Raw genomic sequence first — 56590 nt, 5'->3', positions numbered from 1 at the left:
GATTCCGTGATGAACTCGTTCTTCATTCCGCGTCTTGGTTCCATGATTTATGCAATGGCAGGCATGCAGACCCAGCTTCATCTGCTGGCAAGCGAGCCGGGCGATTACATGGGTGAATCCGCCAACTACAGTGGGCGTGGTTTCTCGGACATGCGCTTCCATGCCCTGGCAATGAGCAATGATGAGTTCAATGCCTGGGTTGAAAAAGTGCGTGGTTCTTCCGAACAGCTGGATAGCCAGACCTATCCTAAACTGGCTGCACCGAGCGAAGCGAACCCCGTCGAATATTTCGCGCATGTTGAACCCGGCATGTTCAACACGATCGTTGCCAAATACAACAACGGCATGGTCATGGACAAAAGCACTGGCAAAATGATTCAGGTGCAGCAGTCCGCGATGTCCGACATGAATATGAAGGAATAGGATCTATGCTAGGGAGACTATCGCTTTCGGCCATCCCGTTGGATGTGCCGATCCTAGTAGGTACGTTCATCGGCGTTCTCATTGTCGGTGTCGCGGTACTGGGACTGATTACCTATTACGGCAAGTGGGGCTACCTCTGGAAAGAGTGGTTTACTACTGTCGATCACAAGCGTCTGGCTGTCATGTACATTGTACTGGCGCTGGTTGCTCTGGCCCGCGGTTTTGCGGACGCCATCATGATGCGTACCCAGCTTGCGCTGGCCTATGCGGGTAACCCCGGTTATCTGCCCCCGCATCACTATGACCAGATCTTCTCCGCTCACGGGACGATCATGATCTTCTTCCTGGCCATGGCGTTCATGACCGGTCTGTTCAACTTCATTGTGCCGCTGCAGATTGGCGCACGTGACGTGGCTTACCCGTTCCTGAACAACCTGAGCTTCTGGATGACGGCTGTTGCGTTCATGCTGGTGAACGTGTCCCTGTTCATTGGTGAGTTCTCGCAGTGCGGCTGGCTGGCTTATCCCCCGCTGTCCGAAATGCAGTTCAGCCCTGGCGTGGGTGTTGACTACTATATCTGGGCAATCCAGATCTCTGGTGTTGGCACGCTGCTGACCGGTGTGAACTTCTTTGTCACCATTGTTAAGATGCGCGCTCCAGGCATGACCTGGCTGAAGATGCCCGTGTTCACGTGGACGGCTTTCTGCTCTTCCATCCTGATCATGGCAACCTTCCCCGTGCTGACGGTTGCTGTCGCCCTGCTGGGTCTGGACCGTTACTTCGGTATGCACTTCTTCACCAATGATGGTGGCGGCAACCAGATGCTGTACCTGAACCTGATCTGGGCTTGGGGCCATCCGGAAGTTTACATTCTTGTTCTGCCTGCCTTTGGTGTGTTCTCCGAAGTTGTGCCTGCCTTCTCCGGCAAGCCGCTCTTCGGTTACAAGACCATGGTCTATGCAACCTGCTCCATCATGGTGCTGTCCTTCCTTGTGTGGGTGCATCACTTCTTCACCATGGGCGCTGGTCCGGACGTGAATGCCTTCTTCGGCATCGCAACCATGATCATCTCCATCCCGACCGGTGTTAAGCTCTTCAACTGGCTGTTCACCATGTATAAGGGGCGCATCCAGTACCATGCCTGCATGTATTGGGCTGTTGGCTTCATGGTGGTGTTCACCATCGGTGGTATGACCGGTGTTATGATGGCCATCCCCGGTTCCGACTTTGTGCTGCACAACAGTCTGTTCCTGATTGCTCACTTCCATAACGTGATTATTGGTGGTGTGTATTTCGGTTACGTCTGCGGCATGAACTTCTGGGCTCCGAAGGTTCTTGGCTTCAAAATGAACGAAGCCTGGGGCATCCGCGCCTTCTGGTTCTGGCTCGTTGGCTTCTTCTTTGCCTTTATGCCGCTGTATGTCCTCGGCTTCGAAGGCATGACCCGCCGTATGAACCACTATGACAACCCGGCCTGGCATCCCTGGATGCTGATCGCTGAAGTTGGTGCAGTGCTCATCCTGTTCGGTGTTGTTTGCCAGCTGATGCAGATTTTTGTCTCCATCCGCGACTGCAACAAGCCTGAAAACCGTGACTTCACGGGCGATCCCTGGAACGGCCGTACGCTGGAATGGTCCACCTCTTCTCCTCCGCCGGTGTATAACTACGCCATTGTCCCGCATGTCAGCTCGCTTGACGCTTATATGCACGACAAGGAAAACGGCATTGATACCCGTCAGGCTGGTGCTCAGTACGAAGCAATCCATATGCCGAAAAACACGGCAGCTGGTATTTCGGCTGGTGCTTTTGCCCTGATCTTCGGTTTCGCCGCCGTGTGGTACATCTGGTGGCTGGCAGCCATTGGCCTTGTGGGCGTGATCGCAACGATCATTGCACGCAGCGCTAACAAGGATATTGACTACTATATCCCTGCCGAAGAGGTTGCCCGGATCGAGAACGAGCACACCCGTAAACTGATGGCACAGGCAGCAGAATAATGGCACAGAACACAACTGTTCCGACCGCAGGCCACGACGAACATCACCACGAAAGTACGGTGGTGTTCGGGTTCTGGGTCTATCTGATGACGGACTGCATTATCTTTGGCTCCCTGTTTGCCACGTTTGCAGTCCTGCGTAACCAGTTCAACGGTGGGCCAACCCCGCACGAACTGTTCGAGTTTGGTGGGCTTGGGCTGGAAACAGCCCTCCTGCTTCTCTCCTCCATTACTTATGGGTTTGGCATGATCGCCGCCCATAAGACCCAGATCAACTCGGTTATCATGTGGCTTGGCGTCACATTCCTGCTGGGTCTTGGGTTCGTTGGTCTGGAAGTGCGTGAATTCGCGCATCTGATCGCGGATGGTGCTGGCCCCGATCGCAGTGCATTCCTGTCTGCGTTCTTTACGCTGGTTTCCACCCACGGTCTGCACGTGACGTGTGGTCTGATCTGGATTGTTACCCTGATGGTTCAGCTGATGGGGACAACTGAAATTCCGGAACGCATGATGAACAAGCTCACCTGCCTGAGCCTGTTCTGGCACTTTCTGGATATCGTCTGGATCTGTGTTTTCACCTATGTCTATCTGGCGAGCATGATCTGATGAGCAATCCGAACACATCCTCCTCGGGCGAGAGCCACGGTAGCGTATCTTCGTACCTTATCGGCTTTGTTCTTGCTGTTATCCTGACGGTTCTGTCGTTTGGTGTGGTCATGAGCCACAGCCTTGCGCCAACCGGCACGCTGGCGGTGCTTTCTGTTCTGGCACTTGTTCAGGTTCTGGTGCACCTGCACTACTTCCTGCACATGGGTGGTGGTTCTGAAGCACGTTGGAACAACATTGCGTTTGTTTTCACCGTTGCTTTCGTGTCCATCCTTATTGTCGGCACGGTCTTTGTCATGGCGAACACGTCCATGAACATGATGTCTCGCTGATATCATGTCGCTTCGCTGCTCTGGCTTGGGTCAGGGCGGCGGTCAGCAATAAAAAACCCCGGGGCTCAGGCTCCGGGGTTTTTTATTGGGCCTGTTGCCGGGTAATGCTGGGGGGCAGCGTATTGCATCGCCTGCTGCCCTTTATGGAGGCTGTACTGCGCCCAATAAAAAAGGCACCGGAAAAACCGGTGCCTTTTTTATTGGTAAAACCCCTTAAGTCAGGTGGGGTTTCAGTCCTTGTGCGGTTCGGGGGAAAGAAGGTCAGCCTTGTTGGGCTTGTCTTTCCATTCCTGCGCATCGGCCGGTGGGGTGCCCTTGCGTGTAATGTTGGGCCACTGGCTGGCATATTTTGTGTTGATTTCCGCCCACGCTGCTGACCGGTCGTCGCTGTCGGGGAAAATGGCTTCGGCTGGGCATTCAGGTTCGCACACGCCGCAGTCAATGCATTCGTCCGGGTTGATAACCAGAAAATTTTCACCGGCGTAGAAGCAGTCAACGGGGCAGACTTCCACACAGTCCATGAATTTGCAGCGGATGCAGTTTTCAGTGACCACGTAGGTCATTGCCATCTCCGAAATTATCTGGCGGTCGAGTGGGGCTCGCCGCGTGGGGTCAGATGGCCAACCTGCCGGTCGTGCCACCAAGGATGGCGCAGATATGATGGGCTTTTTGCACTCTGGCAACCCGCATGGATGAAAGGGGGCACTTCAATACCCGCAGGGCTGCTCCTACATTTGGCTCCGTAATGTGCGCAGAATGGCAAAAGGACTGTTATTTTGGGCAGTTTGTAGATGTGCGCCGTGTTTTGGACGGCTGGAGTGCTGTTTTCTTTTTTCTGCGTGGCGTGCTGGTAAAACCATAAAAGGTGCCGGTGGCCCCGCATAACGCGGCGGTAAGGGGGCGGGGGGTTGCAGGCGGATTCCTAACCCTTTGAGCACATGGGGCAGGTCTTTTTTGCTGATCCCCAGGCGGGATGCCAGAGAGAGCGGTAAAGGTTTGGGGGTGCGGGCGCACAAAACCTGCATATCCTGCATGAGGCTGGCGGCAATATCGAGTCGAACAAGCGTGTTGTGGCTGAGCAGCCAGCCAAGGCTGGCCAGTAGTGCCTGTGCAGAGGGCGCTAGTGGTGCGCTCAGATGCACGGAAACCGCACCACCGGGCAAAGGCTGCGTTATGGACTGACCCGTGTGGATACGCAGCAGCAGGCTGCGGAGCGCCATGGCATGGGGCTTGAGCAATGGCGAGCAGAAAGCCAGCGTGCCATGGAGCCGAATGGCCTGCCGCCGGAGCAGCAGCGCTTCCGCCGGGGGAAGAACAGGCGGCACGGGCAGGGTGGCAACGCCGCCATTTTCGGTAACAGCATGCACGATGCCGCGGAGCAGGGGGTGGTCTGCCACAGCCTGCTCCGCACGGAAGAGCGGGCCAAGGGTGTGGGCAAGGACCGAGGCCATAAATTGTGTCAGCCGCTCGCGTATTCTGGCTTTATGGGTGGATTCCAGAAACTCCGCATCATCAATATGGATCACCGGGTGCAGGACCGAAGGGCCTTTGCGTAAATGGGCGATCGGCTCCTCACGCCACAGGATGTGGCCTGTCTGGTTGTCCAGCGTGATCTCGCTCTCAGGGGCTTGCAGAAAGCGGGCAACAAGCCGGGGGATCTCGCTCCGGGCTGCGCGCCGTGCGGCTTTGAGAATAAGGGCCTGATCAGAGCGCGCGGCTTCGGGGTCGGGCATAAAGGCAAAGCCGCGCATATGCCCTACGTCATGCCCTTCCACGCGCACTTCCCCGGCCTTGTTAATGGCGCACAGCAGGGGGGCGCCATCGGTCTCTTCCAGCCTGCGGGCCAGACTGGCGGCGCGTTTGTCCACAAACCGGCTGGCCAGTCGCTCGTGCAGGACATCGGAGAGTGTGTCTTCGAGCATGCGGGTGTGGCACTGCCAGTGCTGGGCGTTTTCCACCCAGTCGGGGTGGGCTGCAACATAGGACCATGTGCGAATACCCATCAGGCGGTGCATCAGGTCCTCTATCTCGCCACCTGTATGCTCCAGACTGGCGAGCCGTCCTTTGAGCCAGCTGGAAGGCAACTGCCCATCCTTGGCCAGAATACTGAAGAGCTGGCCACACAGGCGGATATGGCTGTCCAGACCCAGTTTGCGAAAATCCGGTATCTGGCAGATTTCCCACAGCAGGCGGGTGTGTGCGGTGGTTGTGGCCAGTGTGCGCACGGCAGGGGTCTGCATGAGTGCGCTGAGTGTCTGCATGTCGGCCGCGGGTTCGGCAGGGCGCAGGTTGGGGTGTGGGGTCTTCTGGCACAGGCTGGCATACAGCGCCTGTGGGGAGGCAAAATCGAGCTTGCTGCTGCGCCACCACAAAAAGGGAAGTGGCTCAAACTTGTGGGTTTCCACCGCCTCGGCCATGGCCTCTGGCAGAGGGGGGCACTCCCCGGTGGTGCCAAATGTGCCATCGCGCGTGCCACGGCCTGCACGCCCGGCAATCTGGGCGATTTCCGCCGGTGCCAGCATGCGGTGGCGCTGCCCGTCAAATTTGGACAGGCCCGCAAAGGCAACATGGTCGATCGTCATGTTCAGCCCCATGCCAATGGCATCGGTGGCGACCAGATAATCCACCTCGCGGTTCTGGTACAGTGCGACCTGCGCATTGCGGGTGCGGGGGGAGAGCTGGCCCATGACCACCGCACACCCACCCCTTTTGCGCCGGATCAGCTCGGCAATGGCGTACACCTCGGCCATGGAAAAAGCGACAATGGCCGTGCGGGGCGGCAGGCGCGACAGGCGAGTGTGGCCCGTATGGCTCAGGCTGGACAGGCGCGGGCGGGTTTCAATGCTGATGTCGCGGATCAGGCTGCGCATGAGCGGGGCAATGGTGTCCGCCCCAAGGAACAGGGTTTCGCATCGGCCGCGGGCGTTGAGCAGGCGGTCGGTAAAAATATGGCCACGCTCGGGGTCGGCGCAAAGCTGGATTTCGTCCACCGCCACAAAGTCCACCGGGCGATGCATGGGCATGGCTTCAACCGTGCAGGAGAACCAGCGGGCCTGCGGAGGAATGATTTTTTCCTCCCCCGTCATCAGCGCAACCGAGCGAACCCCTTTAAGCCGCACCATGCGGTCATAGTTCTCGCGCGCTAACAGCCTGAGGGGAAAACCAATGACACCGGACGCGTGTGCCAGCATCCGCTCTAGCGCCAGATGTGTTTTGCCGGTGTTGGTCGGGCCCAGAATGGCACGGACCGGAGCCTGATCTGCGCACTGGGCCGCGTGCAGGGCAGGAGCCATCTGGCGGGGGGGAACCTTCATGCCGTGCATGGTCCGCTGCCCGCGCCTGAAAAGCAAGTCGGCAATGCGTGCCGCCTCCCCCGTTGCATGATGGAAAAGGGAGGCGCAGGGTGCAGGCAGAAGGAGGAATGCCATGCCTATTCGTGATCTGGACTGCCTGAGCGTTGCGCGCAGGCACAAGACTCTGTGCACCGTTTATGCCGTGCGGGCCTGTGAGCGAGAGACATGGGTGGCATTGGCAGGGGAGGCGGCAGTCAGCTTTGCCCAGAGCTGCGGCTTTGTCGCGCGGGCAGGCCAGCTTGTGCTGGTGCCCGGCCCCGAGGGCAAGGTGCAGGCGCTGTTTGGCCTGCCTGAAAAAAAGACCACACCGCGCGACCCGTTTATATTTGGCAAGCTGGCACAGGACCTGCCCGTAGGGGACTGGACCGTGCAGGCGCCAGATGATGTGGTGCGGGATGATGTTATTCTGGGCTTTTGTCTGGGCGCATATCGCTACAGCCTGAAAACCGAAGAACCGGGCGAGCAGCCCCGGCTTGTGGTGACGGCGGCCGAGCGCAAGGGGCTGGCGGCGCAGATGGCGCGCGCCATCTGTTTTGCGCGTGATCTGATCAATACCCCTGCCAACCTGCTGGGGCCATCCGAACTCGCACGGGAGGCCAAGACGGCGCTCCGCCCGCTTGGGGCTGAGGTAGAGGTGCTCAAGGGCACTGCGCTGGACGAGGCTTATCCGCTGCTGGCACATGTGGGTAATGGTTCGCAGCGCGGGCCCAGAGTGGTCGTGGCCCGCTGGCACGGTACACATGCTGGCAAAGATGCACCGCTGGTCTCCCTTGTTGGCAAGGGTGTGTGCTTTGATAGCGGGGGGTATGACATCAAACCCTCCAGCGGCATGCTGCGCATGAAAAAGGACATGGGCGGGGCGGCTACCGTGCTGGCGCTGGCTTATCTGGTTATGGCGCAGGATCTGCCCGTGCGGCTGGAACTGCGGCTGGGATGTGTGGAAAACAGCGTGTCCGGCCATGCCATGCGCCCGCTGGACGTTATTCGGAGCCGCTCGGGCCTGACGGTGGAAATTGGCAATACCGATGCCGAAGGGCGGCTGGTGCTGAGTGATCTGCTGTACGAGGCTGGTGAGAGCGCGCCAGACCTGCTGGTGGATGTGGCAACCCTTACAGGCGCTGCCCGCGTGGCGCTGGGGCCGGACCTGCCTGCCCTCTTCTGCAATAACGACGCCACGGCCATGCTGTTCGCGGAAGCAGCGGAATACGAGGCAGATCCCCTGTGGCGTCTGCCGCTCTGGCCGGGCTATGCAGGCTGGCTTAAAAGCGCGGTGGCGGACCTGAACAATATTGCTTCGCGTCCCATGGCAGGAGCGGTTACGGCGGCCCTGTTTTTGGAACATTTTGTACAACCAGACCAGTGCTGGGTGCATATCGACAGTTATGCATGGAATGATTCCAGCAGGCCCGGACGGCCAGAAGGTGGGGATACTCCGGGGATTCGTGCACTTTTTCGTGTTATCCGTTCTCTTTGTGGAACGAATCGGATGGAAAAGAGTTAGGGTCTTCACAGACCATTCTGGCGTAATATTTTTTGTGACAGCGCTTTAAAAAATCGTTTCGGTGTCTATATAAAGCGCATCAGATTCATTCCGGTTTGCATCTGGGCCGGAAAAACACCGCCGGGCGGGCCAAGGCTCTGGCCCCCGGCACAAAAGGAAGTTGAACGTCATGGCGCAGGCCGCAGAAAAGGCAGAGGATCTGGTCAAGACCCTGCGGGATACCATTGTTGCACTGGTGCGCGGAGAAGGGCCGGATCTGTCCGCCCGTCAGCTCGCCGTGTTCCTGACCTGCTATCTGGATGAGAGCGGGCATACGGTACGCGGTCTGGCGGCAAGCCTGAACGTGTCCAAGCCGGCCATTACCCGGGCACTCGACCGTTTGACCGAACTGGATCTGGCACGTCGCAAGGTGGACCCGCTGGACCGCCGCTCCGTGCTGGTGCAGCGTACCCCTAAGGGCGCTTCCTACCTGAAGGAAATTCGTTCCATCATGGGCACGACCGTGCAGGATGTGGCCCAGAATACCCAGCAGGAAGAAAAAGTGGCAACAGTGCGCCGCCTGCGCCGTGTTGCGGCTGCCTGATCAGCCAGCCTTCGCGCTTATATACGCACGGATAAAGGTTGTCGTGTTGCGGGCCTCGTACCCTTCCGGAAAGGGTGCGGGGCTGTAACCGGCAACCTTTTTGCATGGGGGGCGTTGTTATTCCTGACTTGTGTCGGATGTTTTCAACCTCAGGTTGCTAACAGTCTTCTGGACACGCCTGTAAAGGGAGCTGTTCCATGCGTTTTTCTTCTTTTGTCGCCGCTGCTGCTCTGGCTGTCTCTGTTGCGGGCGTGCCTGCCGCATACGCCGCTGATGCCATGGGCGCACCCACTGCCAAAATTACCCTGACCGCCAAATCGGCCGATATTGGGCTGGGCTATACGTGGGGTGAGGGTAAGCTGACCTATGGCGGCAAAACGCATGCCTTTTCCATTACCGGCGGAACTATTGCCGCTGTCGGTTTTTCCAAGATCGAAGGAACAGGCACGGTTTATAACCTGCACCGCCTGAAGGATTTTAGCGGCACCTATGTTGCCGCCCATGGCGAGGCCACGCTGGGTCAGGGTCTGGGCGGGGCTGTGCTGGAAAACAGGAATGGTGTCCGGATCAAGATCGAGACCATCTCGCAGGGGGCGCGGCTTGCCGGTTCCGCTCAGGGGCTGACGTTAACGCTCAAATAACTGCCTGCCGGGGGGGCTGGTCCTACCACGGGCCAATGGCGTGCTGGCGTGCGCGCAGTACACCCCAAAGGGTCCATGCCAGTTGGGGCAAAACAAGCAGGGCTGCGCCAGCCATGCCGCTCAAGAGCCCTGTTGTGGGGGCTACAAGGCAAGCTACGCCACCACCCCACAGGGTTAGCCCCCATTCCAGCAGGGAGACAACGGGCACCGCTACGGCGCTACGGTAGATAATCTGGTAAAGGTGCCCCCGGTGCGCCTGCACAAGTGTCTGCCGCATCCACAGGCGGCGGATAAGCGTGAACAGCACATCATAAACCAGTGGGAACAGCACGGCAGGGCCAAGTATTCCCCCGCGCGGCAGGGTGGTATGGCTGGCAATATACAGGCTGGCTATTCCCGCCAGCAGGCCACAGCCCTGACTGCCGACATCGCCCAGAAAAATCCGGGCATGGGGGAAGTTAAAGGGCAGAAAGCCCGCAAGGCAGGTGCTCAGCAGCAAGGCAGGCCATTGCAGTTCCGGCACGCCAAAAAACGGGGCAGCAAGGCCCACGCACAGGGCGGCGCAGGCCAGACACCCCGCAATAAGCCCGTTTAACCCGTCCATGAAGTTGACGGCGTTGCTGATAAAAACCAGCCACAGAACAGACAGGGCCGCACCCGCCAGCGGCGTTGGCCCGGCCAGACGCACACCGCCCGCGACAACCAGGCAGGCGGCTATCGTCTGTGCCGCAAACTTAAGGCCGGGGTGCCACTGGTACAGGTCATCCAGCCACGAGACACCGCACAGAAGCAGCAGAGCCCCTGCGGCCATGAGGCATGGAAAAGAGAAAACGGGCTGGCCTGTTACCCCCTGCAGAACAGGAAAAAACAGTCCGAATGCCACCATAACCCCGATTCCTCCCCCTTTGGGTGTGGGGGTAACATGGGCGCTACGATGGTCGGGGTGGTCCATGACCGCCAGCCTGATCATGCACCGCACAAGGATCGCACACAGCAGGGTAGCGCAGGGCAGGCATGAAAAAGCCAGAACGGTGGGAAAAAAAGACATGAAAGAGAGGGTTGTCCGGTTAGGCTGCTTCTAGGATGTCGGGCGCTGGGCTATAAGCGCACGATCATGGTATCGCAACGTTCTCAGCTCCAGCATCATTATGCAAGATTTTGGCCGCTGAACAGGATTGTCCTGAATATCCTGCTCGATGGTGCGCTGGCAGCGTTGGCGGCACTGTTCGCCTGCTGGCTGGCGGCTCCTTATGGGGTGCAACTGCATCCATTGTGGTTTGCCCTTGCGGGGGGTACCTCACTGGTAGTGGGGGGGCTTCCTTTCAGGCTGCCGCAGCAGTACTGGCGTTTTTCAGGTATGCCGGACCTGCTGGGGCTTGCTGGAGCATCATTCAGCAGCGCCCTGCTGCTTTCCGTCGGGGGAGTGTGGGCGGGGCTGCCTCTGCCCAGTGTTGCATTCCCCTTTATTTACGCGCTGGTGCTGCTGGTTCTGCTCGGCGGGATACGGGTGTTCCATCGTCTGGCGCACAGGGCAGGCGGGCTACGGACCGACGGGCAGAGCGTTCTGCTGGTTGGCTCGGATACGGCGGCGGATCTGTTTATTCAGGTGGCGGAACGCGGCAGGCACATGAATGTCCGCATTGCTGGGCTGGTGGGGCTGGACCGGTCACAAACGGGCCACCGGATTCGTAACGTGCCAATTCTGGGGCAGCTGGATGAGCTTGCCCATGTTCTGGAGCAGATGAACAAGGTGGGGCACCTGCCAGAAGCTCTGGTGGTGCTGGACCCCGACTGCAGGGGTCGTGCGTTAAGCCAGATACTGGATATGGCGGCAGAATACGGTCTGGCCGTGCTGAGACCGCCAGCCATGCTGGGCATGACCCCGGCGGAGCAGGTGCGTTTGCAGCCGATGCAGCCTCAGGACCTGCTGAACCGCCCGCAGGTTCCGTTGGATCAGGCTGGGCTGGACCGCCTGATCAACCAGCGTTCGGTTCTGGTCACGGGGGTCGGGGGGACCATTGGCTCCGAACTGGCGCGCCAGATTGCCCGTCATGCTCCTGCCTGCCTTGTTCTGCTGGATCATGGTGAGTTCGCACTGTGGCAGATTGATGTGGAACTGGCGGAGTGTGCGCCGGACATTACGCGCAAGGTGGTTGTGGCCGATGTGCGGGACGAGGAGCGGATTAACGCCATTATGGCCCAGTACAAGCCTGATCTGGTGTTTCATGCGGCAGCGCTCAAGCATGTTCCGATTGTGGAGGCCAATCCGGAAGAAGGTGTTCTGACCAACCTGCACGGCACACGCGTCGTGGCCGATGCCGCCGCCCGGCATGGGGCGGCTGCCATGATCGTTATTTCCACCGACAAGGCGGTTAACCCTTTTAATCTGATGGGCGCTACCAAGCGCGCGGCGGAAATGTACTGTCAGGCGCTGGATGTGCAGGCCCGCTCTTCGGGGCGGCCGGAGGCCATGCGCTGCATTACGGTGCGGTTTGGCAATGTGCTGGGGTCTACCGGCTCTGTGGTTCCCCTTTTCCAGCGTCAGTTGGAGCGGGGCGGCCCGCTAACCGTAACCCACCCCGAAATGCGGCGTTACTTCATGACCGTGCCTGAAGCTGTGGGGCTTGTTCTGCAGGCATGTGTGCGGGGCATGTCCTGTGCAACCGGGACGGAGATGGAGAGCCTGCTCCGTCAGGGCGGTATTTTTGTGCTGGATATGGGGGAGCCTGTTAAAATTGTGGATCTGGCCCGGCAGATGATCTGTCTGGCGGGCCTGAAACCGGATGAGGACATCGCCATTCATTTCACCGGTCTGCGTGCAGGGGAAAAACTGTACGAGGAACTGTTCCATGGGCGTGAGACCTTGGTGCCGACCGATGCTCCCGGCTTGCTCATGGCAACACCGCGTGTCGTGGAGATGGATGAGGTACGCGCAGCCGTGGACCAGATTACCGGCTATGCCCGGTGCGGTGATGTCCCCGCGACCTTGCAGGCTCTGCGCATGCTGGTGCCCGAGTTCGACCATAATCCTAACGGAGATGTGCGGGCGCTGGCTCCGGCTGGTGCAAATCCCTCGGGTGCTGTACAAGACAGGCAGATAAAGGCCGACGGCACGGAGCAGATGGCACCATGAGCAGTTCAGACAATAGGCCCATTGCGTTTCTTGACCTCGTTGCCCAGCAGAAACGGCTGGGACCAGTGCTGCGCCAGCGTCTGGACGCTGTGCTGGCCCATTGCCGTTTTGTCATGGGACCGGAAGTTGCCGAGCTGGAAGGCCGTCTGGCAGCATGGGCGGGTGCGCGGGAGTGCGTGGGTGTGTCGTCCGGCACGGATGCGCTCCAGATTGTCATGATGGCCGAAGGCATTGGCCGGGGAGATGCGGTCTTTCTGCCCGCCTTTACCTATACCGCCACGGCGGAGGTGCCTCTGCTGCTGGGGGCAACGCCCGTTTTTGTGGATGTGGACCCCAGAACATTCCAGATTGATCCTGCGCATCTGCAAAGCCGGATTCAGGCCGTGCGGGCGGCGGGCAAGCTGCGGCCGCGCGCCATTGTGGGCGTGGACCTGTTTGGCCAGCCTGCTCCATGGCCGGAACTTCGGGCCATTGCCGCGGCGGAAGAGCTGTTCCTTATGGCGGATTGCGCCCAGTCCTTTGGGGCGGAACTGGCGGGCAAACCGCTGGGGTGCGAGGCCACGGCAACCACCCTGTCCTTTTTCCCGTCCAAACCACTGGGGGGGTATGGAGATGGTGGAGCCATTCTGACGGATGACCCCGAGCGGGCTGCCCTGTACCGTTCCCTACGTACCCATGGCGAAGGAGCAAGCCGGTACGAGGTCCTGCGCACGGGCATGAATGGTCGGCTTGATACGTTGCAGGCGGCAGTTCTGCTAGCCAAGCTGGAGAGCTTTAAAGATGAGCTGGACCGGCGTGATGCTATTGCCCAACAGTATGATGCAGGGCTTGCCGGATGTGTGCAGGTGCCGGTACGTGTGGCCGATAGTCGCAGTGCATGGGCCATTTACGCCATATTGCTGGCAGATACGGCCGAGCGGAGCGCTCTGCAGGCCCGCTTGACGGATAATGGGGTGCCTTCGGCCATTTATTACCCTTTGCCATTGCATAAACAGCCTGCCTATCGTGACCACCATGATGGTACGGCCCTTCCTGTTTCCGAAGACCTGGCGCAGCGTATTCTGGCCCTGCCCATTCACCCGGAACTGACAAACCAAGACGTAGCGCGCGTGATCGCCGCAGTCAGAGGTTAAGAAAGATATATCATGCGGAAAGAAACAGCATTTATTATTGGTTTTCTGGTTTTGACGGTTAGTACATCGGTTGCAATCTGGACCTTTGCCCTTCCTAACTTCAAGCCTGTTTCGTTTCCGCAGGTAGTCAGTGGCGTTATTGATGTGGGGCCAATGCACCACCAGCGTCCGCTGGATAAGGATGAAGTGGCGGATCTGAATAAATGGCTTTCCGGGCATAAGTCCGGTTGGGGGCCGTTGAGCCGTACCCCACCGTCCTCGGGGGATTCGCATCTGTTGCTCAAGGATGCTCAGGGCAAGGATGTTCTGACCCTTACATTGTGGACCGGGATTAGTGCAGCCGATTGGAACGCCACGGTTTTTGTGGAATCGCCCGATGGGTCATGGGTACGTACGGAAACATTTTCCAACAAGGAATTTGCCCCGCTGCGCATGATGGTTGACCGTTATCCGTTCAAGCATTCCAGCTTTCCATAAGGCGCTGCGAGCTGGTGGTGGTGTTAGGGCATTAACCTGCTTTAAAAAGTATCTTAGTTTGATTTTTCTTCGTGGTACTCATCATCAATATTAATTTCCCAGATTTTGCTCTTATCCTGCTGACCAGAGAGGATCTGGTCAGTTGCCTCCTTGGCGGTTAGCATGGAATGGTCCTGATTATTGTAACAGTGCATACCATTCCGCCCGATAAGATAGAGATTTTCCACAGTATCCAAGGCATTGCGGAGTGTGGAAAATCTCTTGTAGGACTCGCCAAAGTAACCAGGATACGCTTTAGGCACATGCACCACAACACTGTCCAATGTGTTCAGCGTTGAAACAAGACCGATTTTCTGCATTTCAAAACAGGCGAGCTTGATCATATCCAGCTCGCTCAGTGTCCAGAGTTCATTTCCCTCGGAACAGAAAAATTCAAGTCCAAGCCATGTGGTTTCCGGGTCGGCAACCAGATAGGGACTCCAGTTATTAAAGATCTGTACCCGTCCGACATTGACGCCGGGCTCCTGAATATAAATCCAGTTGTCTTCCAACTGGCGTGTTATGTCTGAAGACTTATAGAGCAGGCCAACTGTAATAAAGTCCCTGTATTGCAGGTCTTGTGCAATCTGCTTTACCGTAGAGGAAAAGTAATTTCCGCTGGCAGCGACAAGCTCTTTAATCGGCATGGTCGACACCAGAACATCGCACTTCTGTTGCTCCTGCCCACCATTCTGATCTGTAACAGTGATGGATACAGCGCGATTATTCTCAAAAGTAATCTCATTGACATGATGATTGAGGAGGATTGTCCCCCCCATATCCGTAATATGACGCGCAACCGTTTCCCACATCTGGCCCGGACCGTATTTTGGGTAGATGAATTGCTCTATAAGGGACGTCTGAACACTCGTGTCTTTTTGCAGACCAAGAGCTTTTTTACAGGCATGCAGAATTGCACTGGAAATAGACAGGCTTTTAACCCGCTGCGCCCCCCAGTCTGCACTGATGCTGGAGCACGGAACGCCCCAGACTTTTTCTGTATAATCTTTAAAAAACTGTTGGTACAGTTTGCGACCAAACCGATTTATGAAAAAATCTTCCAGTGTCAGTTCAGGTGTAATTTTATGTAACCGGGTCCAGAGATAGCTCAGGCCGAAGACAATAGTTTTACGCCACCCAAGCTTGGCCAGGTTTGTTGGTGTGAGTTTGAGCGGGTAGTCAAAAAACGTTTTATTATAATAGATACGTGACAGGCGCGAGCGGACCAGCATAACGTCGTCAGACTCAGGAGACTGGCTCTGGGACTGAGGGTGAGGTCTGACAAGGTGTTCCCGCTCTTTACCTTGATAGTGTAAGGTAACGTTTTGTTCGTTCGGTGCCGCAATAGGCAGAAAGCTTTCCCACCAGGACATAACCCAATCGGACTTGGAGAAAAAACGGTGCCCACCAATGTCTATGCGATTGCCATGATGTTTTATGGTTTTTGATATGCCGCCAACCTGTTTGTCGCATTCGTAAACAGTAACATTTTTCCGACCAGCTTTCAGGAGTTCATAGGCAAGAGTTAATCCGGCAGGTCCAGCACCGATAACGATAATTTTTTCATCTTGTGCCATGATGTTTCCTGTATTTACCTAACATCTTGTTTCTGAATGCGAATATTCTTGATCGGAAAGATCGGTAGTAAATACAAGGTATCTGAAGGATTCAAAAGGTCAAATTGGCATATTTCTTAATCATGATAATATGGAGAAAAATATTTCATAAAGTCAAGTATTTTTCAATTAAGTATAAATATTAAACAATATAAAGAATAAAATAACATGCATAGTGCAATATTAATAAAATAAATAAATTTTATTATGATACTTTAACACCATATTACCGAAAATTTTTATATGAATAGCATAATGATCGAGTCATGTGTGTAACAGGTTCTGGTGTTAGTAAATAAAAGGTAAAAGCTTACAGCGGACATGTTTGGACCAAAGAGACCATTGTGGGTCTGTGGAAAGAATTTTTTCTTCCGCCTGGATACGCAGAATTTGTACAAACCATGCGCTAAAAATAGTACAAATATTCCAAAGACTAAAATTGTAGAGCAGGAAACCAAAGCTGGTTAACATATAGCCAGCATACATTGGATGCCGGATGATACGGTATGGGCCATAAGTTTTTACAACGCGTACGGCGGCAACAATCGCAAAGCTTCTTCCCAGGCAGATTTTGGCAGAAAAACTGACAAGAATTCCTATAAAAGACAGAATAAAGCAGAAGGTAATAGAAGCGAGGTGGGTGTTGCTGGCATGAGTAGAGACAATCTGGGCTGCATATGTTCCCAGAATGGCTAATATCCAATCTGTTGTGTTATGGCTCATTTTCCCGGGGAATCTTAATAAAGTGAAAAAAAGCTCAAGGATCATTTCGAATAAGTATAATATCGATATCGGGTTCATAATAATAAATATTGACTCAGAGTTGTGATAAATGAAATAAATATATGGGACTATGATGATAAGTTTCTCCATGTACTCCTGAAATACAAAGTGTTTCATTTTGTGGTTATCATTGTTTTTATCAGGCATATTGTGGGTGTTTTTCAAGATAATGGTGGCGACGTAAGACAAGGCAGAGGAAAATAGTAGCAACTATAGGCTCAACAGGAAAATGATAACACCAAGTCAAGGCAAGTGTAAAAATAGGTGAAAAATATAGAACAATCAGGAAGGGTTTTTCCCATGAGAAGAATCCTGTCCGGAGCGCAGTGTTGATAATCCATATAGCGGGTATCAGCATATAAGTCAGATCATAATGCAAGAGATAGGGTGTGCATAAAGGAGATGCTGCCAAGGATAGAATAACATTGTTATAAATATTTTTACTTTTCACAGTGTTATATAAAACATAGGCAACGACAATGAGCGAAAATGTGATCTGTATCCAGAAAGCCTCAATAAATGGGAGGCCATGTACGCTTAGAAATCCAAAAACTGTGATAAAAATCTGACACAAATAAACATCGTGCAGGATGCTGTTTTGCATAACATGAGAATACTCGAAAAAACGCTTCCAGGTTTCAAGGCCGAATACGCAGTAGGAGAGAATGATCAGGAATGAAGCGGATGTGGCTATACCTGCGACAACCCGCCATTTTCTCGAAAAAATCAAACAAAGAGGCACCAGAAAAACAACATGGGGTTTAATGACGAGTAGTCCCAGAATGAGCCCCGACAGAAAAGGCTTCTTAATGAGATAGAAGATACCTATCGTTAGAATGAGAGTAATCAGCAGGCCATTTTGCCCGGTTAAAAGGGAGACGATAAATTGAGGGGAAAAAAAAGCAAATGCTGCAATGGACCAGTTTTTGCATAAAAGATTCAGCGTTTTAGCTGTTATGATCGGGGCGCTTAATGCCCAAAGAATGTAGGATATTGTATATGTAAAAAAAGCAAGTGGCCAAATAAATAAAAGCATGGGAGGGGGGTAAAGGAAGGGTAATTTATAAGGATGGTTTAAAAACTGCCCACTTTGCATGGCAGCCTCATGGGCTGCTGTATTGTAGATATCCAAAAAATGTCCGTGCAGTATTTGTGAAGATGCTGCCCAGAATAGAATAAAATCTCCACCCAATTTAAAATTGGCTAGAAACGCTTTTCCGCCCATAAAGCATGCAATAGAAATAATAGCAAAAAAAACGAAAATATAAATTCTTAAATAAGCATCGCACCGATCTTTATTGAAAAAGTTCATGAATTTCAATTCACAATAAACATAATCCATTATTTTTTTTAAACTATTTTTTGTAAGCATTTAGGTGTGAGCTCTACGGAATATGGTGCAGTGTGCTGGTAATTTAAGAGAGTTCGATAAAGATTACAACCCGGAGTGCATCGCATGTAAAAGTTTTTTGGATTTTTTGATTTAAAGCAATTCTTGCGCGCATAGAAATGCTTTAGTATAGTCTACAGGCGTGTTATCCGATCGCAAGGCGGATTCCTTGTTGGTTTTATTAGTGTAAGGAGAATGTGTATGTTGCGCGTAAATGAATATGCAGCTATTGTTGCTCGTTTTTTTGCCATTAAAGATAAGCGTGGTGTCACGGCAATTGAATATGGTTTGATCGCTTCTCTGGTCGCCGTGGCGCTTATTGCAGGTGCCACTACGCTTGGCAGCAAACTGAACGGGATGTTCAGCTCGGTGGCGGGCAGCATTTCCTCGTAATTGTAAAAGGGCCGCTTGTGCTTCTTTGCTTATTAGCGCCGTTTAGGCTTGGAGGCACGAGCAACTCCGTGCTTGGTGAGGTGCGGGGCTTATAGTGGTCTCATGGTTTATTATCATGCCCGCTTATGCCCTGCTTTGCTATGCAATGTGGGTTGATATACGAGTGCGGGAGATTCCCGACTGGGTTAGTCTGGGTCTTCTTGTGCTTGCGATTTTGAATGGTGCGGCAATTCATTGGGTTTCCCTTGCCTGTGGTGGTCTGATTTATCTCCTGCTTTTTTTCTTGTGGAGTGTCGGAGTCATGGGAGGGGGGGATGTTAAGCTGATTGCCGCAACGTCACTGTTTTTTATGCCGTATGAGCAGCTTATTTTTCTTTTGAATATTGGTCTGGCTGGTGGTGTTCTGGCCGTGCTGTATCTCTTTGGTCGGAAGCGATTGCCCATCATATCAAAGAGAACAACGAAAATTCGCGTTCTTCGCGTTGAGGCATGGCGGATCAGGCGGGGTGCGCCCCTGCCATATGCCGTGGCGATTGCGGTTGGCTTTATTATGACGACCCTGCGGGGTGAGTGGTAGGCGGTAAAGAATGGTCACGCGTATTGCGATGTTGTTCATTGGTGTGATCGGGTTGATTGGTCTTTTTGCGCTCGGGAAGGTTATGATGTCTCCCGCACCAGCACCGCAGAAAGTTGTGCAACAGGAAGTTGTTGTGCATACAAAAAAACTGCTTACGGTCCGGAACGCCATGCATGCGGGTGATTTTCTCCGGGAGTCGGATTTAGTTGCGTCTTCTATCCCTGACAATTATGTCCTTCCCGGTAGTCTGGAGGATACACCAGCGAACCGGCAGGCCCTTGAAGGGGCGCTGCTTCGGGTGGATCTGCCCGCGGGCAGTGGGATTGTTGAGCAATCATTTCTTCGAGTCGGGGACCATGGCTTTCTGGCAGCGGTTCTCAAACCTGGGATGCGCGCACTGAGCGTTGCTGTGGGTCCGGCTTCTGGTGTGTCGGGTCTTATCGAGCCTGGCGATCGTGTCGATGTAGTCATGACCGAGCGGGTTGGAGACGGTGCGGGAGGGAATGTTTCGCATCTTGTATCCAAAATTGTACTTTCCGGTATTCGGATTGTTGCCGTGGGTGGTTCCTTATCCCCTCGTGGGGGTAAAAATATTGCCGAGCAGGCCGGTGTGGACGTGCGAACCGTAACGCTGGAAGTTACGCCCGAGCAGTCAGGCATTCTGGGAACAGCCCAGCAGCTTGGCCAAATAGTGCTGACAGTGCAATCACTTGGTGGCTCGCATGACGATCTTGCTACCCCCCCGGTCTGGGAATACTCGGTCTCAGCGTCTGATAGTCAGCAGTTGAAGGACGGCGTAAAAGTCGTGCATGTCTATAATGGAATTTCAGGCGCTCAAGATGTCCGCTTTTAAAAGAACTATACGGATTGTGCTTAGTGGCATCGTATTGTTTGGCGTGTGTTCTCCAATGGAGGCATCAGCACGAAAATACAGAACGCATTCCAGAAGGCATCATAAGCCAGTTGTAGCAAGGCGCCATGTCAGTCAGTCACCCTCTCTTTCTGTTCTGACGATTGAAGTCGGGAATGGCAAGCTGGTTGAACTGTCCGGGTCAGCAGAAAATGTGTTCTCGGCAGACCCTAAAGTGGCGGAAATACGGCCAGCAAGTCCACACAGCGTGTTTGTGTTCGGGCTGGCCGCGGGGCGCACGAGCATTGTTGCCGCAGATGCGAATGGACAGGCTATTGACCATTATGCTGTACGTGTCGAACCCTCGACCTATCCAGCCAGCACCTTGGACCGCTCATCTGGTCAAATTGTGCCGATGCTACGGGCGACAGCCACGCCGGACGGGCTGAATATTGATGGGAATTCTGACAACCCTGAAAAAGCCTGGCGCTTTAGCGACCGTGCGCGCGGGCTGGTTGGTAAAGACGGGTTTGTGTCTGACTACTCGAAAATGCACGGTTCCATTCAGGTGAACCTCAAGATCCGTATTGTCGAGATGGATCGTTCACTGGTGCGTGAACTTGGGGTGGAGTGGCAAAATGTCAATGCATTGGGGACATCGGCGGTAATCGGGCTTGCGACCTCAAGCCCGTTGGAAACCTTGGCAACAACAAAAAGCAGCATTGGGTTTCTCTCTCGTTTCAAAGCTGGTAGCCAGTCGGTCACACTGGAAACTGTCGTGGATATGCTCGCCAGAGATGGTTTGATCCACAGTCTTGCCGAGCCAAACTTGACCACAATCAGTGGGCAGCCAGCCAATTTTGTGGTCGGTGGGGAGTATCCTGTTCCGGTTTCGAGTTACAATAACACGACCAATGTCAGCTTTAAACAATACGGTATTTCTTTGGCGTTTGTTCCCACAGTTTTGGGGGATGGTCGTATCAGTTTACACGTAAGGCCGGAGGTGAGTGCGCTCTCCTCCAATGGGGCAGTCACATTATCGGCTGGGAACTCTTCTGTTCAGATTCCGGCCATTACTGTCAGGCGGGCGGATACTACTGTAGAAATGGCAAGTGGGCAAAGTTTTGTGCTTGCCGGTCTTATGTCGGATAGTACGAAAATTACAGGTCAAGGTCTGCCATGGCTGGGTGATATTCCTGTGCTGGGAGCACTGTTCAAATCCTCAAGCTTCCAGAAAGATGAGAGTGAACTGGTCATTATTGCCACGCCGTATCTGGTCAAGCCGGTGAACAGCGAAAAAGAATTGCATACGCCAGATGAAGGGTGGACTCCGCCGAATGACATGGAACGTATTTTCATGATGCGTCAAAGTGGCACCGATGTATCCCGTAGACGTCCTTGGCAGCGTCTGGAAACTGGCGATGCCGGTTTTATGGTGGAGTAGCACCTTATGTCATATAAAATCGTTTCAGGCCTTGCTGTTATTTTTCTGATGAGTTTGACGGATTGTTCGGTTATGGAACCGCTAAACCAGTCTTATCACTGGCGGAGTCTGGGGATTTATGATGCCAATACAGCCGCGCAGGCTGATAACAAGAAAGATTTGCAAAGGGGGCGTCCTCTGCCGCCGTCTGATGGGCAGACCGCCGTGGCCGCAGTCGAACGCTGGCGGGAGGATCGTGTCAAAAGTCTTGGCCGAAGTGGTCTGGCTGAGTTGAATATGAACGGTGAGGATCAGGGGGCTTCCGGAGGCGGAGCAGCCGCCAGCAGCAGTGGCGCTGGGGGGCAATAGCCGGTGGCACTTACCCCAGAACAGCTTCAAGAACAGCCCGGTGATGTCGATAACGTAAAGCTGGGGAGTGTTCTCGCTTTTGTGCAGGATGCAGATACAGAAGCGCAGTTAACAGAATGCCTTAAAGAGCTTCGGTCCGGTACAGTGCAGGTTTTGCGCGGGTCGGGGGCGTTTGCGATTTCCTATCTGGGTAAACATGAATTCCCATCTTATCTGATTATTGATGTTGGTGGAGAAAGTGACGCATTAGGCATTCTGCGTACAGTTACGGAGTTATTGCCACCCGACGTGACCGTTATGGTGTTGGGTGACCGAACCGATGCGGATTTCTACCGTAGTGTCACGCACGTGTTCGGGGCGGTAGAGTATCTGTATCGTCCGTTCAGTCGTAACCTGATTTTGCGTATTTTGGGTCCGATCATTCTCCATGGGCGTGACACGCATCGCCTGATGGAAGGGGCCAGTCTAATCGCCTGCATCGGGGTGCGTGATGGTGTGGGGGCTACGACTCTCACCACGAATCTGGCTTATTTTCTGGCAGAAGAAGCCCGCAGGTATTCGTTGCTGATTGATTTTGACCTGCGTGCAGGCAAAATGGCAACCTTATTGGATATTACCACCAATGGTGGTTTTCGCTCTGCGCTGGAAACTCCAGACCGTATGGATGAGCTGCTGCTTGAGCGCAGTATGCAGGCGGTTGGGGAGCGTTTGCAGGTCCTGTCGAGCATGGGGGATTTGAACACATTGCCCAAAATCGGGAGTAATGCTGTTACCCGGTTGATGGAGCTTGTGCGGCCCCGGTTTCGTTTTGTCCTGACAGAAGTGAAGTGGTCGGATGATGACGTGTATATGCGTGTTCTAGGGCAGGCACAGCAGTATATATTGATCATGGATCCTAGCATTGTCTCCGTGCGTGATGCATTGAGAGTCATGGCCAGCCTTCCTCGCGTTTCACCTGTCAGCAAGCCGTTTATTGTTGTGAACAATATGGGGCGGCCTGGCTCCCTGTCGTTGGATGAAATTACACAGAGCCTTGGAACAGCACCTGATATAGTGATGCCCTATCTTCCGGCGGATTGTGGGAATGCAGAAATCGATGGCAAGCTGGTCGTTACGAAAAACAAGGCGTACCGTCAGGTTATTGAACAACTGGCACATAGTGCGCTTGCCGTTACGTTGAGCCCCTCACTTTCCAAGGGAGGATTGTTCGCACAACTCAAAGAAAAAATAAAAACTTTGGGAGCACGGTTTAAGAAATGAGTTCTAGCAAGCAAAATGAAATTGTTGATCGCCTGCGCCGCATGCAGACTGTGCAGGACGAGTTCAGTGTGCCTGATGCCGGAACGACTGCTCCGCAAGATAAAGCACCTGCCGTAGAGGCGGAGAGCCCAACTCTGTCCAATCAATCACTCATCTTGCGTCCGTTATGCTTAAATCGACTTGATCCAACAATAGTTTTATCTCTATCGGCGGAGGAGTTGCTTGAGCAGGTCGAGCAGGTGGTTGATCAGGTTGCCACGGAGCAGCGGATTCAGCTCAACCTGCGAGAGCAGCGCCGCATTGCGACAGAACTTGTTCATGACATGAAGGGTTTGGGCCCTATTCAGCCACTGCTTGATGACGATAGCATTGCTGATATTATGGTTAACGGGCCCAATAGCATTTTTGTTGAACGGAGCGGGAAAACGCTCCCGTCTAATATCCGCTTCCGGGATGCTCGGCATCTGGCGTCTGTTTGTCAGCGTATTGCGTCAGACGTGGGGCGGCGTGTTGATGAGTCAAGTCCAATGGTCGATGCGCGTCTTAAAGACGGATCGCGTGTCAATATTGTTTTTCCGCCGTTGGCGCTGGATGGCCCCTATCTGTCCATTCGTAAATTCTCGCGTCATAAAATCAGTTTTCAACAGTTGGTTAGTAATGGCAGTTGTACTCCTGCCGTTGCCAAAATCCTTGAAATTGCTGCACGTATTCGTCTGAATGTTGTGATTTCCGGTGGCACAGGGTCTGGTAAGACCACGCTGCTGAATGCGCTTTCGCATTTTATCGATTTTGGCGAACGTGTGATTACCGTTGAAGATGCTGCGGAACTTCAGCTTCAGCAGCCGCATGTCGTGCGTATGGAAACGCGTCCCATGTCGTTGGAAGGTAAGGGAGAAGTAACGCAGCGTGATCTTGTGCGGAATGCTCTGCGTATGCGTCCTGATCGTATCATTATCGGGGAGGTCCGTGGTCCGGAAGCGTTTGATATGCTTCAGGCTATGAATACCGGCCATGATGGCAGCATGTCCACGGTCCACGCGAATACAACGCGTGATGGCGTGACACGTATTGAAAGTATGGTGCAGATGGGCAATTTCGGTTTGCCTATTTCTGCTATCCGCAGCCAGATTGTTGGTGCGGTTGATATGATTATTCAGGTTGGACGCCACAGGGATGGTAGTCGCCGGATTACTCAGGTTACAGACGTATCCGGTGTTGAAGGGGATGTTGTTGTTCTGAACGATATTTTCAGGATGCAGTTTGATGGTGAGGATGCGGAAGGCAAGCTGCTGACAAGCTATGAAGTGTCACGCATTCGTCCCAGTTTTTATGAAAAACTCATTTATAATCAGATGGATGGTGTTTGGAATGCCGCATTTGAAAGTGTGTCCTTATGACCAGTCTCCTTCTGGTTTCTGGGTTTTTATTTTTTGTAGGTATTAATGTCCTCGCGTATATTCTTTATCAATCGAGTTTAGCTAAAGATCGTCGTAATAAACGTATCTATAAAGAAATCAGCTTTTATCTTTTGCATAATATCCAACCACGCCAGCGTACACCGTTGGAATGGGCTGTATATATTGTTGAATCCGGGTTTATTAAGAAGTTTTTGATATGGGCCTCAAAGTATAATCCACAGCATTATGCGCATAGTGACGTTGGGTTGCTGAAGATATACCTGCTGTCATCCATATTGCCAACCATAACGCTTTACTATCTTTTTAGCATTATAGGGTTGTGGAGTATTTTCATTAATTTTTTCATATGGGTTGCTACCATCAGATTTATTTGTAATTTTTTGCGGAATAGATACAAAAAAAATTATATACACAATTCCCCGATGCGATCGGTATGATGGTCCGCTCGTTGCGGGTTGGTGTACCTCTTTCACGCTGCATGATTGTGGTCAGCGAGGAAAGTGACGAGCCGACGTGCAGGGAGTTTAAGGTGATTGCGAGCGAGGTTGCTATGGGGCGCAGTCTGGGTGAGGTTTTGCAGACAGTAGCGGATCGGGTTGATGTTCAGGAATATCGTTTTCTGGCAACGGTGATCAGTATTCAGTCATCTACAGGGGGAGCATTGGCTGATGTGCTGTCCTCTTTGGCAGATACCATCAAGCAGCAGATTGCCATTTACAAGCGGGGGCTCGCACTTTCTAGCGAAGCCAAAATGAGTTCCTATGTGTTGGCAGCACTCCCTTTTTGTATTGGCTTGATGTTGGAGATTGTTAGCCCGGACTATATTAACCAGCTCTTTTTAACGCAGTCTGGTCATTATCTATTGGCGTATGCCTTGTGCCTGTTTATTCTGGGTGTGGCAGTCATGAGAATAATTATTAGTCGGGTTCTTGATCTGTAATGATGCATTATTTAAATATTATTATTTTCTTCTGTCTGCTCGGGGTGTTTTGTGCTTCCGTATTTGTTCTGGTGGCCAAAACACGGAGTGATGACAGACGCGCCAAGCGTTTGCGGGCTATTCTTGTCAGTGTGAGTGAACTTGATCCTAATTTTGTTGAAGAGCAAAAAGGGGGACAGTTTTCAATAGTATTTCAGAAAATAGGTCAAGTTGTTTTAAAAAGCGGGCTTATAGATCAGAAGAGCATTCAGGCATTTACAGAAAGCCTGCGTGCAAGTTCTTATATAGGCGGTCACTATCTGGAAGTTTTTGTTGGCTGTAAGCTGGTTCTTTTGCCGGTAGGCGGTTTTGTCGCCTGGTTTTTTTCCTATGATTTTTTTTCCGCGCCAATGTTGCATATTGTCGCTCCTATTGCTGGAGGCATTTTGGGGTTATTGTTGCCAGATATTCTTATTCGGCAGTGGAGAAAGAGTTATCTTAAAGCGGTAGAAAAAGGACTTCCCGACGCTCTGGATATGCTGGTAATTTGTGCAGATGCGGGCCTGGCTATTGAAGCGGCCATTAATCGTGTTGCGGTAGAAATGAAGAGTGTCAATCCTAGTACGGCTTTTGAGTTTCAATTGACGGCTCAGGAGATGAATATGATTACTGATCGTCGGGAAGTTTTTCATTTAATGGCAAGTCGTACGGGATTGCTGGATATGCGCCGTATTGCCAACTCCTTAAGTCAGACCATTCAGGTTGGATCATCAGTAACTCTTGCGTTGCGTGCTCTTTCTGTCGAAATTCGCAAAAATCGTATGATTGAGTATGAAGCCCGTGCCGCTCAGTTGCCGGTGTTGCTGACGTTACCTATGATCGTATTTTTTCTACCAGTTGTGTTTATTATTGCTGGAGGACCAGCCTTCCTGCAGGTTGTGAAAACGTTTTATAAATAACTACGGGAAGAAAAGAGTACAATAGTTATGTACTATATCAGATACATGAATGCCCTTCTGCTGCTGTTTCCGTTGCTTGCAGGTTGTGGAACGCAGTCGGCGATGACTGATGAAGTTGTCAAGGCGGATGCGGAGTTGCGAGACGGGGCTCCTCAGGCGGCTCTGGAGGTGCTGAAGCATTATCTGAATGAACATCCAGATGACCCTAAGGCCTTGACCGAAATGGGCAAGGTCAATGCCAGTATGGGGCGTAATCAGGCAGCGGCTATTTTTTTTGAGAAAGCTCTCCAGCACCAGCCCCACTCTTTGGAGGCGACCAAAGGTCTAGCCAAAATTAAATTGAAGATTGATCCACCAGCGGCCATGGTTCTGTTGCAGGACATGGTCAAACGTTATCCGCGTGATGTGCAGGCATGGGTTGATCTGGGTGTTTCCTATGACCTGCAGGGCCAATATGTGCCTGCGCAGGCGGCCTATCGGACAGCCATGGGGCTTGATCCCATGAAAGTTTCTGCCCAGAGTAATCTGGGTTTGTCCTATGTGTTAAGTGGGCAGTATGCTCAGGCGCTGGAAATTCTGGAACCTATTGCTGCTGCGCCAGATACGACGTCAAGCAGGGTGCGTGCCAACTTTGCTCTGGCACAATATCTGGCCGGGTACAGGGATAACGCCCGGAATACGCTGATGCAGGATATGTCCAGAGCGCAGGCGAACATTGTCATGGCATCCTTTTCCAAATTCAGGACGCGTCCCTATGTTGCGCAATGATCGTCGTGGTGCCGCCGCAGTCGAGTTTGCGCTGGTGGCTCTGTTTCTGATAATGGTTGTGGTAGGAACGATAGAGGTTGGCTGGCAGCTGGAAACGGAGGCCGCGCTGCGGAATGGCGTGGACGAAGCGATGCGTTTTGCATCAACCGGGCAGTCAATTGTGCCGAATGTGAAAGCTTCTCCGACATGCCGCGCTCAGGCTATTGTTTTTCTTGTGATGCTGCGCGCACCCATGCTTTTAAAACCAGAAAATCTGCAAATAACATCGGCTGCAAATAATGCAACGGCTGTGCTTCCCAGTGGAAGTGGATTTGGTGGTGCAGGGGGTGATACAATGATTTATACATTTGTTTACACCCAACCCTATCTTACTTTTTTTGGAAGGTGGATTATGAATTCTAGTAGTATGATTCATACAGTCTCATCGTTGGTCAAGAATGAACCGTTTTCAGGCACGATTAGCTGCTAATTGCAAGGGCTCCGCTGCGCTGGAACTTGCGCTCGTTGCTCCGGTTGTTCTTTTGCTGCTGTTGGGTGCAACAGATCTCATTCTTGAATTCAGGAACTGGATGCGCCTGCACTCGGTGACAACGCAGGTCGGGCAGATTATTGCCCAGTGCCAGCATATTTCAGACCCGTATGACCTGAATGTTTTTTTTGCCGATGCGCAGCAGATCGCCGCTCCTCTGGACATTACCGGCCCGACAAACGGAGCCGTTATCATTACCGCAATAGGTCCGGACCAGAATAACAATCTCTCTATTTACTGGCAGAAGCGAATTGGCTCCACTGTTTTTAATAGTGGGATTACTTCAGCAAGTCTTTCACAATATGCGATATCTGGTGTCTCCATGAATGCCATTCAGACATTTGTCGTGGTGGAGGCGTTTGCCCGGCCTGGATTATGGCAGTTTGCTTCGAAGCTGATCACCAGTCAGGACAGTCCAGTGCTTAGCAGCCAGTCTGTTCTGCCAGCCCGTTTTTTCGGCACCAATATTGGCATTGGCAGGCTTGATACAACGGCAACAGCGAGAGAATGCACATGATGGATCGTAAAGGAGCTGTGGGGCTGATTGTTGGTCTAGCCATGTTCGCCATGATTGCATCTGTTGCCATGGGTATTGATTTTTCCCGCACCTATCTGACACGCGTAAGATTACAGACCGCCATTGATGCGGCTGCACTTACGGCTGGGAGGGAAGTCAAATCTTCTACCCGTGACGCCGATGCTACTCTGGTTTTCTGGCAGAATTTTGCAGTCAATCGTGTTGCTAATGGGCTCGGTCCTGTAGGATCGCAGACCCCTGGTCCACAACTTACGCTTGTCAATGCGTCTACGTTGAACATCTCGGCCACGGCAAATGTCCCAATGGTGTTTGTCAGAATTTTTGGCTGGAATCAGATTCCAGTAACAGCACAGGCTCAGGTCGTTGCCGCAGGGGGTGGGCTTGAGGTTGCTCTTGTGCTGGATAATACAAACTCACTGGGCGATGATGGTATTGCAGCTCTTAAAGCTGGTGCAACCAATCTGGTTGAAACAGTCTATGGGGATAGTACAACAACGACAACAACATGGGTTTCTGTTGTGCCGTTTGGTGGTGAAGTCAATATTGGAAAGTCACATGCAAACTGGCTGGATAGCTCAGCTAATATTTCTACTCTGAAATATGGTAAAAATGGATGGGGTGGGTGTGTATTTGCACGTTATACAAGTAATGGAAAGGCAGATATGAGTGAAAATCCGCCCACATCCAATTATCTGTTCCAGCCTTTTTTCTGGCCGAGCACTTATGGGCAAGCACCATATCAGTGCGCTTACGGGTGGGGGTGTTTCTACGGGGATAATGACTGGAGTATTAATGGCGGTCCGGGGATTACGGAAACTGCGCCAATTACTTTGTCGGCATCTGATCCTCCGACTGTTTCGGCGAGTGAGGTTGGTCCAAATTTAGGATGTCCTCCGCTTGCGTTATTGCCTGAGACGGCGTCGAAGGCGACGGTTGAAAAAGAAATCAGCCTTATGCCAACGTTGATGCGTGGCGGAACATTGATCCAGAATGCATTGCAGACAGGCTGGTTTACCATAAGTCCCAAGTGGAAAGGGCTGTGGTCCAGTTCCTTACCAGACATGCCATATGATTATGGACAGTCCAGCACGAAGAAGATTCTTGTGCTGATGACTGATGGCACCAATCAAATGTGCCCCTGTTTTTTTGGATGGCCGGATTTTAATTCTAATGTCTCTGGCGGATGGTGGAATAGTGACGAAACGGCATTTGGACGGTTGCTGGATAATAAGCTGGCAACTGTCAGTGGATATTATTATGGGTTCCAGAACACTGTTCGGCCCATACTGGATAATCTTGTTATTCAGGTCTGCTCTAATATGAAAGCTGTGGGTATAGATATTTATGTTATTCTTTATACCCATCAGGGATCATCGGTGGATAATGCCGCAATCAACACAATGAAAGCGTGTGTGACGGATAGTAATCATTATTTCGAATCACCAAGTGCTGCGAACATGCAGGCGGCTTTTGCCAGTGTTGCAGGGCAGATTTCGGCTTTGCGCCTTGCCCAGTAACCGGGTTGGCGTAATGTTCCCCGAGCATGGGGGAAGATAGGAGCGGATTTGAAGATAAGCGGTCTTTTGACCGCTTATCTGGTTTGAATGTCTGGCTGATCTATATTGGCTCTGTTTGGCAGAGAGTAGTTCTGATTGATCTATTTGTCTGTTGCGTCAAAGCGGAAAGGCTTGCCTGTCGCTTTGTCCGCCAGTGTTCCTTCCCACATCACCTGCTGCCCGCGAATAACGGTGCCCACAGGTTTGCCGGTCAGGGTCTCGCCCGTGAATGGGGACCAGCCACAGCGCGAGGCCAGCCAGTCCTGCTCTATGGTCCAGCGCGCCTTCAGGTCCACAATGGTAAAATCCGCATCATACCCTACGGCAATCCGGCCTTTGCGCACCAGACCAAACAGGCGCTGGGGACCGGCGGATGTCAGGTCCACCAGCCGACGCAGGGTCAGGCGGTGGTGGGCCACATGGTTGAGCATAAGGGGGAGCAATGTCTGCACACCCGGCATGCCAGAGGGAGAGGCCGGGTAGGGCTTGCTCTTGTTGGCCAGACTATGGGGCGCATGGTCGGAGCCAATAACATCAGGCATACCCTGCGTGACCCAGTGCCACAATCCGTCGCGGTGCGCAGCGGAGCGGATGGGGGGGTTCATCTGGGCAAACGTGCCCAGACGTGGGTAAGCATCTTCGGCTGCCAGTGTCAGGTGCTGGGGCGTTAGCTCGCAGGTGGCGATGTCGCGGTGCTGGGCAATCAGTTCCAGTTCCGCAGGGGTGGTAATGTGCAGGATATGCACGCGCCGCCCGGTTTTGCGGGCCAGATGCAGCACACGGGCAGTTGCGCGTAATGCCGTTTCATCATCCCGCCAGACGGGGTGGGAGGAGGGGTCCCCTTCCACACGTTCTCCCATGCGTTCGATCAGCCGGGCTTCATCTTCGGCATGAATGGCCACCCGGCGCTGGCCGGAGCGCAGGACGCGTTCAAGCATGGCATCATCAGAGACCAGCAGGTTGCCTGTGGAAGAGCCCATGAACACCTTGATCCCCGCAGTGCCGGGCAGTTTTTCCAGCTCCCCGCACTGGTCGGCATTGTCGGATGTCGCACCAACATAAAATGCGTGTTCGCACCACATCCGGTCTTTGGCGCGGGCCAGTTTGTCGGCCACGGCTTCGGGTGTGGAGGTGGTGGGTTTGGTGTTCGGCATTTCAAAAACGCCGGTGACCCCGCCAAGCACGGCGGACCGGCTGCCGGTTTCAAGGTCTTCGTTTTCCACGGCTCCGGGTTCACGGAAATGAACCTGAGTGTCGATCACGCCGGGGAGAATAGTCAGGCCGCTACAATCAATAACCCGCGCGGCATCCGCCGTGCCACCAATGGCGCTAATCTGGCCATTGCGCACATATACCGTTGTTTCTACCGTGCCATCAGGCAGTACCACGGAACCGTTTTTGAGCGCCAGATCATGCGCCTTGTGCGGAGTGTTCTGTGCGGATGCGGCCATGGGGGTGTCCTTACTTGTCAGCTTTGGGGGTGGTGCGTGTGCGGGTGCGCATGGTCACCAGCTCCTCGGCTGAGGTGGGGTGAATACCAATGGTGCGGTCAAAGTCGGCCTTGGTCAGCCCGGCTGTTACGGCAATGGCTACGGCCTGTAGCATTTCTGGTGCTTCGTCGCCCAGAATATGCACGCCAACCACCTTCTGGCTCTGCTGGTCCACAACCAGTTTCATGACCGTTTTGCGCACGCGGCCTGCCAGCGTGTAGCGCATGGGGTTAAAGCGGGTCAGGTAAATATCCACCGCCCCGTTTTGCGTGGCTTCCTCCTCCGTCAGGCCAACCGTGGCAAGGGGGGGGGAGAAAAAGACCGCCTTGGGAGTGGTCGCATAGCACCACTGGCGCGGGGGGGCCTGCCCAAACAGGCGATCGGCCAGATTATGCCCTTCCGCAATGGCAACGGGGGTGAGGTTGATCCGGTCGGTCACGTCCCCGATGGCGTAAATGCCGGGGTGTGCCGTCTCGCTGTTGCCATCAACCTGAATGCGGCCGTTACCGGCGGTGGTGATGGATGTCCTGCCCAGTCCCAGCGCATCAATTTTGGGGCGGCGGCCTGTGGCCATGAAGATGCAGTCCGCGCGCAGCGTCTGCCCGTTATCCAGTGTCAGGACCAGCTCGGCCCCGTTCCGGGTTATGCTGGTGGGGTTGGCATGGCGGTGCTGGGTAATGCCACGGGCATCTATGGCGTCTGCCAGTGCGGTGCGCATGTCTTCATCAAAGCCGCGCAGGGGCAGGTCGCGGCGGTAAACAAGGTCTACCTGCGAGCCAAGTCCTGCAAAGATACCGGCAAATTCAATGCCGATATACCCGCTCCCGATCATGATTACCCGTTCGGGGCGCTGCGGCAGGGCAAAGGCCTCGTCCGAGGTAATGGCCAGTTCGGCTCCGGGAATATCCAGCTTGGTGGGGGTGGAGCCGGTGGCAATTACAATCCGCTCGGCGGTAATGGTCCGGGGCTGTTCCGTGGGGGCCAGAGGGGAGGGGGTGATACGCAGGGTATGCCCATCCACAAACTCGGCATGGCCGGTAAAGAGCGTAATGCCCGCTTTTTCCAGCATGGAGACATAAATACCGTTCAGGCGCGTAATTTCGCGGTCCTTGGCGGCAATCAGGGTTGGCCAGCTATGGGTGCCCGGTGCGGTGGACCAGCCAAAGCCGTGGCTGTCTTCCACCATGTTGGCATAATCGCTGGCCATGACCATCAGCTTTTTGGGCACACAGCCAAGATTGACGCATGTGCCCCCCCAGTGGCGGCTTTCCACCACACCAACACGCGCACCGTGGCCAGCGGCAATGCGGGCGCACCGAACACCGCCGGAGCCTGCTCCTATGACCAGAAGATCAAAGTCATACGTCATGGGGCAGGGTTCCTTTGGTGCTGGGCTGAGGGGTCTTTTACAGTAAGGTGGGACTACCTTTACCGTTCGGCAAATGCTTTTTCCACCACGTAAGCACCGGGGGTGGACATGTTGCCTTCATCAAACCCGCGGGCCTGAAGCAGGGCTTCCGTATCGGCCAGCATTTCGGGCGAACCGCAGATCATCACGCGGTCATGCTCGGGGTCCAGAGCGGGGATGTTCAGATCCGTAAAGATCTTGCCAGTTTCGATCAGCTTGGTAATGCGGTCGGTTACGGCAAAGTCCTCACGCGTGACGGCGGGGTAGTAAAGCAGCTTGCCGCTGATGTCCTCGCCAAGGAACTCGTGCTGGGGCAGTTCGTGGCGGATATGGTTGGCATAGGCCAGCTCACCCGAAATACGGACCGTGTGGCTCAGGATCACGTGGTCGTAACGCTCATAGCATTCCGGGTCCTTGATCAGGCTCATGAAGGGAGCCAGACCCGTGCCGGTGGACAGGAAGTACAGGTTCCGCCCGGGGCGCAGGTTGTCCAGCAGCAGGGTGCCGGTGGGCTTGCGCCCGATCAGAACCGTGTCGCCTACCTTGACGTGGCGCAGGCGCGAGGTCAGCGGGCCATCAGGCACGGCAATGGAGAGGAACTCCATTTCGTCCGCATAATTGGGGGAGGCAATGGAGTAGGCACGCAGCAGGGGCTTGCCGTCCACTTCAATCCCGATCATGGCGAACTGGCCGTTCTCAAACCGCAGGCCAGGGTCACGCGTGGTGGTGAAGGTGAACAGGCGGTCGGTCCAGTGGTGCACGGTCAGCACCTTGGCCGGGTAGAGGTGACCATACTCCTTGGTGGGGGGAGCAAGGTGCCACATACCGTCCTGCCCTTCTACCGGCAGCAGGCTGCTCGGCACTTCAGAGGCAGACATCCGGGGGAGAACGTCGTTATCAAGAATGGTTTCAGACATGGACCGCTTTGTACTCCGCTTATAGCAGATCAGATAGATGGCGCGCTTTTGCCCAAAGGGGGCAGTGCTTCAACAGGCAAAAGGCAACCCTGGTGCTTTGGCGGCGTTTTTAAGGGGCAGGCGCGTGGGACGCCAGTGCAAATTCGTCACGAGACGTGTTCCTGCTTCACACAGCAGGGCAGGAACAGCCTCGCTTGGAAGCCACAAACCGCCAGTGGCGGGCACAATGGGCACAAGGTGGCTGCCATATCAAGCGTAGAGTGTGCTGCGCCCTCCATTGGCGGGGACAATGTTGGATTTTTCCATGAAGTATTGGGCAAGGCCCATTGTTCCGCCGCCCGGGATGACGCAAGAGTAGGGCATGACGTCAGATAGCCCCGCCTCCCCCGCGCGTGAAGCGCTTGCCCATGCCGTGGCCCATACGGGCCTCCAGCCCGAACCCAAGGAAGAAACAGAGGTTCTGCGCCGCATTGCGCGGGCACTTGAACCCGGAGCGCGCGAAGTTCCGGTTGAGGTCTATCGGGCTGCGCTGTGCCAGGTACGGCGTAAAAAATGGATTTCCCGCCTGCTGGACCGTACGCGCCGCAGTGGCCGAATCTGGATTACGCGGGAAGAAATAGAAGAGGCTGTCGGCGGGATTACCGACCCGGCAGTGGATGATCAGGCGCTTGAGCACGCTCTGGCACCGGTCAGTCTGGCGCGCCTGCGTGGGTATGGGGCATCGCCCCATGCGGCGTTTGCCGCCATTCAGGCGGATCTGGTGGATATCGGGCGCGTGCCATCCCCCGCCCAGACCGACCTTTTGCTTATGGCCGTGGCTATTGCCTTTGATCTGCCCGAAGGCGACCCCTTTCTGGAGACCGCCCGCAAGGAAGAGGCTCAGCGCCAGCGGGCTGCCAGCCGGATAGAAGAAACCGCCCAGAGCAAACGCGCACAGGAGGAAGAGCATCTTAGGGCATGGGAAAGCAGCCTTGTGCCGTTCAATGAGGTGCCGCGACTCCTCCATTGCTCCCACCGCGAGGCCCTGCGCTGGATTGCCGAGAATCGGCTCCCCGTTGCACGTAAGGTGCAGGAACCCGGTGGGCGGGAGCGGTGGGAGTTCGACCCCGCAGCACTTGTGGCCCTGCGGGGCAACCTGTCCGAGTGGCGCAAGGAGGAACGTGGCCCCGCAACAGGTCCGGGCAAGGGCAAACATGCGCCGGATATGGGGCGCAAGGTCGCCAATGCCGTGATCGCCCGTGTGGCGGCGTTGGACAAATACGCGGCCCATTTCCGCACCGCGCGTGCCCTCAACCGCCAGATTACGCTGGTCACGGGGCCAACCAACAGCGGCAAGTCCTACACAGCCCTTAATGCGCTGGCACAGGCGGAGAGCGGACTGGCGCTCGCTCCCCTGCGTCTGCTGGCGCATGAGTTCCGCGAAGCTCTGGCCGCGCGTGGGGTTGAGGCCTCCCTGTCCACCGGGGAGGAGCGGATTGAAGTCCCCGGAAGCCGACATCTGGCTGCAACGGTGGAGATGTGCCCCTTTTACAGCCCGGTTGATGTGGCCGTTATTGATGAAGCCCAGATGCTGTTTGATACGGACCGTGGTGCCGCATGGACAGCCGCCATTATGGGGGCACCAGCGCGGCACCTGTATGTGCTGGGTGCGCCGGACTGTATTCCCATGGTCCGCCGGATTGCCGAACTATGTGGTGACCCGCTGGATGAAATCTCGCTCGAGCGTAAAAGCCCGCTCAAGGCCGCCAGCCAGCCTGTGCGTCTGGCCGACCTTGGGGCGGGGGATGCGCTGATTGCGTTTTCCCGCAGGGAGGTGCTGGACCTGCGTGCGGCCCTTATGCAGCATGGCAAGCGTGTGGCTGTGGTGTATGGCGCACTCAGCCCGGAAGTACGCCGGGCGGAGGCGCAGCGCTTTAACAACGGTCAGGCTGATATTCTGGTGGCAACGGATGCCATTGGCATGGGGCTTAACCTGTCCATCAAACGGGTGGTGTTTGCCGCGCTCAAAAAATACGATGGTCGGCAGACACGCGACCTGACTGTGCAGGAGGTCAAGCAGATTGGCGGGCGTGCGGGCCGTTTTGGCAAGCACGAGACAGGCGTTGTGGCCGTGCTGGCTGGTGCAGGCAGCCCGAGCTTTGTGCGCCGCCAGTTGGATGCCGATGCCGAATTGCCTGATGACCTGCGCCCCTATGTGCAGCCCGATGCGGACATTGTAAAAGCTGTTGCGTCCGAAATAGGCTCGCAAAGCCTGTATGGCGTGCTCTCACGCATTCACAGGGCGGTTCTGCGCAAGGATGATCCCAATTATCGCCTGTCGGATATGGAGCAGGCCTTTGCCATTGCCTCGGCGCTGGAAGGGGTGGAAGGGCTGGACCTGACCACCCGCTGGTCCTACGCCATGTGCCCGGTGGATGACCGCGATAACGGGATCAGGCGTCTGGTTGGCTGGGCGGCGGACCATGCCGCTGGCCGCCGTGTGCTGCCACCGGGCACAGGCCCGTTGCCTGCTGCCGAACGCGCCGGGCGCGAGGAACTGGAACGGGCCGAAAAACGGCATAAGCGGCTGGTGGCGTGGCGCTGGCTGGCGCTGCGCTTCCCCACCATCTACCCGGACCGGGAAGAGGCGGAGGATACCACCCGTAAACTGAATGACTGGATCGAGCGCGTTCTGCGCCAGCAGAGCCGTGCGCGCCGCTCCACGCACGGGTAAGCGGCCCGGTTTTTACCAGGCCGTGTTGGTCAGCCGTTCCGAAACATCCCACAGGCGGGTGGCCAGGCTGGTCTTGCGGGCTGTGGGGGGCACAATGGCCGGGCCGGGCGGGCCACGGCGTTCACCTGCGCCCTGCGGGCCATAGTAATCTCCATCCCGCGCCTGAGGGGCGAGGGCAGCATACAGCAGGGGTTCGGCTCCTTTGGCGGCGGACTGGCCCATAACGCGCAGGATAGCCGTACCAAGGGTCTGTTCGATCAGCCCTAGTGGCTTGGGTAGCGTCGATGCCTGCCCGTTAGCCACAATGGAGGTAGCCGCCCACCCCGGATGCGCCGCGCGGGAGTGGACGTTCCAGCCTCGTTCCCCCGCTCTGCGGGCAAGTTCCTGCGCGAAAAGCAGGTTGGCCAGCTTGCTCTGCTGGTACGCCCCGAACGGGCTATACCTGTGGCGGCATTGCAGGTCGTTGAAGTGGATGGTGTTTTTACCCGCAGCAAGGCTGGCTACGGTTACAAGCACGCCTCCACCCTTTGCCGCTTCAAGCAGGGGGCGCAGATGTGCGCTCAGGGCAAAATGGCCCAGATGGTTCACGCCGAACTGGAGTTCGAATCCATCCTCGGTTTCCATACGTCGCGTCGGGGCCATGATCCCAGCATTGTTGATCTGGATATCAATCCGGTCTGTCAACTCGGCAACCGCTCGCGCACATTCCGCCACGGAGCGGAGGGAGGCCAGATTAAGCGGGAGCAGGGTCACATCCGCCCGGGGACAGTCCGCGCGCAGGCGGTTCAGGGCATTCTGCCCTTTTTCGGGGTTGCGGACCGGTAGAAGAAGTTTTGCGCCACGGTGGGCAAGGCCGAGTGCGGCCTCAAACCCCAGACCGCTGTTTGCGCCGGTTATAAGGGCTACGCGCCGGTGGAGGTCCGGCTGTGTGCTGTTCACCCGCCAGGGACTGCGGCCCATCATGGCAGGGGGGCTTTGAGCTGCTCATCCTGTTCTGCTGCTTTCATGGCTTCCTCCGTCAGACGTTTTTCATTGTGCTTGATGAACACGAACAGCACGCCAATAACCACCAGAGTCGCGGCCCCAAAGCCTACGGCCAGCCAGCCGGAGAGCTTGGCAATCTCGCTTCCCAGCAGGTAGGCGCATGTTGTGTATCCTCCAGCCCAGAACACGCCACCAAGTGCGTTATAGAACAGAAACGTATGCCAGGGCATACGGTTCGCTCCGGCCAGTATGGCAACAAACATCCGCAGGATGGCCACAAAGCGACCAAAAAAGATAACCGGCCCGCCATGCTTGAGAAAAACATAACGCCCCAGCAGCAGGCGCTCAGGGGTTAAGCCAAAGCGTGGGCCGTGCTTGCGCAAAAGCCCAAGGCCCAGATAGTGGCCAAGCAGGTAGCCCAGATTGTCCCCCATGATCGCCCCTGTCACCCCGGCAACAATAATGCCTTCGATCTGGAGCTTGTGGGTGGTCGCACAAAAAATGGCCCCGGTAATCAGCAGACTTTCCGCAGGAAGGGGCAGGCCCATGCTTTCCAGCATAACAACCACTCCAACCACCCCATAACCGTACCGGGTGAACAGGGTTGTCAGGTAATCAAGCGAAAAGATGGATTCCAGAGCGTGTAACAGGACAGACAATCCAATTCAGAGAGAACATCGTCAGGAGTGGGGAGGAGCAGAGTCGCTCCCGTCATGTCAAGCCCACAGGAAAAAACAGCAGGTCCGTATGCCCTGCCTAGCATGGAATGCAAAGCGGCACATGCCTTTCCGTTCAGGGCATTTTGCATGATAAACTGGGAAGATGATGGAACAGAACAGCACTCATGCTCAAGTGTCCCAGCCCATGCGCTGCGGTAGTTGGCCCTCCCCCGTAACGGCTACTCTGGTGGCTGGTAAAAGCCTGACCTTTTCAGAGGTACGCAGTGCAGGGCAGGCCGTGTTCTGGTTGGAGCGCCGCCCGGCAGAGGGGGGACGGACAGTTCTGATGCGCTGGGCAGAACCCGATGGCGTGGCCGAGGTACTGCCCGCGCAGGCCGATGTCGGGACCCGTGTGCATGAATATGGAGGAGGCGCTTATGCCGTCTCCCCCCACGGTATTGTCTATGTGGACCGGCGCACGGCGCAGGTCTGGCTGCTGGGGCAGGGAAGTGGATCCCCCACCCTTCTGGCCGGGGCAGAGGGCGTGCGCTTTGCCGACCTGCGGTTTGACCCCGCCAGCCCCTCGGTTGTTGCCGTGCGGGAGGACCACCGCGGGGCCGGTGAGCCCCAGAGCACAATGGTCGTCCTTGGTGGGGAGGCTGGCCCGGATGGGCTGGTGCTGCAACATGGTGCGGATTTTTACATGTCCCCCACCCTCTCGCCTGATGGTACGTTGCTGGCATGGATTGAGTGGGACCATCCGAACATGCCGTGGGATTCCACGCGCCTGTGCTTGGGGCGTGTGGTGCGCGGGGCAGATGGCACCATTGCGGCACTTGAAGGTGTGCAGGTTCTGGCCGGAGGGGCAGGCGGCGAGTCGCTGGTGGAGCCGCGCTGGACGGCAGATGGCCGCCTGCTTGTGATTTCTGACCGTTCCGAACTCTGGCGGGTATGGGAGGTTGTGCATCAGCCCGCCCCGCATCTGGTGGCGTATGCCATGCCGGAAGGGGAGATTGGCCAGCCCGCATGGGTATTTGGCCAAAGCAGCTACCAGCCTTTGGCCGATGGCGGGTGTGTGGTCCTGAGCGTGCGTGATGGAGAGGGCCAGTGTTTTGTACGCACGGCTGAGGGCCACACACACAGCTTCGCAGGGCAGCCCGACCAATGCCCTGTTGCATTGGCGGATGGGCGGTTTGCATGGGTGCAGGCACCTGTGGATGCCCTGCCCGCTGTGGTGGTGGGTTCTGCCGAACAGGGGGGGCTGCAGGTACTCCGTCGTTCTGCCACTCTGGATTTGCAGGCGGCGGATATGTCCCGCCCCGAATCGGTGCGTTTTGCGGTGGATGGGGTCGATGGCCAGCAGGGGCACGCTTTTTTCTACCCTCCCGCCAATAGCCGTGCCTGTGTGCCACAGGATGAAAAACCCCCGATGATCGTGCTGGTGCATGGTGGCCCAACCGCTCGGGCGCAGGATGGTTTTTCCTTTAAGGTGCAGTGGTGGACATCCCGCGGTTTTGCCGTGCTGGATGTTAATTACGGTGGTTCTACAGGCTTTGGGCGGTCATGGCGGGAACGGCTGCAGGGCCAGTGGGGTATTGTGGATGTGGCGGACTGCATTGCCGCCTGCCGCCATATGGTGGCCACTGGCCGCGTTGACCCCAAGCGAATCGCCATTCGCGGTTCCAGTGCGGGGGGAATGACCGTGCTGCTCGCGCTGGCCGCCTCCGACCTGTTTGCTGCGGGTGTCAGCCTGTATGGCGTTACCGACCTGCGCGCATTGGCACAGGAAACGCACAAGTTTGAAGCGCGCTACCTTGATGCTCTGGTTGGCTCGTGGCCGGAAGCGGAGTCTGTTTATGTGGCGCGCTCACCCCTTTCTGTCGCCAGCCGGATAAGGGCGCCGGTGCTGCTGTTGCAGGGGGCGGAGGACAAGGTTGTTCCCCCCTCTCAGGCTCATGCCATGGCGGCGGCGCTGCGTGCGGCGGGTGCTCCCTGCACGTTGTATGAATTCCCCGGCGAGGGGCATGGCTTCCGTCAGGAGGCGACCATCCGTCAGGCATGGACCATGGAGCTGGCATTTTATGGCCGGGTTTTCGGGTTTGATCCGGCTCCTCCAATGGACGCCTGAGTGCATACGCCCAGTCGAATCGAAAAAAAAAAAACGGAGCAGAAACATCGCTCCGTTTTTTTTTGTGGTCTGTAAAAAATCAGTCCGCGTAGCGTGGGCTGTACGTCAGGCTTTCAATCCAGGCCCGAATATCTTTGGGGCGTTCTACCGTTGCGGCACCCTGATCAAAAATAAATTCGGCAATACGCGCAGCAGACGTAATTGAAACGTCCAGAATATCACTCTGGGGTGGAAACAGGCGGCCCCGCTCGCGTGATGCCGGGTCTACCTGATCCGCCAGTGCGCGGGCGGTTTCAATGACCATGTCATCCGTAATGTGTTTGGGGCATGTGGCGTACACAGCCAGCCCCAGAGCCGGGAAGATGTAAAAATTGTTGGCCTGACCGGGGTAGAAAGTCCGCCCGTTCATTTCCACTTCGGGGAACTGCAGACCGGCGGCAAAAAGTGCCTGTCCCTGTGACCATTCATAAGCCTGCTCGGCCGTGCATTCCGCGTTTTTCTGGGGCAGGGAGAGCGGAAAAATAATGGGGCGTTCGTTCAGCGCGCTCATGGTTTCCACAACCTCCTGCGTAAAGGCCCCCCCACAGGTTGAAACACCAATGAGCACGGTGGGCTTGAAGGCTTTGATTGTGGCCAGCAGATCACGCGAGGGGGGCATGGCTTTGGCGTAGCGTTTCTGCTGTGGGCTCAGGTCCGTGCGGGAGGTTTCAAGCAGGCCATTCACATCCATGAGCGTTATGCGCTCAATGGCCTCCTGCGCGCTTATGCCCTCCTGCTTCAGGGCGGAAATCAGCATATCCGCGGTACCCAGCCCGGAGGAGCCTGCCCCGAGGAATAAAAAGCGCTGCTGCGCCAGTGTTTCATTCTTGATTTTGAGCGCGGTAATCAGGCCCGCCAGCGTAACGGCCGCAGTGCCCTGAATGTCATCATTATAGCACAGGGCCGTGTTGCGGTATTTGTCCAGATAATGCAGGGCATCCGTGCCCTTCCAGTCCTCAAAATGCAGGCAGCAATCAGGGAAGACGTCGTTAACCGCGCTTACAAATTCTTCCACAAACCCGTCCAGCTCTTCCAGCGGAGGGGGTTCCCTGCGCAGGCCAAGGTAGAGCGGGTCTGCCCGTAGGGCGCTGTTGGTTGTGCCAATATCAAGCTGCACGGGCAGGAGCACTTCCGGAGGAACCGCACCGCAGGCCGTGTAAAGGTCGAGCTTGCCAATGGGAATGCCCATGCCATTCACGCCAATATCGCCCAGCCCCAGAATACGGCCTCCTGTGGTGACGCACAGGAAGCGTACGTTCTCCGTAGGCCAGTTGCGCAGCACGTCACGGATTCGGCCACGCATGTCCAGACTGATGTACATGCCACGCGGGCGGCGGTAGATGTGGCTGAACTGCTGGCAGACAGCCGCCAGAGTAGGTGCATACACAATGGGCACAAACTGCGCGGGGTTGGACATGAGCACCCGGTAGAACAGGGTCTGGTTCTGGTCGCGCAGGCCGCTCAGATAGATGTAGCGTTCCAGATTGCTGGGTTTGGCTTCGAGGTGCCTGTGGATTCGCTCTACCTGCCGGTCCAGTGTTTCCACCTGTGTGGGCAGGAGTCCTTCCAGTCCGTATTCCCGCCGCTCTGCTTCAGTAAAGGCCGTGCCCTTGTTCAGCAGGGCATTGTTGAGAAGGGCTGTTCCTCTAAGAGCCGGGGTTAAAGGCATGGTAACTCCTTGGCAAAACGAAAACCACGTCAGGCTAACAGACAAGGATACAACCCGGAACGCGCCCGAGTGTTCCAAACGCCTGAACGGGTTTGTTGTGTTTGCAAGGCAGATGGACGGTGCATATCAGCAATAAAAAAGGCGGCCCGGAGGCCGCCCTTAATATAAAATTGTGTCTATGGGCTGAAAAATTACAGCTTTTCGACCTGATTGAACTCCAGATCCACCGGAGTGGACCGGCCAAAGATCGAAACGCTGACTTTCAGGCGGCCTTTTTCCTCATCCACTTCTTCAATAACACCATTGAAGGAGGTGAAGGGGCCATCGGCCACACGAATCTGCTCGCCCACTTCAAAGGTAACGGCGGAGCGAGGATGCTGCACGCCTTCCTCTGTCTGGCGGATAATCCGTTCGGCTTCCGCCGCGGAAATGGGCGTAGGGCGGTTTTTGGTGCCCAGAAAACCCGTAACCTTGGGGGTGTCCTTGACCAGATGCCATGACTCGTCGGTCATTTCCATCTTGACCAGTACGTAACCGGGGAAGAACTTGCGTTCCGCGTTCACCTTCTGGCCACGGCGGACTTCAATCACTTCCTCGGACGGGACGAGAATCTCGTCAATATGGTCGCTCAGCCCCTTCTGGGCCGCATCTTCGCGGATGTGCTGCGCGATTTTCTTTTCGAAGCCCGAATAGACGTGGACCACATACCAACGCTTGGCCATGCCGTTTCCTCAGCCTCCCAGCCCGAAAAGTTGACGCACACCGAGACCGATCAACTGGTCAACGACGAAGAAGAAGATGGATGCCATACCTGCCATGGCCAATACGGCGCCGGTGGTGACAAATGTTGCGCGGCGGGTGGGCCATGTGACCCGTTCCGCCTCGGTACGCACATCATGCAGGAACTTACCGGGACTGAACGACACGAAGCACACTCTCCTTGTTCCGCCCCGCTCTGTTGCCAAGGGGGCAGCCTTAAATCAACACCACTCAGATTGTACGATAAAGCCGCATTTTACAGGTGAAAAGCGGAACCTTCCGTACACCACGAGAAAATCTGGCAGGGGTGGAGGGTCTCGAACCCACAACCTCCGGTTTTGGAGACCGGCACTCTAGCCAATTGAGCTACACCCCTGCAGCGTGTCCGCCACGGCTGGAAAAGACCTATAACGGAAACCCGTTCGTCTGACCAGCCACAATCTTGCGGGCATCACAGGAGGCGGAACAAAATATGTTGCGGCCCTAAAGTCAAGTGCCTGTTGCAGATTATTGTCGTGCGGGCGGGCGCTGGCGTAAAAAAAACACTGGGGGCTTGCGGTGCGGAGGGGGGATGGATTATAAAACCTTCACCTTCGGAGTGCGGGCATAGCATAGTGGTAATGCTGTAGCCTTCCAAGCTACCGAGGAGGGTTCGATTCCCTCTGTCCGCTCCAAAGCTTTTCCCCTGAAAATCAAATCCGTTCAGTCTCACCGTTGCGTGAGCGTAGTGGATTTTGCACGGCGTGCACAGGTCGTTCCCGGAGCAGTTTTTTGCTGCCCTGTAGTGTCTTGGGCAAGTGTCTGAGAGCTTTTTGCGGGGCATTCTGGTTAGCCAGAATATGCCGCTAAAAGCGGGTTGAATAAAATAGGGTTGTTCAGCCAGTTGCGTGCCTGTTGTGGTCATGCTAGAGGCCGCGCCAACAGGTGCAGCAAAACTTGGATACATCGCCTGATGGTCCGGGTTGCATCGTTGTCAGTGTGGAATGCCGGCGCGCACAGAAGGAAAGAACCAAAGAGTGGTGGCCTCGGGCGTAACGACAGCACAAGCAGTAGCTTTTGCGGCCAACGGTCTTGAAGGCCGTTACGCGATTGCGCTTTATGATCTGGCTGCCGAACAGCAGCAGCTGGACACCGTGCTTGATGAAGGTGGCGCACTTGCGCGCCTGATTGATGAGAGTGCGCCCCTGCGCACTGTTCTGGAAGACAGGCGCCTGGATATTCTGGTGTCTCGCAAGGCCGTTCTGGCCGTGCTTGAGGCTCAGGGATTCGGTCAGATTCTTCGTAATTTTGTGGGCGTCGTGGCTGATAACCGCCGTCTGCCGGTCCTGCGGCGCATTCTTGCATCGCTGGATGCGCTGGCCGTGGCCCGCCGTGGCGAGGTCGTGGCCGAGGTCAGCAGTGCTGTGCCGCTTACGGCCGAACAGCGGGCCCAGCTTCAGGTTCGTCTGGCCGAAGCCGGTTATTCCCGCATCAATATTCGCGAGCGTGTTGACAGCGCCCTGCTCGGCGGTCTTGTCGTCCGCGTCGGGGCAAAGCTGTATGATGCCAGCCTCAAAACCCGCCTGTTTCGTTTGCATTACGCCATGAAGGGAGCCGCGTGATGGAAATCCGTCCCGCAGAGATTTCGGATATCCTCAAGCAGCAGATTGCCTCGTTCGACAAGGAATCTGATGTGGTCGAAACCGGCACAGTCCTGTCCGTTGGGGATGGTATTGCCCGCGTATTTGGCCTGCAGAATGTCATGTCGGGTGAACTGGTGGACTTTCCGTCCGCTGGGCAGAAGGGCATGGCCCTGAACCTGGAAAGCGACAACGTCGGTATCGTTATTTTCGGTGACGACACCAACATCCGTGAAGGGGACAGTGTCACCCGTTCGGGTATGGTTGTCAGTGTGCCGGTTGGTAAGGGCCTGCTGGGCCGCGTTGTGGACGGTCTGGGTAACCCGATCGACGACAAGGGCCCGCTGGTTGACGTTGAACTGCGTCGTGCGGAAGTCAAGGCCCCCGGCATTATGCCGCGCCAGTCCGTGAGCGAACCCATGCAGACCGGGATCAAGGCGATTGACGCTCTGGTGCCGATTGGTCGTGGCCAGCGTGAACTGGTGATTGGTGACCGTCAGACTGGTAAAACCACCATCCTGACCGACACCATTCTGGCCCAGAAGGGCGTGAATGAGCAGGGCGACGACAAGAAGTCCCTCTACTGCATCTACGTTGCTGTTGGTCAGAAGCGCTCCACGGTCGCACAGCTTGTGCGTCTGCTGGAAGAAAAAGGCGCGATGAAGTACTCCATCGTCGTGGCCGCGACCGCATCCGACCCGGCTCCGCTGCAGTATCTTGCCCCCTACGCCGCGTGCGCCATGGGTGAATACTTCCGCGATAACGGCATGCATGCCCTGATCTGCTATGACGATCTGACCAAGCAGGCTGTGGCCTATCGCCAGATGTCCCTGCTGCTGCGTCGTCCGCCGGGCCGTGAAGCTTATCCGGGTGACGTGTTCTACCTGCATTCCCGTCTGCTGGAACGGGCTGCCAAGATGTCCGACGCCAATGGCGGGGGGTCTCTGACGGCTCTGCCCGTTATTGAAACGCAGGCCGGTGACGTTGCAGCTTACATCCCGACCAACGTGATCTCCATTACGGATGGCCAGATCTTCCTTGAGACCGATCTGTTCTACAAGGGTATCCGCCCTGCCGTTAACGTGGGTGGTTCCGTCTCCCGCGTTGGGTCCGCAGCGCAGATCAAGGCCATGAAGCAGGTTGCAGGCAAGATCAAGCTTGAACTCGCCCAGTACCGTGAAATGGCAGCCTTCTCCCAGTTCGCATCCGATCTGGACCCGGCAACGCAGAAGATGCTTGCCCGTGGTGCCCGTCTGGTGGAACTGCTGAAGCAGCCGCAGGCTTCGCCGCTTTCGGTTGAAGAACAGGTTGTTCTGCTGTTTGCCGGGACCCGTGGCTTCCTGGATGGCATTGCAGCCAGCAAGGTTGTGGCCTGGGAACGCGCAGTGCTGAGCGATGTGCGGAGCGCGGGCAAGGACATTCTGGATACGCTGAGCAAGGAACAGGCCATTTCCAAGGACCTGGAAGCGCGGCTGACCGAATATCTGACCGCCTTCAACCGCAACTTCGCCGGCTGAGGGAGCAGAAGCACTCATGGCTTCCCTTAAGGAACTACGCGCCCGGATCGGAAGTATCAAATCGACACGGAAGATCACGAGCGCCATGAAGATGGTGGCAGCGGCCAAACTGCGGCGGGCGCAAGCCAGCGCAGAAGCTGCTCGTCCTTATGCGGCAGCCATGCGCCGTATGCTGGGTGAGCTGGCCGGTGCAACCAAGGGGGAGGACGGAGCGCCTCTTCTTCTGGCCGGTACCGGGCAGGACAAGGTTCATCTCCTTGTGCCCATGACCAGTGACCGTGGCCTGTGCGGTGGCTTTAACGCCAACGTGCATCGCCTTACGGTGCAGACCATCCGTCGCCTTCAGTCCGAAGGCAAGACGGTGCGTCTGCTTCCGGTTGGTCGTCGCGCGCTGAACTTTTTCATGCGCGACTACGCAGATCTGATCGTTGATCATGTGATCGGGACAAGTGCGAAGGAAATTCCCTTTTCCGTCGCCAGTGATCTGGGTGACAAGATCAATGCCCTGCTTGAAGCAGGCGAGATTGATGTCTGCACACTTGTGTTCAACAAGTTTCGCAATGCGATGACACAGGTGCCGACATGCCAGCAACTGGTTCCCATGGTCGTGGAAGAGGCAGGCGGTAAGCTGGAAGCCTCCAACGATGTGGCCCAGTATGAGTTTGAACCTGATGAGGCAACGCTGCTGGCCATGCTGCTGCCGCGCAATCTGCAGGTTCAGATTTATGCGTCGCTGCTGGAAACGGTTGCGGGCGAAAACGGTGCCCGTATGACGGCCATGGATAACGCCACGCGCAATGCAGGCCGCACTATCGATAGTCTGACGCAGGTCTATAACCGGACCCGCCAGACCAATATTACTAACGAGCTGATCGAAATCATTTCGGGCGCACAGGCTGTCTGAGCCCGATCGTATGCCCCGCAGGAGCTGACCCATGTCGGATACCACAACCCAGACCCAGGCCCCTGCGGCCACGAAGACCAATGCTGTTGGCCGCATTACCACCATTAAAGGGCCGGTTGTTGACGTGCAGTTCGAAGGTGAACTGCCCAAAATTCTGAACGCGCTGCATGTCAAGCTGGGCGATCAGGTTCTGGTGCTCGAAGTGGCCCAGGAAATTGGCGAACACGAAGTGCGCTGCATCGCCATGGACACGACCGATGGTCTGGTCCGTGGTACGGAAGTGGTCGACACCGGTGCACAGATTTCCGTGCCCGTCGGTCCTGAAACCCTTGGCCGTATCCTCAACGTAATCGGTGAACCGATTGACGAACAGGGTCCCGTCCAGACCGCACGCCGCGCCCCCATCCACCGCGATGCCCCTGCTTTTGACGAGCAGGCTGCTGCATCTGAAATCCTGATGACCGGCATCAAGGTTGTTGACCTGCTCTGCCCCTACCTCAAGGGTGGCAAGATCGGCCTGTTCGGTGGTGCCGGTGTTGGCAAGACCGTTATTATTCAGGAACTGATCAACAACATCGCCAAGGCGCACGGTGGTGTGTCCGTATTTGCCGGTGTTGGTGAACGTACCCGTGAAGGGAACGACCTGTATTACGAAATGCAGGACGCAGGCGTGATCAAGCTGGGTGAAAACGGTTCTACCGAAGGCTCCAAAGTGGCGCTGGTGTTTGGTCAGATGAACGAACCGCCGGGTGCCCGTGCCCGCGTGGCGCTGACTGGTCTGACCATGGCGGAATATTTCCGTGATGAAGAAAACCAGGACGTGCTGTTCTTCGTGGACAACATCTTCCGCTTTACGCAGGCTGGTTCGGAAGTGTCCGCTCTGCTGGGCCGTATTCCTTCTGCCGTGGGCTACCAGCCGACACTGGCAACGGAAATGGGTGCCCTGCAGGAACGTATTACGTCCACCAAAAAAGGCTCCATCACGTCCGTTCAGGCCGTGTATGTCCCTGCCGATGACTTGACCGACCCGGCTCCGGCTGCAACCTTTGCCCACTTGGACGCCACAACCGTTCTGAACCGTTCCATCGCGGAAATGGGGATTTACCCGGCTGTGGATCCGCTGGACTCCACGTCCCGTGCTCTGGACCCGCAGATTGTGGGTGAAGAACATTACGCTGTGGCTGGCGAAGTGCAGCGTATTCTCCAGACCTATAAATCCTTGCAGGATATCATTGCTATTCTGGGTATGGATGAACTGTCTGAAGACGATAAGCTGATTGTGGCGCGTGCACGCCGTATCCAGCGCTTCCTGTCCCAGCCGTTCCATGTGGCGGAAGTGTTTACCGGCGCTCCTGGCAAGCTGGTATCCGTGACCGATACGGTTCGTTCCTTCAAGGCGATCTGTGCTGGTGAATATGACGATCTGCCAGAAGCGGCCTTCTACATGGTCGGGACGATCGAAGAAGCTGTTGCCAAGGCAGAAAAACTGAGGGAGTCGGCCTAACAGCCGGCTTCTGGAGGGAGCACCAGTCATGCCAATCCAGATTGAGATAATCAGCCCTGAAAAGGTTCTGGTGTCGCGTGAGGTAGATATGGCCGTTCTTCCGGGCATGGAGGGTGATATTGCCGCCATGCCGGAACATTCGCCCATGATGCTTCTTCTGCGTGGTGGCGTTGTTGCCCTTTACGAAGGGGACAAGGTGACCGATCGCTATTTTGTGGGGGGAGGTTTTGCCGACATTACCCCCGCACGATGCACAGTGCTGGCCGACAAGGCTGTGCCGGTCAGCGATATTTCCATTGATATGGCCACAGCACAGCTGGAAGCCCTGTCTGAAGCATGGGACAAGGCCGACAAGACCGATATGTCCCGTCTTGTTGTGCTGCAGGATCAGATTCAGGCAGTACGGGCAGAAATTGAAGCAGGCAGCGGCAGCTAGGGTTTCTGTTAAGCCAGATTTAAAAAAAGCCACCGTTCGGGTGGCTTTTTTTGTGTCCGGATTCAGCCGCGTCCTCTGTAGGACGGGACATCCTGTGCGGGAATCCACACACCTGCGGGAGCGTCCCCTGTCTGCCAGAAAACATCAATGGGAATACCACCGCGTGGGTACCAGTAGGCACCAATACGCAGCCAGATCGGGTTGAGCAGGTCAACCAGAGTGCTTGCGATCTGCACGGAGCAGGCTTCGTGAAACGCGCCGTGATTGCGAAAACTGGTCAGGAACAGCTTGAGGGACTTGCTCTCCACAATCCACTGGTCCGGCACATAATCTAGCACAATATGGGCAAAATCCGGCTGGCCGGTAATAGGGCATAGGGACGTAAATTCCGGCGCGGTAAAGCGCACCATATAGCGTTTGTCCGGGTTGGGGGCTGGCACACGCTCCAGCACGGCCTCTTCCGGGCTGTTGGGGGGAGCAATCTGGCGGCCAAGCTGGGTAAGTGCGTGGCGTCCATCATCTGCCGTGTTCATCGTTTTCTCCATGCAGCTATGGTTTTCTTGGGTGTCCGGCTTGTCGGCGCGTTCGTCAAGTTTCGTATGGGGCATATGGGTTCTGGCTGTCTCTTTCTGGTTGGCTGGTGTATGGAGGAAACATGGCTAAATTACCCACTCCCGTCTTTCCCCAGCCCCAGCTTGTGTCCTCTACCCAGGACCTGGCGGAAGCTCTTAAACCGTTTCATGCCGAACGTTTTGTAACGGTTGATACGGAGTTCATGCGTGAGCGCACGTACTGGCCGGAACTGTGTCTGGTGCAGGTGGGCAGCGCACAGGCTGTTGTGCTGATTGATGCGCAGGCGGAAGGGATTGACCTGACCCCTCTGGCAGAACTGATGGCCAATGCCTCGGTGCTGAAAGTGTTTCATGCCGCGCGGCAGGATCTGGAAATTTTCCTGCATGAGTTCGATGCCCTGCCGACACCTGTGTTTGATACGCAGGTTGCTGCCATGGTGGCGGGCTTTGGGGATCAGGTCGGGTATGACAGTCTGGTTGGCTCCCTGACCGGCCACATGATTGATAAAAGCCACCGCTTTACGGACTGGTCAGCGCGCCCGCTCTCTGAAGCCCAGCTGAATTATGCAGCAGGTGATGTGACATGGCTGCGACTGGTTTATGAAAAACTGGTGCGTAAGCTTGAGCAGGACAAGCGGATAAGCTGGGTTGCTGCCGAAATGGCAGAGCTGGAAGACCCGGCAACATTCCGCCCTGATCCGGAAAAGCAGTGGGAACGGCTTAAGGCGCGCACAGGCAACCGCCGTATGCTGGGTGTGCTGCGTGCGGTTGCCGCCCTGCGCGAGCGTGAGGCCCAGCGCGTGAATGTGCCCCGTCAGCGTTTGCTGAAGGACGAAAGCCTGCTGGAAATCGCGGCAACAACACCGGGGACGATAGATGCGCTTGCCCGCGTGCGCGGGGTATCCCGTGGGCTGGCCGAAGGCCGTACGGGCATGGCGCTGCTGGAAGCGGTCAGGCAGGCGCAGGCCTTGCCGGAGTCGGAACTGCCACGTCCCGCACGGGGCAAGGGAAAGGATAACGCAAAAGCACCTGCATCTCTGGTGGCTTTGCTCAAGGTGCTGCTGACCGCCTGTTGCGAGGAGCACGATGTGGCGCCACGTCTGGTTGCCTCCATGGATGAACTGGAGGCTTTGGCGCTGGACCCGGCACAGGCCCCCACATTACTGTCGGGCTGGCGGGGCAGAGTATTCGGGGATGTCGCGCAGGCTTTGTGTGAAGGGCGGGTAGCGTTGCAGGTCAAGGGTGGGCGGGTGATCAGCGTGCCCGGCGAAAACGCGGCCTCCTGAGGGAGTGACGCGCGCCCGCCGGACTGGGTACCTGTTTTAAAAGCCCATTTCTTCCCACAGGTTGGAAAGCGGGCGCGCACCGTAGTGCGAGATGATTTCTGACGCGGCAACAGAGGCAAGACGCCCACATTCGGGCAGACTGCGGCCGGATGTCAGCCCTGCCAGAAAGCCTGCGGCATAGGCATCACCCGCCCCTGTTGTATCCACAACCTGTGTTGGAACCGGGGCTACGGGTGTCATCTGGCCATCATGCACAATAACGCTGCCAAGGCCTGAGCGCGTCAGGGCCGCAAAGGTTGTGTCCTGCGCGGTGCGGCGGGCGGCTGTGTCAAAGTTTTCTGTTTCGTACAAGGCACAGATTTCGTCTTCATTGGCGAACAGGATATCGACGTGGTTCTTGACCAGATCAAGGAATGCAGCCCGGTGGCGGCCAACGCAGAACGGGTCGGAGAGGGAAAGAGCAACCTGACGGCCATTCTTGTGGGCCAGAGCCGCGGCACGGCGGAATGCCTCCTGCGCATGCGGAGGATCGAACAGATAACCTTCCAGATAGATAATGCTGGATGCGGCAATCATGTCCGGCAGCACGTCTTCGGGGGTAAAGCAGGTGCAGGCACCCAGATAGGTTGCCATGGTGCGCTGCCCATCGGGTGTGATCATGACCACGCACCGCGCTGTGGGCAGGTTGTCAAACACCTGCGTATTCAGCGGAGCGGATGGGAACTGCACTCCGTTATCGCGCAGGTCCTGCGTGAACTTGAGCCCCGCATCATCGCGCGAGACCTTGCCAAGGTAGGCAACGCGCGCGCCAAACTGTGCCGCAACAACGCAGGTATTGGCAGCGGAACCACCACCCATGATCTGTTCGGGAGCCAGAGAGGCCTCCAGTGCGTTGGCCCGGTTTACGTCGATCAGTGTCATGCTGCCAGGGGTGAGCCCCTGACTTTGCAGGAAGGCTGCATCCGTGCGGGCGAGAATATCGGTAATGGCATTTCCAATACCGAGAATGTCGTATTGTGTGTCCTGACCGGTCATGGCGATAAAATTTTTTCCTGAAAAAATGATCTGTGTGGTTGTTTGGCTAGCGCGCTGCCACAAAAAGGGCAACAGTAAGGCTTAAGCAACATGCGCTGCTTACCGACGGCTCCGGGCATGAAAATGTTCTGAAGGAAGCCGGGCTGGTTTTGGAGCCGCTTGTTAACGTGGACTGCTGCCTGAACGCAGGTGGCCAGAAAGGCGGGGGATTTTCTTGTTCAAAAGACGTAAGCCTGAAGATAGTCAGCCAAACACACAGGCACCCTCTACCGTGCAGCAGGGCTCTGCGCGTCCGGCAGAGGTATCTGGCACTGTTCTTCCGTCCAATGCGGCCGCTCAGGGGAGTTCCGCGCCTGAGGCTCCCGTATCGCATTCTGATAATTCAAAGGAAACTTCACCTATGGGTCGTGCACCTTTTCCGTCCGGTTCTTCTCTTCCCGCAGGTGCTGGCATTCCGCCTATGCCCGGAGTGGCTGTCGCCCGTGGCCTGCCTACGCAGATCCAGCCTAAAAAGGAAGGGCCGGAGCAGCGTACTCTGGTCGTCGGGCGTGGCATTAGCGTACAGGGTACAGTACAGGATGCAGAGCGTCTGGTGGTTGAAGGAACGGTTGAATCCAGCATGATCACGGCCAAGGAACTGGTTGTTATGCCAGGTGGCCTGTTCCGTGGTGGTGTGGAAGTGGAAAATGCGGAAATCGCCGGTACGGTGGATGGTTCCCTGACCGCACGTGGTAGCCTGACCGTACGTGGCAGTGGCCGCCTGCTGGGTAAGGCTGCCTGCCATCGCCTGAAAGTGGAAGACGGCGGCCAGATTACCGGTCAACTGGAAATGCTGGCCGAAGGCAGTGTCACAACCAAAACGGCTGATAGCGAGGCTGAGCCGGTTAAGGCGATTGAAGGCTGATTATCTGCCTGTTAGCCTGATGGTGGCGTTTGCGCCGCCATCAGGCATGATGGTTGGGTGTGGCTGATCAGGCCATACTGTCGCGGCGGTCACGCAGACGCACATAGGCGATCTGGGCGTGTTCCTCGCAATAGGGTTTGCCCGGAATGGGCGTTGCGCCACAAAAATGAAAGCCCGGTGTGCCGGGGTCGCCAATAGGCCAACAGCAGGATGGGCCGCGACGCTTTTGCGGTTCGGGGTCCGAAATGCTGCGCAGCAGTGTTTTGGGTTTGGTACTGGGGCGCGCGGCAGGTGCGGCTTTTTCTTTTCTGGCAGTTTTATCATCCACCATGCTCGCTTCGGTCGCTGCAGCAAGGACCGGGGATGGCCCTGCAACCGGTGCTGGCGCGGTTGCTGCAACCGGAGCAGGTGCCGCGGATGGAGCCGGAGCAGTAATGCGGCTGGCAGGCGCTTCCGATGCGGGAGGGGTAAGCGTGGGCTGCTCGGCTTTGTCGGCCGCCGCCTTGGGTTTGCTGCCGTTCCGCCGGATGGGGGAGGGGCGCGGCGGCAGGCCAAGCCTGTGCGCCTTGCCGACCACTGCGTTTTTGGTAATGGAAAGACGCCTGCCGATTTCCGCCGTTGAAAGACCTTCCGCCCAGAGGTCCTTAAGCTGGGCGATTATTTCTTCGGACCACTCCATTAACAGGCACCTTTGAGCATTGCATGGCGGGCTGGCAAAATACCAGTGCTTCTACGTACCGCATATTAGGAGGATGGCACTCGTATCTCAAGCGGAAAGCCCGCTCTCTGGGTTCCTGTGGTGTGTTCCTGCCTGCAAAACGTGGTTTTACGGGTTTTATGGACGCCGGAAGGGCGGGAGCTGGTGCCTAGCTCTGCACAATATCCAGACCAATATCGAGTGCCTGCACACTGTGGGTCAGCCAGCCGAGCGAGAGCACATCCACTCCGGTCTGGGCAATAGCGCGGGCCGTCTTGAGCGTGATACCGCCAGAGGCTTCGGCCAGTGCGCGCCCGTTAATCATGCGTACGGCCTGTTCAAGCTGGGGTACGGACATGTTATCCAGCAGATAAACGTCCGCCCCCGGGCCGGACAGGGCTTCCTCAAGCTGTTCAAGGGTATCGACTTCCAGTTCCACCTTCATCAGGTGTCCTGCGTAGGTACGGGCAGAAAGCAGGGCTTTTTGTATGTTGCCACCGCATAGGGCAATATGGTTGTCCTTGATCAGAATGGCATCGTCCAGCCGGAGCCTGTGGCTGCTCCCGCCCCCGGCCCGCACCGCGTATTTTTGCAGGCTTCTTAAACCCGGCAGGGTTTTGCGGGTGCAGGCCACGCGGGCTTTGGTGCCTGCCACCGCCTGTACAATATGGTGCGTATGCGTGGCGATACCGCTCAGGTGCGACAGCAGGTTCAATGCCGTGCGCTCCCCAGCCAGCAGGGTAGTCGCGTTACCTTCCACGGTGGCCAGAACGTCACCTTGTGCAATCTGGCTGCCATCTTGCTTCATCTGGCTGAAGCGCACGCTCGGGTCCAGTATGGCAAAAGCCTGCCGGGCTCCTTCCAGCCCGCACAGAACACCATTCTGGCGGCTGCGGAAGATGGCATGCAACTGCTGCCCCGGCTGGGCCAGCGCCTGCGTGGTGACATCTCCCCCAATTCCCAGATCTTCCATGAGTGCGGTGCGCACAATGGGCTCCCATAAAAGGGTGGGAAGATGCAGGTTTGTGGTCATGTCAGGCTCCGGTCTGGGGGCTTAAATTGCCAGCATCCGCTCAACCGCCATACGAGCGGGGTGTTGCAGGTGTTCAGGGATGGTTACTTCCGTCTGCATGGTTTCCAGCGCCTGACGGATATTGGACAGGGTAATCCGCTTCATGTGTGGGCATAGGTTGCACGGACGCACAAACTGCGTTTGCGGGTAGAGTGCCGCAAGGTTGTCGCTCATGGAACATTCTGTAACCAGCAGGACTTTTTGCGGTTTTGTCTGGTCAATAAAGCTGATCATCTGTGCAGTGGACCCTGCATGGTCGGCCTCTGCAACCACGTCGGGTGGGCATTCGGGGTGCGCAATGACGCTTACACCTGGGTGCAGGCGGCGGTACTGGCGGATTTCCTGCGGGGTAAAGCGTTCATGCACCTCGCAGTGGGCTGGCCATGTCAGCATTTCTATGCCGGTTTCGGCTTCGATGTTACGGGCCAGAAACTCATCGGGGATCATAATCACGCGGGGAACACCCAGACTTTCCACAATGCGGCGTGCATTGCCCGATGTGCAGCAGACATCGCTTTCCGCTTTTACATCGGCTGTGCTGTTGACGTAGGTTACAACGGGCACACCGGGGTAGCGCTTTTTGAGCGTTCTTACGTTGTCTGCGGTAATGCCTTCGGCCAGAGAGCATCCTGCCGTGGCATCCGGGATCAGAACAGTTTTTTCCGGGTTCAGCAGTTTTGCTGTTTCGGCCATAAAATGCACGCCCGCCATCACCATGGTGGAGGCATCCACCGTTTGTGCCGCACGGGCCAGAGCCAGACTGTCGCCCCGGATATCTGCCACGCAATGGAAGATTTCCGGCGTTTGGTAATTATGGGCCAGAATGACGGCGTTTTTTTCCTGCTTCAGGCGCAGGATGGCTTCGATATCCGCCGCGTAATTGGCTTCCCATTGGTCCCGCAGCATAATGTGGGCAACAGGGTGGTATAATTCATCCCTGCTGGGCATGAGAGAGGCAGACATGGTTGTGTTCCGTTTCCCGTGCTATATATGCTCTTATTGAGTATATATAGCATTCAGAAATTGCAAGGGTCGAACCAAACACTTTTTCAGGAGATGGCAGGTAAAGGAAGTTTGGCCCCCGCCAGATAGCAGTGTTCGGCTGTTTCGGGTGCGAATTGATACAGTTGTGCTGGTCGGCCCTGCGGGGGAGAATCGTATTCCTCAGTGCGGCTGACCAGTTTCTGCTGCTGCACAAGCCGTCGGAAGTTCTGTTTGTGCATGGCGCGCCCTGCCAGAGCCTCCATGGCCTGCTGAAGCTGTAACAGGGTAAACTGCCGGGGCAGTAGGTCGAACACTGCCGGGGTGTAGCGGATTTTTGCCCGCATACGTGAGAGCGCTGTAGCCAGAATACGCCGGTAGTCGCGGTGCATGCTCAGGCCCGGCAGGTGCGCGCCATTCTGCCACGAGGATTCGGGCACAAGCCCGGCCTCCCACAGCAGTTCATAACGCTGGAGGCTGAGTTCATCGTTCCAGACGTGGTTCTCAAGGCCAAAAACAGTGGTACATCTTTGCCAGAGCTGCATGTTATCTGCCGCCCACTGTTTGAGGCGCGTGGCAATGGTGTGCAGCAATGGGCAGGACGTTGCATCCCGCCGGTCTTCCCACGGGAAGTAGTCGTAAATGGAACGTTCGGCCAGACTGTGGTCGCAGTTCTGGCGGATGAACGCCATATAGGAAATCTGTACCCTCTGGTGGCCGTGCCCATGCAATGGGTCGGCGAAGGTATAAAGCTGTTCTGTATGACCAAGCTTGAGGCCGGTCTGGTGTTCCACCCAGTTGCGCATCCCTTTTTGCAAGGAGCGATGCTCCACCATAAGTGGGCCGGACGGAAAGGAGTGGCCATGCTCCAGTGTCAGAATGTGCGGCGTATTGTTGCTGATGCTGACCAGAACAGCCACCAGTTCGGCTTCACATAATACCGGCTGTGCGTTTTGGGGTATGGAAGTGGCCAAAGGACTGATCATGGTTGGCAAAGTGTCTGAACGTTTGGTGTCTGGCAAGTGTCATACCATCAGGGTGCATGAGGACGCGCTGGAATGGCCGGTTTTGCTCCGGTAGAGCGAGATGGGAGCATAGGACAGGCTGGCTCAGGACAGAGGGGAGGCTGCCCGTCTGGTGGGGAATGCGTCCAGCCAGAGTGACATGTCATTGGCGGGTAGAGGCCTGCTGTAAAAATAGCCTTGCAGGATATCACAGCCCAGTTGCTGCAACTTGGTCTCCTGCGCTTCGTGCTCGACACCTTCGGTGACAACCTTGATACCAAGACGTTTGCCAATGTTGATTGCCGCTTCGGCAACAACAAGGGAACTGATGTCGTTTTCAAAATTTTCAATAAAACTGCGGTCGATCTTGATTTCTGTCAGGGGAAGCTGGGCAAGCCGTGACAGGGACGAAAAACCCGTGCCAAAATCATCCATGGACAGGCCAACGCCAATGTCGCGGATGGCTGTCAGGTTGGCGGCTGTTTCGGGGTCCTGCCGCATGGCCACACTTTCGGTAATTTCTATGGTCAGGCGCTGCGGGGCCAGATTGTACTTCTGCAATACGGACAGGATCTGGTCTGGCAGGTCCATGCTGCAAAAATGAACGGCTGACATATTCACACTGACAACGGGAACATAAACATCATTCAGCTCCCATTCTATGACCTGCTGGCAGGATTTATCCAGTGACCACAGACCTATGGCTTCGATCTGCCCGGTTTCCTCGG

53 protein-coding genes and 2 tRNA genes (2 of these 55 only partly in view) are annotated in these 56590 nt (G+C 55.9%); 33 read left to right on the top strand and 22 right to left on the bottom strand.

Features of this window, described 5'->3' with window-relative positions:
• The 4 genes in view from cyoA to cyoD are tightly spaced (at most 5 nt apart) and all read left to right on the top strand, a layout consistent with a single transcriptional unit that may run on beyond the window.
• A protein-coding gene (cyoA, locus tag HNR55_RS06675; protein WP_166113923.1) for a ubiquinol oxidase subunit II crosses the window boundary here: on the top strand, positions 1 to 423 show its 3' portion. Its footprint begins 504 nt before the window's first position; the window shows 423 of its 927 coding nt (coding positions 505–927); its start codon lies off the left edge, out of view; the stop codon is at positions 421 to 423.
• A 5-nt stretch (positions 424 to 428) separates the two neighbouring features.
• A complete protein-coding gene (gene cyoB / locus HNR55_RS06670) occupies positions 429 to 2420 on the top strand; it encodes a cytochrome o ubiquinol oxidase subunit I (RefSeq protein WP_166113926.1) in 1992 nt (663 codons plus the stop codon).
• Complete coding sequence (cyoC, locus tag HNR55_RS06665) at positions 2420 to 3025, top strand: cytochrome o ubiquinol oxidase subunit III (protein WP_166113929.1); 606 nt, start codon at positions 2420 to 2422, stop codon at positions 3023 to 3025. The genes cyoB and cyoC overlap by 1 nt, the downstream gene beginning before the upstream one ends.
• Positions 3025 to 3357, top strand: a complete 333-nt coding sequence (cyoD, locus tag HNR55_RS06660; RefSeq protein WP_086645069.1) for a cytochrome o ubiquinol oxidase subunit IV — start codon at positions 3025 to 3027, stop codon at positions 3355 to 3357. The genes cyoC and cyoD overlap by 1 nt, the downstream gene beginning before the upstream one ends.
• A gap of 230 nt (positions 3358 to 3587) precedes the next feature.
• Here the strand turns inward: cyoD and fdxA are convergent, their stop codons facing one another.
• A complete protein-coding gene (fdxA, locus tag HNR55_RS06655; protein WP_086645070.1) occupies positions 3588 to 3920 on the bottom strand; it encodes a ferredoxin FdxA in 333 nt (110 codons plus the stop codon).
• A 165-nt stretch (positions 3921 to 4085) separates the two neighbouring features.
• A complete protein-coding gene (locus tag HNR55_RS06650; RefSeq protein ID WP_166114281.1) occupies positions 4086 to 6671 on the bottom strand; it encodes a helicase-related protein in 2586 nt (861 codons plus the stop codon).
• A 112-nt stretch (positions 6672 to 6783) separates the two neighbouring features.
• On the opposite strand from HNR55_RS06650, the gene HNR55_RS06645 reads away from it, so the two are divergent.
• From HNR55_RS06645 to HNR55_RS06635, 3 genes are all read left to right on the top strand, one after another.
• Positions 6784 to 8211 (top strand): leucyl aminopeptidase family protein, encoded by a 1428-nt coding sequence (locus HNR55_RS06645; RefSeq protein WP_166113932.1) that lies wholly within the window; start codon positions 6784 to 6786, stop codon positions 8209 to 8211.
• Between the two features lie 169 nt (positions 8212 to 8380).
• Positions 8381 to 8794, top strand: coding sequence for a MarR family transcriptional regulator (locus HNR55_RS06640; protein WP_166113935.1), 414 nt, complete (start codon positions 8381 to 8383; stop codon positions 8792 to 8794).
• Positions 8795 to 8991: 197 nt separating this feature from the next.
• The gene (locus HNR55_RS06635; protein ID WP_166113938.1) at positions 8992 to 9435 is read left to right on the top strand and encodes a hypothetical protein; all 444 of its coding nucleotides are present in this window, start codon (positions 8992 to 8994) and stop codon (positions 9433 to 9435) included.
• 22 nt (positions 9436 to 9457) lie between these two features.
• On the opposite strand, the gene HNR55_RS06630 is transcribed toward HNR55_RS06635, so the two are convergent.
• A complete protein-coding gene (locus HNR55_RS06630) occupies positions 9458 to 10483 on the bottom strand; it encodes an MraY family glycosyltransferase (RefSeq protein WP_166113941.1) in 1026 nt (341 codons plus the stop codon).
• A gap of 66 nt (positions 10484 to 10549) precedes the next feature.
• Here HNR55_RS06630 and HNR55_RS06625 point away from each other — a divergent pair, with 66 nt between their 5' ends.
• From HNR55_RS06625 to HNR55_RS06615, 3 genes are read left to right on the top strand one after another with little or no spacing between them, the layout of a single operon-like run.
• Positions 10550 to 12568 carry a polysaccharide biosynthesis protein gene (locus HNR55_RS06625; RefSeq protein WP_166113944.1) on the top strand — a complete coding sequence of 673 codons (2019 nt, stop codon included), beginning with the start codon at positions 10550 to 10552 and terminating at the stop codon, positions 12566 to 12568.
• On the top strand, positions 12565 to 13701 hold the full coding sequence (locus HNR55_RS06620; protein ID WP_166113947.1) for a DegT/DnrJ/EryC1/StrS family aminotransferase: 1137 nt from the start codon (positions 12565 to 12567) through the stop codon (positions 13699 to 13701). The genes HNR55_RS06625 and HNR55_RS06620 overlap by 4 nt, the downstream gene beginning before the upstream one ends.
• A gap of 12 nt (positions 13702 to 13713) precedes the next feature.
• The gene (locus tag HNR55_RS06615; protein WP_166113950.1) at positions 13714 to 14178 is read left to right on the top strand and encodes a hypothetical protein; all 465 of its coding nucleotides are present in this window, start codon (positions 13714 to 13716) and stop codon (positions 14176 to 14178) included.
• Positions 14179 to 14231: 53 nt separating this feature from the next.
• On the opposite strand, the gene HNR55_RS06610 is transcribed toward HNR55_RS06615, so the two are convergent.
• The 3 genes from HNR55_RS06610 to HNR55_RS06600 all read right to left on the bottom strand — a co-directional run bounded on the left by HNR55_RS06610 (position 14232) and on the right by HNR55_RS06600 (position 17988).
• A complete protein-coding gene (locus HNR55_RS06610; RefSeq protein WP_166113953.1) occupies positions 14232 to 15794 on the bottom strand; it encodes an NAD(P)/FAD-dependent oxidoreductase in 1563 nt (520 codons plus the stop codon).
• Between the two features lie 327 nt (positions 15795 to 16121).
• Positions 16122 to 16556, bottom strand: coding sequence for a methyltransferase family protein (locus tag HNR55_RS06605; RefSeq protein WP_166113956.1), 435 nt, complete (start codon positions 16554 to 16556; stop codon positions 16122 to 16124).
• Positions 16557 to 16755: 199 nt separating this feature from the next.
• Positions 16756 to 17988 carry a glycosyltransferase family 87 protein gene (locus HNR55_RS06600; protein WP_221441733.1) on the bottom strand — a complete coding sequence of 411 codons (1233 nt, stop codon included), beginning with the start codon at positions 17986 to 17988 and terminating at the stop codon, positions 16756 to 16758.
• Positions 17989 to 18207: 219 nt separating this feature from the next.
• Here HNR55_RS06600 and HNR55_RS06595 point away from each other — a divergent pair, with 219 nt between their 5' ends.
• From HNR55_RS06595 to HNR55_RS06535, 13 genes are all read left to right on the top strand, one after another.
• Positions 18208 to 18399, top strand: a complete 192-nt coding sequence (locus tag HNR55_RS06595) for a Flp family type IVb pilin (RefSeq protein WP_166113962.1) — start codon at positions 18208 to 18210, stop codon at positions 18397 to 18399.
• A 115-nt stretch (positions 18400 to 18514) separates the two neighbouring features.
• Positions 18515 to 18976, top strand: coding sequence for an A24 family peptidase (locus HNR55_RS06590; protein WP_166113964.1), 462 nt, complete (start codon positions 18515 to 18517; stop codon positions 18974 to 18976).
• A 10-nt stretch (positions 18977 to 18986) separates the two neighbouring features.
• Positions 18987 to 19829 (top strand): Flp pilus assembly protein CpaB, encoded by an 843-nt coding sequence (gene cpaB / locus HNR55_RS06585; protein ID WP_166113967.1) that lies wholly within the window; start codon positions 18987 to 18989, stop codon positions 19827 to 19829.
• On the top strand, positions 19816 to 21270 hold the full coding sequence (locus tag HNR55_RS06580; RefSeq protein WP_242005508.1) for a type II and III secretion system protein family protein: 1455 nt from the start codon (positions 19816 to 19818) through the stop codon (positions 21268 to 21270). The genes cpaB and HNR55_RS06580 overlap by 14 nt, the downstream gene beginning before the upstream one ends.
• 72 nt (positions 21271 to 21342) lie before the next feature.
• The gene (locus tag HNR55_RS06575) at positions 21343 to 21618 is read left to right on the top strand and encodes a hypothetical protein (protein ID WP_166113970.1); all 276 of its coding nucleotides are present in this window, start codon (positions 21343 to 21345) and stop codon (positions 21616 to 21618) included.
• Positions 21619 to 21621: 3 nt separating this feature from the next.
• Positions 21622 to 22878 carry an AAA family ATPase gene (locus HNR55_RS06570; protein ID WP_166113973.1) on the top strand — a complete coding sequence of 419 codons (1257 nt, stop codon included), beginning with the start codon at positions 21622 to 21624 and terminating at the stop codon, positions 22876 to 22878.
• Positions 22875 to 24275, top strand: a complete 1401-nt coding sequence (locus tag HNR55_RS06565) for a CpaF family protein (RefSeq protein WP_166113975.1) — start codon at positions 22875 to 22877, stop codon at positions 24273 to 24275. Before HNR55_RS06570 ends, HNR55_RS06565 begins: the two co-directional genes overlap by 4 nt.
• Positions 24276 to 24729: 454 nt before the next feature.
• The gene (locus HNR55_RS06560) at positions 24730 to 25236 is read left to right on the top strand and encodes a type II secretion system F family protein (RefSeq protein ID WP_166113978.1); all 507 of its coding nucleotides are present in this window, start codon (positions 24730 to 24732) and stop codon (positions 25234 to 25236) included.
• Entirely contained in the window at positions 25236 to 26174 is a 939-nt protein-coding gene (locus HNR55_RS06555) for a type II secretion system F family protein (protein WP_166113981.1), read from the top strand. Before HNR55_RS06560 ends, HNR55_RS06555 begins: the two co-directional genes overlap by 1 nt.
• Positions 26175 to 26276: 102 nt before the next feature.
• The gene (locus tag HNR55_RS06550; RefSeq protein ID WP_166113985.1) at positions 26277 to 26942 is read left to right on the top strand and encodes a tetratricopeptide repeat protein; all 666 of its coding nucleotides are present in this window, start codon (positions 26277 to 26279) and stop codon (positions 26940 to 26942) included.
• Positions 26929 to 27411: a TadE/TadG family type IV pilus assembly protein gene (locus tag HNR55_RS06545; protein ID WP_166113988.1), complete on the top strand. Its 483-nt coding sequence runs from the start codon at positions 26929 to 26931 to the stop codon at positions 27409 to 27411. Before HNR55_RS06550 ends, HNR55_RS06545 begins: the two co-directional genes overlap by 14 nt.
• Entirely contained in the window at positions 27380 to 27988 is a 609-nt protein-coding gene (locus tag HNR55_RS06540; RefSeq protein WP_166113991.1) for a TadE/TadG family type IV pilus assembly protein, read from the top strand. Before HNR55_RS06545 ends, HNR55_RS06540 begins: the two co-directional genes overlap by 32 nt.
• The gene (locus HNR55_RS06535; protein ID WP_166113994.1) at positions 27985 to 29526 is read left to right on the top strand and encodes a TadE/TadG family type IV pilus assembly protein; all 1542 of its coding nucleotides are present in this window, start codon (positions 27985 to 27987) and stop codon (positions 29524 to 29526) included. Before HNR55_RS06540 ends, HNR55_RS06535 begins: the two co-directional genes overlap by 4 nt.
• 140 nt (positions 29527 to 29666) lie before the next feature.
• Here HNR55_RS06535 and HNR55_RS06530 read toward each other — a convergent pair whose 3' ends face one another.
• From HNR55_RS06530 to HNR55_RS06520, 3 genes are read right to left on the bottom strand one after another with little or no spacing between them, the layout of a single operon-like run.
• Positions 29667 to 31016, bottom strand: coding sequence for a dihydroorotase (locus HNR55_RS06530; RefSeq protein ID WP_166113997.1), 1350 nt, complete (start codon positions 31014 to 31016; stop codon positions 29667 to 29669).
• 10 nt (positions 31017 to 31026) lie between these two features.
• Positions 31027 to 32424 (bottom strand): glutathione-disulfide reductase, encoded by a 1398-nt coding sequence (gene gorA, locus HNR55_RS06525; RefSeq protein ID WP_166114000.1) that lies wholly within the window; start codon positions 32422 to 32424, stop codon positions 31027 to 31029.
• Between the two features lie 59 nt (positions 32425 to 32483).
• The gene (locus HNR55_RS06520) at positions 32484 to 33380 is read right to left on the bottom strand and encodes a ferredoxin--NADP reductase (RefSeq protein ID WP_166114003.1); all 897 of its coding nucleotides are present in this window, start codon (positions 33378 to 33380) and stop codon (positions 32484 to 32486) included.
• A gap of 361 nt (positions 33381 to 33741) precedes the next feature.
• Here HNR55_RS06520 and HNR55_RS06515 point away from each other — a divergent pair, with 361 nt between their 5' ends.
• Positions 33742 to 36093 (top strand): helicase-related protein, encoded by a 2352-nt coding sequence (locus tag HNR55_RS06515; protein WP_166114007.1) that lies wholly within the window; start codon positions 33742 to 33744, stop codon positions 36091 to 36093.
• A 12-nt stretch (positions 36094 to 36105) separates the two neighbouring features.
• On the opposite strand, the gene HNR55_RS06510 is transcribed toward HNR55_RS06515, so the two are convergent.
• Positions 36106 to 37056, bottom strand: a complete 951-nt coding sequence (locus HNR55_RS06510) for an SDR family oxidoreductase (RefSeq protein ID WP_166114010.1) — start codon at positions 37054 to 37056, stop codon at positions 36106 to 36108.
• Positions 37053 to 37637 (bottom strand): DedA family protein, encoded by a 585-nt coding sequence (locus HNR55_RS06505; protein ID WP_166114287.1) that lies wholly within the window; start codon positions 37635 to 37637, stop codon positions 37053 to 37055. The genes HNR55_RS06510 and HNR55_RS06505 overlap by 4 nt, the downstream gene beginning before the upstream one ends.
• Positions 37638 to 37902: 265 nt before the next feature.
• Here HNR55_RS06505 and HNR55_RS06500 point away from each other — a divergent pair, with 265 nt between their 5' ends.
• Positions 37903 to 39864 carry a S9 family peptidase gene (locus tag HNR55_RS06500; RefSeq protein WP_408736957.1) on the top strand — a complete coding sequence of 654 codons (1962 nt, stop codon included), beginning with the start codon at positions 37903 to 37905 and terminating at the stop codon, positions 39862 to 39864.
• Positions 39865 to 39943: 79 nt separating this feature from the next.
• On the opposite strand, the gene HNR55_RS06495 is transcribed toward HNR55_RS06500, so the two are convergent.
• The 4 genes from HNR55_RS06495 to HNR55_RS06480 form a co-directional block, all read right to left on the bottom strand.
• Positions 39944 to 41572 (bottom strand): NAD-dependent malic enzyme, encoded by a 1629-nt coding sequence (locus tag HNR55_RS06495; protein ID WP_166114016.1) that lies wholly within the window; start codon positions 41570 to 41572, stop codon positions 39944 to 39946.
• Positions 41573 to 41763: 191 nt separating this feature from the next.
• Positions 41764 to 42294, bottom strand: a complete 531-nt coding sequence (nusG, locus tag HNR55_RS06490) for a transcription termination/antitermination protein NusG (protein ID WP_166114019.1) — start codon at positions 42292 to 42294, stop codon at positions 41764 to 41766.
• Positions 42295 to 42303: 9 nt separating this feature from the next.
• Positions 42304 to 42498, bottom strand: coding sequence for a preprotein translocase subunit SecE (gene secE, locus HNR55_RS06485; protein ID WP_059024606.1), 195 nt, complete (start codon positions 42496 to 42498; stop codon positions 42304 to 42306).
• A 132-nt stretch (positions 42499 to 42630) separates the two neighbouring features.
• A tRNA-Trp gene (locus HNR55_RS06480) sits at positions 42631 to 42707 on the bottom strand.
• A gap of 224 nt (positions 42708 to 42931) precedes the next feature.
• On the opposite strand from HNR55_RS06480, the gene HNR55_RS06475 reads away from it, so the two are divergent.
• From HNR55_RS06475 to atpC, 6 genes are all read left to right on the top strand, one after another.
• Positions 42932 to 43005 (top strand) — tRNA-Gly (locus HNR55_RS06475).
• A gap of 309 nt (positions 43006 to 43314) precedes the next feature.
• Positions 43315 to 43932 (top strand): ATP synthase F1 subunit delta, encoded by a 618-nt coding sequence (gene atpH, locus HNR55_RS06470; RefSeq protein WP_179290170.1) that lies wholly within the window; start codon positions 43315 to 43317, stop codon positions 43930 to 43932.
• A complete protein-coding gene (gene atpA, locus HNR55_RS06465) occupies positions 43932 to 45467 on the top strand; it encodes a F0F1 ATP synthase subunit alpha (protein ID WP_166114022.1) in 1536 nt (511 codons plus the stop codon). Before atpH ends, atpA begins: the two co-directional genes overlap by 1 nt.
• Before the next feature lie 16 nt (positions 45468 to 45483).
• Entirely contained in the window at positions 45484 to 46371 is an 888-nt protein-coding gene (locus tag HNR55_RS06460) for a F0F1 ATP synthase subunit gamma (protein ID WP_166114025.1), read from the top strand.
• A gap of 31 nt (positions 46372 to 46402) precedes the next feature.
• The gene (atpD, locus tag HNR55_RS06455; protein WP_166114028.1) at positions 46403 to 47875 is read left to right on the top strand and encodes a F0F1 ATP synthase subunit beta; all 1473 of its coding nucleotides are present in this window, start codon (positions 46403 to 46405) and stop codon (positions 47873 to 47875) included.
• Positions 47876 to 47903: 28 nt separating this feature from the next.
• A complete protein-coding gene (atpC, locus tag HNR55_RS06450) occupies positions 47904 to 48311 on the top strand; it encodes an ATP synthase F1 subunit epsilon (protein ID WP_166114031.1) in 408 nt (135 codons plus the stop codon).
• A gap of 62 nt (positions 48312 to 48373) precedes the next feature.
• Here atpC and queF read toward each other — a convergent pair whose 3' ends face one another.
• Positions 48374 to 48844, bottom strand: a complete 471-nt coding sequence (gene queF, locus HNR55_RS06445; RefSeq protein WP_166114034.1) for a preQ(1) synthase — start codon at positions 48842 to 48844, stop codon at positions 48374 to 48376.
• 122 nt (positions 48845 to 48966) lie between these two features.
• Here queF and rnd point away from each other — a divergent pair, with 122 nt between their 5' ends.
• Complete coding sequence (gene rnd, locus HNR55_RS06440; RefSeq protein WP_166114038.1) at positions 48967 to 50169, top strand: ribonuclease D; 1203 nt, start codon at positions 48967 to 48969, stop codon at positions 50167 to 50169.
• 36 nt (positions 50170 to 50205) lie between these two features.
• Here rnd and HNR55_RS06435 read toward each other — a convergent pair whose 3' ends face one another.
• Positions 50206 to 51204, bottom strand: a complete 999-nt coding sequence (locus HNR55_RS06435) for an adenosine kinase (RefSeq protein ID WP_166114041.1) — start codon at positions 51202 to 51204, stop codon at positions 50206 to 50208.
• A 214-nt stretch (positions 51205 to 51418) separates the two neighbouring features.
• Here HNR55_RS06435 and HNR55_RS06430 point away from each other — a divergent pair, with 214 nt between their 5' ends.
• Positions 51419 to 52108, top strand: coding sequence for a bactofilin family protein (locus HNR55_RS06430; protein ID WP_184382608.1), 690 nt, complete (start codon positions 51419 to 51421; stop codon positions 52106 to 52108).
• Between the two features lie 67 nt (positions 52109 to 52175).
• Here the strand turns inward: HNR55_RS06430 and HNR55_RS06425 are convergent, their stop codons facing one another.
• The 5 genes from HNR55_RS06425 to HNR55_RS06405 all read right to left on the bottom strand — a co-directional run.
• Positions 52176 to 52787, bottom strand: coding sequence for a GcrA family cell cycle regulator (locus tag HNR55_RS06425; protein ID WP_166114046.1), 612 nt, complete (start codon positions 52785 to 52787; stop codon positions 52176 to 52178).
• A 187-nt stretch (positions 52788 to 52974) separates the two neighbouring features.
• Positions 52975 to 53838 (bottom strand): carboxylating nicotinate-nucleotide diphosphorylase, encoded by an 864-nt coding sequence (gene nadC, locus HNR55_RS06420; RefSeq protein WP_166114049.1) that lies wholly within the window; start codon positions 53836 to 53838, stop codon positions 52975 to 52977.
• A 21-nt stretch (positions 53839 to 53859) separates the two neighbouring features.
• Positions 53860 to 54840 carry a quinolinate synthase NadA gene (gene nadA / locus HNR55_RS06415; protein WP_166114052.1) on the bottom strand — a complete coding sequence of 327 codons (981 nt, stop codon included), beginning with the start codon at positions 54838 to 54840 and terminating at the stop codon, positions 53860 to 53862.
• Between the two features lie 86 nt (positions 54841 to 54926).
• On the bottom strand, positions 54927 to 55832 hold the full coding sequence (locus HNR55_RS06410; RefSeq protein ID WP_242005510.1) for an NUDIX hydrolase: 906 nt from the start codon (positions 55830 to 55832) through the stop codon (positions 54927 to 54929).
• 135 nt (positions 55833 to 55967) lie between these two features.
• Positions 55968 to 56590 carry the end of an EAL domain-containing protein gene (locus HNR55_RS06405; protein ID WP_166114055.1) on the bottom strand. The gene runs 1582 nt beyond the window's last position, so the window shows 623 of its 2205 coding nt (coding positions 1583–2205); the start codon falls outside the window, past its right edge — the gene reads right to left on this strand; it ends in the stop codon at positions 55968 to 55970.

The sequence above is a fragment of the Acetobacter lovaniensis genome, assembly GCF_014207635.1.
GTDB classification, from domain to species: domain Bacteria; phylum Pseudomonadota; class Alphaproteobacteria; order Acetobacterales; family Acetobacteraceae; genus Acetobacter; species Acetobacter lovaniensis.
Note: the sequence above shows the minus strand (reverse complement) of the source record. Positions and strands in the feature narration are given on the sequence as shown.

Excerpts from the sequence above, each read along its gene's own strand:
- atpH (WP_179290170.1), top strand. The coding sequence starts at position 43,315 with ATGCCGGCGCGCACAGAAGGAAAGAACCAAAGAGTGGTGGCCTCGGGC.
- atpD (WP_166114028.1), top strand. The coding sequence starts at position 46,403 with ATGTCGGATACCACAACCCAGACCCAGGCCCCTGCGGCCACGAAGACC.
- nadC (WP_166114049.1), bottom strand. The coding sequence starts at position 53,838 with ATGACCACAAACCTGCATCTTCCCACCCTTTTATGGGAGCCCATTGTG.
- HNR55_RS06435 (WP_166114041.1), bottom strand. The coding sequence starts at position 51,204 with ATGACCGGTCAGGACACACAATACGACATTCTCGGTATTGGAAATGCC.
- HNR55_RS06495 (WP_166114016.1), bottom strand. The coding sequence starts at position 41,572 with ATGCCTTTAACCCCGGCTCTTAGAGGAACAGCCCTTCTCAACAATGCC.
- HNR55_RS06530 (WP_166113997.1), bottom strand. The coding sequence starts at position 31,016 with ATGGCCGCATCCGCACAGAACACTCCGCACAAGGCGCATGATCTGGCG.
- HNR55_RS06600 (WP_221441733.1), bottom strand. The coding sequence starts at position 17,988 with ATGCTTACAAAAAATAGTTTAAAAAAAATAATGGATTATGTTTATTGT.
- HNR55_RS06565 (WP_166113975.1), top strand. The coding sequence starts at position 22,875 with ATGAGTTCTAGCAAGCAAAATGAAATTGTTGATCGCCTGCGCCGCATG.
- rnd (WP_166114038.1), top strand. The coding sequence starts at position 48,967 with ATGGCTAAATTACCCACTCCCGTCTTTCCCCAGCCCCAGCTTGTGTCC.
- HNR55_RS06620 (WP_166113947.1), top strand. The coding sequence starts at position 12,565 with ATGAGCAGTTCAGACAATAGGCCCATTGCGTTTCTTGACCTCGTTGCC.
- HNR55_RS06615 (WP_166113950.1), top strand. The coding sequence starts at position 13,714 with ATGCGGAAAGAAACAGCATTTATTATTGGTTTTCTGGTTTTGACGGTT.
- HNR55_RS06500 (WP_408736957.1), top strand. The coding sequence starts at position 37,903 with ATGGAACAGAACAGCACTCATGCTCAAGTGTCCCAGCCCATGCGCTGC.
- cyoD (WP_086645069.1), top strand. The coding sequence starts at position 3,025 with ATGAGCAATCCGAACACATCCTCCTCGGGCGAGAGCCACGGTAGCGTA.
- HNR55_RS06505 (WP_166114287.1), bottom strand. The coding sequence starts at position 37,637 with ATGCTGGAAAGCATGGGCCTGCCCCTTCCTGCGGAAAGTCTGCTGATT.
- HNR55_RS06460 (WP_166114025.1), top strand. The coding sequence starts at position 45,484 with ATGGCTTCCCTTAAGGAACTACGCGCCCGGATCGGAAGTATCAAATCG.
- HNR55_RS06635 (WP_166113938.1), top strand. The coding sequence starts at position 8,992 with ATGCGTTTTTCTTCTTTTGTCGCCGCTGCTGCTCTGGCTGTCTCTGTT.
- HNR55_RS06545 (WP_166113988.1), top strand. The coding sequence starts at position 26,929 with ATGTTGCGCAATGATCGTCGTGGTGCCGCCGCAGTCGAGTTTGCGCTG.
- HNR55_RS06630 (WP_166113941.1), bottom strand. The coding sequence starts at position 10,483 with ATGTCTTTTTTTCCCACCGTTCTGGCTTTTTCATGCCTGCCCTGCGCT.
- HNR55_RS06515 (WP_166114007.1), top strand. The coding sequence starts at position 33,742 with ATGACGTCAGATAGCCCCGCCTCCCCCGCGCGTGAAGCGCTTGCCCAT.
- HNR55_RS06580 (WP_242005508.1), top strand. The coding sequence starts at position 19,816 with ATGTCCGCTTTTAAAAGAACTATACGGATTGTGCTTAGTGGCATCGTA.
- HNR55_RS06575 (WP_166113970.1), top strand. The coding sequence starts at position 21,343 with ATGGAACCGCTAAACCAGTCTTATCACTGGCGGAGTCTGGGGATTTAT.
- HNR55_RS06610 (WP_166113953.1), bottom strand. The coding sequence starts at position 15,794 with ATGGCACAAGATGAAAAAATTATCGTTATCGGTGCTGGACCTGCCGGA.
- nusG (WP_166114019.1), bottom strand. The coding sequence starts at position 42,294 with ATGGCCAAGCGTTGGTATGTGGTCCACGTCTATTCGGGCTTCGAAAAG.
- HNR55_RS06540 (WP_166113991.1), top strand. The coding sequence starts at position 27,380 with ATGAACCGTTTTCAGGCACGATTAGCTGCTAATTGCAAGGGCTCCGCT.
- queF (WP_166114034.1), bottom strand. The coding sequence starts at position 48,844 with ATGAACACGGCAGATGATGGACGCCACGCACTTACCCAGCTTGGCCGC.
- atpC (WP_166114031.1), top strand. The coding sequence starts at position 47,904 with ATGCCAATCCAGATTGAGATAATCAGCCCTGAAAAGGTTCTGGTGTCG.
- gorA (WP_166114000.1), bottom strand. The coding sequence starts at position 32,424 with ATGACGTATGACTTTGATCTTCTGGTCATAGGAGCAGGCTCCGGCGGT.
- HNR55_RS06535 (WP_166113994.1), top strand. The coding sequence starts at position 27,985 with ATGATGGATCGTAAAGGAGCTGTGGGGCTGATTGTTGGTCTAGCCATG.
- cyoC (WP_166113929.1), top strand. The coding sequence starts at position 2,420 with ATGGCACAGAACACAACTGTTCCGACCGCAGGCCACGACGAACATCAC.
- HNR55_RS06425 (WP_166114046.1), bottom strand. The coding sequence starts at position 52,787 with ATGGAGTGGTCCGAAGAAATAATCGCCCAGCTTAAGGACCTCTGGGCG.
- HNR55_RS06640 (WP_166113935.1), top strand. The coding sequence starts at position 8,381 with ATGGCGCAGGCCGCAGAAAAGGCAGAGGATCTGGTCAAGACCCTGCGG.
- atpA (WP_166114022.1), top strand. The coding sequence starts at position 43,932 with ATGGAAATCCGTCCCGCAGAGATTTCGGATATCCTCAAGCAGCAGATT.
- HNR55_RS06555 (WP_166113981.1), top strand. The coding sequence starts at position 25,236 with ATGATGCATTATTTAAATATTATTATTTTCTTCTGTCTGCTCGGGGTG.
- HNR55_RS06650 (WP_166114281.1), bottom strand. The coding sequence starts at position 6,671 with ATGAAGGTTCCCCCCCGCCAGATGGCTCCTGCCCTGCACGCGGCCCAG.
- HNR55_RS06510 (WP_166114010.1), bottom strand. The coding sequence starts at position 37,056 with ATGATGGGCCGCAGTCCCTGGCGGGTGAACAGCACACAGCCGGACCTC.
- HNR55_RS06595 (WP_166113962.1), top strand. The coding sequence starts at position 18,208 with ATGTTGCGCGTAAATGAATATGCAGCTATTGTTGCTCGTTTTTTTGCC.
- HNR55_RS06605 (WP_166113956.1), bottom strand. The coding sequence starts at position 16,556 with ATGAGCCATAACACAACAGATTGGATATTAGCCATTCTGGGAACATAT.
- fdxA (WP_086645070.1), bottom strand. The coding sequence starts at position 3,920 with ATGACCTACGTGGTCACTGAAAACTGCATCCGCTGCAAATTCATGGAC.
- HNR55_RS06560 (WP_166113978.1), top strand. The coding sequence starts at position 24,730 with ATGATGGTCCGCTCGTTGCGGGTTGGTGTACCTCTTTCACGCTGCATG.
- cyoB (WP_166113926.1), top strand. The coding sequence starts at position 429 with ATGCTAGGGAGACTATCGCTTTCGGCCATCCCGTTGGATGTGCCGATC.
- HNR55_RS06550 (WP_166113985.1), top strand. The coding sequence starts at position 26,277 with ATGACTGATGAAGTTGTCAAGGCGGATGCGGAGTTGCGAGACGGGGCT.
- HNR55_RS06520 (WP_166114003.1), bottom strand. The coding sequence starts at position 33,380 with ATGTCTGAAACCATTCTTGATAACGACGTTCTCCCCCGGATGTCTGCC.
- HNR55_RS06625 (WP_166113944.1), top strand. The coding sequence starts at position 10,550 with ATGGTATCGCAACGTTCTCAGCTCCAGCATCATTATGCAAGATTTTGG.
- HNR55_RS06590 (WP_166113964.1), top strand. The coding sequence starts at position 18,515 with ATGCCCGCTTATGCCCTGCTTTGCTATGCAATGTGGGTTGATATACGA.
- cpaB (WP_166113967.1), top strand. The coding sequence starts at position 18,987 with ATGGTCACGCGTATTGCGATGTTGTTCATTGGTGTGATCGGGTTGATT.
- nadA (WP_166114052.1), bottom strand. The coding sequence starts at position 54,840 with ATGTCTGCCTCTCTCATGCCCAGCAGGGATGAATTATACCACCCTGTT.
- HNR55_RS06645 (WP_166113932.1), top strand. The coding sequence starts at position 6,784 with ATGCCTATTCGTGATCTGGACTGCCTGAGCGTTGCGCGCAGGCACAAG.